The sequence below is a fragment of the Maritalea sp. genome (assembly GCF_051251695.1).
GTDB lineage: Bacteria > Pseudomonadota > Alphaproteobacteria > Rhizobiales > Devosiaceae > Maritalea.
The window spans coordinates 1-43,032 of the sequence record NZ_JBPOEU010000026.1 but is presented as its reverse complement, the minus strand read 5'-3'; the positions used below and the strand labels follow the sequence as shown (position 1 = coordinate 43,032).

50 protein-coding genes are annotated in these 43,032 nt (G+C 49.2%); 19 read left to right on the top strand and 31 right to left on the bottom strand.

Translation table 11 applies throughout. From position 1 onward, the window contains the following. The 5 genes from ACSHWX_RS14580 to ACSHWX_RS14560 form a co-directional block, all read right to left on the bottom strand. On the bottom strand, positions 1-653 hold a 653-nt coding region (locus ACSHWX_RS14580), incomplete at its 3' end, for a hypothetical protein (protein WP_435668958.1). Positions 654-784: 131 nt separating this feature from the next. Continuing rightward, positions 785-1,264: a DoxX family protein gene (locus ACSHWX_RS14575; RefSeq protein ID WP_435668957.1), complete on the bottom strand. Its 480-nt coding sequence runs from the start codon at positions 1,262-1,264 to the stop codon at positions 785-787. 1 nt (position 1,265) lies between these two features. Further along, positions 1,266-2,051: an HvfC/BufC family peptide modification chaperone gene (locus ACSHWX_RS14570; RefSeq protein ID WP_435668956.1), complete on the bottom strand. Its 786-nt coding sequence runs from the start codon at positions 2,049-2,051 to the stop codon at positions 1,266-1,268. Next, positions 2,038-2,904, bottom strand: coding sequence for an MNIO family bufferin maturase (bufB, locus tag ACSHWX_RS14565; RefSeq protein ID WP_435668955.1), 867 nt, complete (start codon positions 2,902-2,904; stop codon positions 2,038-2,040). Before bufB ends, ACSHWX_RS14570 begins: the two co-directional genes overlap by 14 nt. A 76-nt stretch (positions 2,905-2,980) precedes the next feature. Then, on the bottom strand, positions 2,981-3,295 hold the full coding sequence (locus tag ACSHWX_RS14560) for a BufA1 family periplasmic bufferin-type metallophore (protein WP_435668954.1): 315 nt from the start codon (positions 3,293-3,295) through the stop codon (positions 2,981-2,983). A 241-nt stretch (positions 3,296-3,536) separates the two neighbouring features. On the opposite strand from ACSHWX_RS14560, the gene mgtE reads away from it, so the two are divergent. From mgtE to ACSHWX_RS14545, 3 genes are all read left to right on the top strand, one after another. Beyond that, on the top strand, positions 3,537-4,955 hold the full coding sequence (mgtE, locus tag ACSHWX_RS14555; protein ID WP_435668953.1) for a magnesium transporter: 1,419 nt from the start codon (positions 3,537-3,539) through the stop codon (positions 4,953-4,955). Positions 4,956-5,355: 400 nt separating this feature from the next. Next, positions 5,356-5,784: a DUF1489 family protein gene (locus tag ACSHWX_RS14550; RefSeq protein WP_435668952.1), complete on the top strand. Its 429-nt coding sequence runs from the start codon at positions 5,356-5,358 to the stop codon at positions 5,782-5,784. A gap of 104 nt (positions 5,785-5,888) precedes the next feature. Further along, on the top strand, positions 5,889-6,791 hold the full coding sequence (locus tag ACSHWX_RS14545; protein WP_435668951.1) for a division plane positioning ATPase MipZ: 903 nt from the start codon (positions 5,889-5,891) through the stop codon (positions 6,789-6,791). A gap of 10 nt (positions 6,792-6,801) precedes the next feature. Here the strand turns inward: ACSHWX_RS14545 and ACSHWX_RS14540 are convergent, their stop codons facing one another. Together ACSHWX_RS14540 and ACSHWX_RS14535 are read right to left on the bottom strand one after the other, a co-directional pair. Further along, positions 6,802-7,086 carry a hypothetical protein gene (locus tag ACSHWX_RS14540; protein ID WP_435668950.1) on the bottom strand — a complete coding sequence of 95 codons (285 nt, stop codon included), beginning with the start codon at positions 7,084-7,086 and terminating at the stop codon, positions 6,802-6,804. Between the two features lie 38 nt (positions 7,087-7,124). Continuing rightward, positions 7,125-8,780, bottom strand: a complete 1,656-nt coding sequence (locus ACSHWX_RS14535) for a serine hydrolase (protein ID WP_435668949.1) — start codon at positions 8,778-8,780, stop codon at positions 7,125-7,127. Positions 8,781-9,073: 293 nt separating this feature from the next. Here ACSHWX_RS14535 and clpS point away from each other — a divergent pair, with 293 nt between their 5' ends. After that, a complete protein-coding gene (gene clpS, locus ACSHWX_RS14530; RefSeq protein ID WP_435668948.1) occupies positions 9,074-9,427 on the top strand; it encodes an ATP-dependent Clp protease adapter ClpS in 354 nt (117 codons plus the stop codon). Between the two features lie 9 nt (positions 9,428-9,436). Next, on the top strand, positions 9,437-11,833 hold the full coding sequence (clpA, locus tag ACSHWX_RS14525) for an ATP-dependent Clp protease ATP-binding subunit ClpA (protein WP_435668947.1): 2,397 nt from the start codon (positions 9,437-9,439) through the stop codon (positions 11,831-11,833). A 36-nt stretch (positions 11,834-11,869) separates the two neighbouring features. Here the strand turns inward: clpA and ACSHWX_RS14520 are convergent, their stop codons facing one another. From ACSHWX_RS14520 to ACSHWX_RS14495, 6 genes are all read right to left on the bottom strand, one after another. After that, positions 11,870-12,295 carry an HIT family protein gene (locus ACSHWX_RS14520; RefSeq protein WP_435668946.1) on the bottom strand — a complete coding sequence of 142 codons (426 nt, stop codon included), beginning with the start codon at positions 12,293-12,295 and terminating at the stop codon, positions 11,870-11,872. A gap of 87 nt (positions 12,296-12,382) precedes the next feature. Then, positions 12,383-13,546, bottom strand: coding sequence for a GNAT family N-acetyltransferase (locus ACSHWX_RS14515; RefSeq protein WP_435668945.1), 1,164 nt, complete (start codon positions 13,544-13,546; stop codon positions 12,383-12,385). Next, the gene (locus ACSHWX_RS14510) at positions 13,543-14,298 is read right to left on the bottom strand and encodes a glycerophosphodiester phosphodiesterase family protein (protein ID WP_435668944.1); all 756 of its coding nucleotides are present in this window, start codon (positions 14,296-14,298) and stop codon (positions 13,543-13,545) included. Before ACSHWX_RS14510 ends, ACSHWX_RS14515 begins: the two co-directional genes overlap by 4 nt. Next, positions 14,298-14,759, bottom strand: coding sequence for a RidA family protein (locus ACSHWX_RS14505; RefSeq protein ID WP_435668943.1), 462 nt, complete (start codon positions 14,757-14,759; stop codon positions 14,298-14,300). Before ACSHWX_RS14505 ends, ACSHWX_RS14510 begins: the two co-directional genes overlap by 1 nt. A gap of 16 nt (positions 14,760-14,775) precedes the next feature. Continuing rightward, a complete protein-coding gene (locus tag ACSHWX_RS14500; protein WP_435668942.1) occupies positions 14,776-16,080 on the bottom strand; it encodes a DNA polymerase IV in 1,305 nt (434 codons plus the stop codon). Between the two features lie 19 nt (positions 16,081-16,099). After that, positions 16,100-16,369 (bottom strand): DUF3572 family protein, encoded by a 270-nt coding sequence (locus ACSHWX_RS14495; RefSeq protein ID WP_435668941.1) that lies wholly within the window; start codon positions 16,367-16,369, stop codon positions 16,100-16,102. A gap of 97 nt (positions 16,370-16,466) precedes the next feature. On the opposite strand from ACSHWX_RS14495, the gene ACSHWX_RS14490 reads away from it, so the two are divergent. Both ACSHWX_RS14490 and ACSHWX_RS14485 read left to right on the top strand, forming a co-directional pair. After that, positions 16,467-16,841: a response regulator gene (locus ACSHWX_RS14490; protein ID WP_435668960.1), complete on the top strand. Its 375-nt coding sequence runs from the start codon at positions 16,467-16,469 to the stop codon at positions 16,839-16,841. A 24-nt stretch (positions 16,842-16,865) separates the two neighbouring features. Next, on the top strand, positions 16,866-18,236 hold the full coding sequence (locus ACSHWX_RS14485; protein WP_435668940.1) for a PleD family two-component system response regulator: 1,371 nt from the start codon (positions 16,866-16,868) through the stop codon (positions 18,234-18,236). Here ACSHWX_RS14485 and ACSHWX_RS14480 read toward each other — a convergent pair. The 12 genes from ACSHWX_RS14480 to ruvX all read right to left on the bottom strand — a co-directional run bounded on the left by ACSHWX_RS14480 (position 18,233) and on the right by ruvX (position 30,181). After that, the gene (locus ACSHWX_RS14480; protein WP_435668939.1) at positions 18,233-18,760 is read right to left on the bottom strand and encodes a GNAT family N-acetyltransferase; all 528 of its coding nucleotides are present in this window, start codon (positions 18,758-18,760) and stop codon (positions 18,233-18,235) included. The two genes, ACSHWX_RS14485 and ACSHWX_RS14480, sit on opposite strands and share 4 nt — an antisense overlap. Before the next feature lie 417 nt (positions 18,761-19,177). Continuing rightward, on the bottom strand, positions 19,178-19,345 hold the full coding sequence (gene rpmG, locus ACSHWX_RS14475; RefSeq protein ID WP_435668938.1) for a 50S ribosomal protein L33: 168 nt from the start codon (positions 19,343-19,345) through the stop codon (positions 19,178-19,180). A 126-nt stretch (positions 19,346-19,471) separates the two neighbouring features. After that, positions 19,472-19,885, bottom strand: coding sequence for a DUF983 domain-containing protein (locus ACSHWX_RS14470; RefSeq protein ID WP_435668959.1), 414 nt, complete (start codon positions 19,883-19,885; stop codon positions 19,472-19,474). An 18-nt stretch (positions 19,886-19,903) separates the two neighbouring features. Next, positions 19,904-22,210: a ribonuclease R gene (rnr, locus tag ACSHWX_RS14465; protein ID WP_435668937.1), complete on the bottom strand. Its 2,307-nt coding sequence runs from the start codon at positions 22,208-22,210 to the stop codon at positions 19,904-19,906. 12 nt (positions 22,211-22,222) lie between these two features. Continuing rightward, positions 22,223-24,823 carry a type I DNA topoisomerase gene (gene topA / locus ACSHWX_RS14460; RefSeq protein WP_435668936.1) on the bottom strand — a complete coding sequence of 867 codons (2,601 nt, stop codon included), beginning with the start codon at positions 24,821-24,823 and terminating at the stop codon, positions 22,223-22,225. Between the two features lie 162 nt (positions 24,824-24,985). Beyond that, positions 24,986-26,131 (bottom strand): DNA-processing protein DprA, encoded by a 1,146-nt coding sequence (dprA, locus tag ACSHWX_RS14455; RefSeq protein ID WP_435668935.1) that lies wholly within the window; start codon positions 26,129-26,131, stop codon positions 24,986-24,988. Positions 26,132-26,144: 13 nt separating this feature from the next. Continuing rightward, positions 26,145-26,753, bottom strand: coding sequence for a glycerol-3-phosphate 1-O-acyltransferase PlsY (plsY, locus tag ACSHWX_RS14450; RefSeq protein ID WP_435668934.1), 609 nt, complete (start codon positions 26,751-26,753; stop codon positions 26,145-26,147). Beyond that, entirely contained in the window at positions 26,754-28,046 is a 1,293-nt protein-coding gene (pyrC, locus tag ACSHWX_RS14445) for a dihydroorotase (protein ID WP_435668933.1), read from the bottom strand. Beyond that, entirely contained in the window at positions 28,043-28,996 is a 954-nt protein-coding gene (locus ACSHWX_RS14440; RefSeq protein ID WP_435668932.1) for an aspartate carbamoyltransferase catalytic subunit, read from the bottom strand. Before ACSHWX_RS14440 ends, pyrC begins: the two co-directional genes overlap by 4 nt. A 145-nt stretch (positions 28,997-29,141) precedes the next feature. Next, positions 29,142-29,324, bottom strand: a complete 183-nt coding sequence (locus ACSHWX_RS14435) for a DUF3008 family protein (RefSeq protein ID WP_435668931.1) — start codon at positions 29,322-29,324, stop codon at positions 29,142-29,144. 30 nt (positions 29,325-29,354) lie between these two features. Then, positions 29,355-29,519 carry a hypothetical protein gene (locus ACSHWX_RS14430; RefSeq protein WP_435668930.1) on the bottom strand — a complete coding sequence of 55 codons (165 nt, stop codon included), beginning with the start codon at positions 29,517-29,519 and terminating at the stop codon, positions 29,355-29,357. A gap of 182 nt (positions 29,520-29,701) precedes the next feature. Beyond that, positions 29,702-30,181, bottom strand: a complete 480-nt coding sequence (ruvX, locus tag ACSHWX_RS14425; RefSeq protein ID WP_435668929.1) for a Holliday junction resolvase RuvX — start codon at positions 30,179-30,181, stop codon at positions 29,702-29,704. 58 nt (positions 30,182-30,239) lie between these two features. On the opposite strand from ruvX, the gene ACSHWX_RS14420 reads away from it, so the two are divergent. After that, on the top strand, positions 30,240-30,764 hold the full coding sequence (locus tag ACSHWX_RS14420) for a hypothetical protein (protein WP_435668928.1): 525 nt from the start codon (positions 30,240-30,242) through the stop codon (positions 30,762-30,764). Between the two features lie 9 nt (positions 30,765-30,773). Here ACSHWX_RS14420 and ACSHWX_RS14415 read toward each other — a convergent pair whose 3' ends face one another. Further along, positions 30,774-31,136, bottom strand: coding sequence for a DUF1304 domain-containing protein (locus tag ACSHWX_RS14415; protein WP_435668927.1), 363 nt, complete (start codon positions 31,134-31,136; stop codon positions 30,774-30,776). Positions 31,137-31,350: 214 nt separating this feature from the next. Here ACSHWX_RS14415 and gatC point away from each other — a divergent pair, with 214 nt between their 5' ends. The 9 genes from gatC to ACSHWX_RS14370 all read left to right on the top strand — a co-directional run bounded on the left by gatC (position 31,351) and on the right by ACSHWX_RS14370 (position 37,511). Continuing rightward, entirely contained in the window at positions 31,351-31,638 is a 288-nt protein-coding gene (gene gatC / locus ACSHWX_RS14410; RefSeq protein ID WP_435668926.1) for an Asp-tRNA(Asn)/Glu-tRNA(Gln) amidotransferase subunit GatC, read from the top strand. A 5-nt stretch (positions 31,639-31,643) separates the two neighbouring features. After that, on the top strand, positions 31,644-32,138 hold the full coding sequence (locus ACSHWX_RS14405; protein WP_435668925.1) for a GNAT family N-acetyltransferase: 495 nt from the start codon (positions 31,644-31,646) through the stop codon (positions 32,136-32,138). Next, positions 32,135-33,619, top strand: a complete 1,485-nt coding sequence (gatA, locus tag ACSHWX_RS14400) for an Asp-tRNA(Asn)/Glu-tRNA(Gln) amidotransferase subunit GatA (RefSeq protein ID WP_435668924.1) — start codon at positions 32,135-32,137, stop codon at positions 33,617-33,619. Before ACSHWX_RS14405 ends, gatA begins: the two co-directional genes overlap by 4 nt. Positions 33,620-33,633: 14 nt before the next feature. Beyond that, the gene (locus ACSHWX_RS14395; RefSeq protein ID WP_435668923.1) at positions 33,634-33,948 is read left to right on the top strand and encodes a chorismate mutase; all 315 of its coding nucleotides are present in this window, start codon (positions 33,634-33,636) and stop codon (positions 33,946-33,948) included. Positions 33,949-34,006: 58 nt separating this feature from the next. Then, positions 34,007-35,491: an Asp-tRNA(Asn)/Glu-tRNA(Gln) amidotransferase subunit GatB gene (gene gatB, locus ACSHWX_RS14390; protein ID WP_435668922.1), complete on the top strand. Its 1,485-nt coding sequence runs from the start codon at positions 34,007-34,009 to the stop codon at positions 35,489-35,491. 4 nt (positions 35,492-35,495) lie between these two features. Then, the gene (locus tag ACSHWX_RS14385) at positions 35,496-35,993 is read left to right on the top strand and encodes a GNAT family N-acetyltransferase (RefSeq protein ID WP_435668921.1); all 498 of its coding nucleotides are present in this window, start codon (positions 35,496-35,498) and stop codon (positions 35,991-35,993) included. Positions 35,994-36,076: 83 nt separating this feature from the next. Beyond that, entirely contained in the window at positions 36,077-36,574 is a 498-nt protein-coding gene (locus ACSHWX_RS14380; protein ID WP_435668920.1) for a GNAT family N-acetyltransferase, read from the top strand. Next, positions 36,564-36,959: a VOC family protein gene (locus tag ACSHWX_RS14375; protein WP_435668919.1), complete on the top strand. Its 396-nt coding sequence runs from the start codon at positions 36,564-36,566 to the stop codon at positions 36,957-36,959. Before ACSHWX_RS14380 ends, ACSHWX_RS14375 begins: the two co-directional genes overlap by 11 nt. Positions 36,960-37,184: 225 nt before the next feature. Continuing rightward, on the top strand, positions 37,185-37,511 hold the full coding sequence (locus ACSHWX_RS14370) for a BLUF domain-containing protein (RefSeq protein WP_435668918.1): 327 nt from the start codon (positions 37,185-37,187) through the stop codon (positions 37,509-37,511). A 59-nt stretch (positions 37,512-37,570) separates the two neighbouring features. Here ACSHWX_RS14370 and ACSHWX_RS14365 read toward each other — a convergent pair whose 3' ends face one another. After that, on the bottom strand, positions 37,571-38,302 hold the full coding sequence (locus ACSHWX_RS14365; protein WP_435668917.1) for a glutathione S-transferase family protein: 732 nt from the start codon (positions 38,300-38,302) through the stop codon (positions 37,571-37,573). 80 nt (positions 38,303-38,382) lie between these two features. Here ACSHWX_RS14365 and ACSHWX_RS14360 point away from each other — a divergent pair, with 80 nt between their 5' ends. Continuing rightward, entirely contained in the window at positions 38,383-39,108 is a 726-nt protein-coding gene (locus ACSHWX_RS14360; protein WP_435668916.1) for a helix-turn-helix transcriptional regulator, read from the top strand. 57 nt (positions 39,109-39,165) lie between these two features. Beyond that, positions 39,166-39,471 (top strand): putative quinol monooxygenase, encoded by a 306-nt coding sequence (locus ACSHWX_RS14355; protein ID WP_435668915.1) that lies wholly within the window; start codon positions 39,166-39,168, stop codon positions 39,469-39,471. A 17-nt stretch (positions 39,472-39,488) separates the two neighbouring features. On the opposite strand, the gene ACSHWX_RS14350 is transcribed toward ACSHWX_RS14355, so the two are convergent. The 4 genes from ACSHWX_RS14350 to purM form a co-directional block, all read right to left on the bottom strand. Continuing rightward, complete coding sequence (locus ACSHWX_RS14350) at positions 39,489-40,385, bottom strand: DMT family transporter (RefSeq protein WP_435668914.1); 897 nt, start codon at positions 40,383-40,385, stop codon at positions 39,489-39,491. 103 nt (positions 40,386-40,488) lie between these two features. Then, on the bottom strand, positions 40,489-41,184 hold the full coding sequence (locus ACSHWX_RS14345) for an SDR family oxidoreductase (protein ID WP_435668913.1): 696 nt from the start codon (positions 41,182-41,184) through the stop codon (positions 40,489-40,491). Between the two features lie 11 nt (positions 41,185-41,195). Next, positions 41,196-41,837, bottom strand: a complete 642-nt coding sequence (purN, locus tag ACSHWX_RS14340; RefSeq protein ID WP_435668912.1) for a phosphoribosylglycinamide formyltransferase — start codon at positions 41,835-41,837, stop codon at positions 41,196-41,198. Next, positions 41,834-42,910: a phosphoribosylformylglycinamidine cyclo-ligase gene (purM, locus tag ACSHWX_RS14335; protein WP_435668911.1), complete on the bottom strand. Its 1,077-nt coding sequence runs from the start codon at positions 42,908-42,910 to the stop codon at positions 41,834-41,836. Before purM ends, purN begins: the two co-directional genes overlap by 4 nt. Between the last annotated feature and the right edge of the window lie 122 nt (positions 42,911-43,032).

The window sequence follows — 43,032 nt, the reverse complement described above, 5'->3', positions numbered from 1 at the left end:
GCAGCCTTTGCAGCGGCTTCTTCGGCGGCAGCCTTTGCAGCGGCTTCTTCGGCGGCAGCCTTTGCAGCGGCTTCTTCAGCAGCAGCCTTTGCAGCGGCTTCTTCAGCAGCAGCTTTTGCGGCGGCTTCTTCAGCAGCAGCCTTTGCAGCGGCTTCTTCAGCAGCAGCCTTTGCGGCGGCTTCTTCAGCAGCAGCCTTTGCGGCGGCTTCTTCAGCAGCAGCTTTTGCAGCGGCTTCTTCAGCAGCAGCCTTCACAGCTGCTTCGTCTGCGGCGGCTTTCGCTTCAGCGGCTGCTTTTTCCGCAGCAAGTTTTGCGGCAGCTTCCTCAGCGGCAGCTTTCATTGCAGCTTCCTCAGCGGCCGCTTTCGCAGCGGCGTCAGCTTCTGCTGCTGCTTTGGCGACAGCCTCCTCGGCAGCTTGTGCCAATGCAGCGGCCCTTGCTTCTTCTTCAGCTGCTTCTTGAGCAGCTTCTTCAGCGGCAATTGCGGCAGCTTCTGCTTCGATTGCAGCCTTTTCAGCCGCTTCTTTTTCTGCTTGAAGCGCTGCTGAAGCAGCAATGCTTGCTTGTTCAGCTTTTTGATTGCTGTCGTAAATATAGTAACCGCCGCCAACGACGACGATGGTTGCGATGATTGCTATAACTGTTTTATTCATTGGTTTGCCCTGTTGGTTTCCCTGACACGAAATGCGCACAGAATTTACGTCTCGTCAAATCAGAGCATAGTTGGAGCACGTTTGGCACGATGAGGCCGCAAATTGTCGCGGCCACCACCGATTTTATTGCCTCATTTGATTTTAAGAACGCGCCTCACGCCTTCATCAATAGAAAACATGCCCGGTCCAACAATGATGATGCACAGCGCGGCAAGTGCCCAACTGCCGTGGATCATCCATGCCCCAGGATAGACAAGTTGAATAACAATGGTCATGCCCAAAAGTCCAAGCGCGGCAAATCTGGAGAATAACCCAGCGATGAGAAACACTGGCAGTATTACTTCACCAAGACCTGCGAAATAGGCGAGCAATTCTGGGGCCGGGAAGGGAATTTCAGCGCCGAATATGTGAAGTCTATATTCTTCAGTAAACAGATATTTTGCGGATGAGTTCACGCTAATCGGGAATTGTGACCACTTGGTCCAGCCTGAATTCCAGTAGGGTAGTCCTAAAAAGAAACGAACCCACAAAAGGGCAGCTGATGCGATTAACGCGCCTGGCATGCCGAACATGTGCAGTCTTTCAAACCGCCCGAAAATGGTAGCCAACATGTTATTTTCCCCCATTAGAGATTTTTATTTCGGCTATTGAGCCGGTTTGAATAAGGAGTGTGAAAAGGCCAGAAAAGTCGAAACTATCATCATTGTTCAAGCCAATCTCAGCCGACTCGCCGATGGTTTTACCCGATTTGAGCGCATTAATTGGCTCAATAAATTGGGCTGGCAACAAATGAACAAGAACATCAATTTCTGGGCGCACGATTATTGCTGCTTGAGATTGGGTTGGGTCCACATCGTCCAATGGCTGCATGTTGGATGCGGCATCCCAAATGCTGAACACTGGGAAATTAGAAGCAACAATTGCAAATGAGGGTAAGAACTCGATGGTTGCTTCACCCAACTGGTCTTGCGGTAATACGGCTAGTTTTTCAGGGGTGATCGGGTAAGTGTCTGCGCTATGATAGGCGAGGCGCCAAGCGCGTTCCAATCGTGCGATATCTGGCAAGAACGGAATTTGTTGTGCCGGGGGGTATTCAAGCAAAAACTCAGCAAAACCTTTTCCGAAAAGAATCATAAGTTGCGAGTCTGGCGGTACTTCGCTCAGATAGGTATGACCGATGGCGTTGAAAAACTCTTCGCCGACCAGGTTTTTGCAAGCCGGATATGCGGCTGCCAACGCCTCAAGATAACTAACGATGACGTTGTTCTTGTAAACGCTAAAGCGTTTTGGTGCGGCAATACCGTCAGGGTTTACAATGCCGGCGGGAAGGGGGGCTTCAGCGTTAAAAAGGCTCGAAGCGAATTCTGTTTGGGAAAAAGAGGTGTTATTCTGCTGCATGGGTTTTGGCCCCTGACTTCGCCATCAATGATTTCGCATCTAACGCCTCTTGATAAAGCGTAGGCCAATCGGGAACATCGTTATCCCACTCAATGAGCGTTGTTTTTTCGCCTGTTTTGGCGATAACGTGCTGATATAAGGTCCACACATCGGGTGCGACTTTGCGATCATGCGCATCGATCAACAAACGTTTGCCTTCATCGTCCAGATCTTCTGCGTGTCCGGCAAGGTGGATTTCGCCAACCGCATGGGTTGGGAAGGCGTCAAGATATTCGAATGCATCCATGTTTTGGTTGTTCGCAGAAATATAGACATTGTTGACGTCTAGAATCAGCCCGCAACCTGTGCGGCTTTGCATTTGGGTGATGAAATCGATCTCGCTCATCTGGGTTTCGCTGAAAGCAACATATGTCGATGGGTTCTCGACAAGAATTTGCCGACCAAGGGTTGTTTGTACCTGATCCACATGCTCCACCACCCGATCAAGCGTTTGCGCTGTATAGGGAATGGGCAGGAGGTCGTTCAAAAATAATAGGTTTTTGGCTTCGTCGTGACTTGACCACGCCAGATGCTCTGAAACGAGCGCAGGCTGATAGCGATCAACCACGTCTTTAAGTCGATGAAGATGGGTTTGGTCTAGATTGCCCATTGTCCCAAGAGACAGGCCGACACCATGAACGCTGAGTTGGTAGTTTTCGCGCAATGCACCAAGCATTCTGTGCGGGGCACCGCCATCGCCCATATAATTTTCGGCATGGACTTCAAAAAAGCCCAAATCCGGTTGGCCTTGCATGATATCTTTGAAATGTTCTGGTTTAAAACCGACACCAACGCCGAAATATTTATCCATCATCAATCGACCCTCAAAGATAATTTTGGGGGATGTTTGGGCAACAAATGTCGCCCAAACATCGAATTAGGTATTAAGCTTAGACCATGTCACGCTTAATTTCAGACAAAGAACCTTCGCGATCGCCAGGAAGGACTTTTGCCCAGAAATCTGTGTTTTCGCAAAGGCCAGCTGGAACAAGTGTCCATGCATTGCCTTGGTAGTCAACTTTTGATGTGCCGGCACATGTTGTACCTGGGCCAGCTGCACAATCGTTTTTACCTGCAACTGAAACACCGAAACATTTTTCCATTGCGCCTTCAGCGTGAGCTGGGGCAACTGAAGAAGCTGTTGAGATTGCTGCAGCCATTGCAGATGCTACGAGTAGGCTTGTTGCTGTTTTTGACTTAGACATTTGATCCTCCGAGGGATTTAGGTTTTCCGAATTAAGTTCGGCAGCTCGTTGGCTGCAGAACTGTTTTGCATCAAAAGTTTCAGGAATTGAAATAACGACTGCTCAATTCGCTGTGAGCGAAGCGTGAGATAGATGAATAAGCTGTTTTAGGGCGATACTCGGCATTCTAGCCTAGCCAGCGATAACCGAATTAGTTACACCCTGTGTAAACGCGGTGATTATTCCTTTTGCGGAGGCGACTATGGCTCATAATAGTGGACAGACAGCACAATTGGACACTGAGCGTCTGGATATACCGCAGTTCCGAGACGAAATTGGCCAAATCAGCAGTGATTGGGTCGATCAGATTGTTGATCTGATCGCAATTGAAGATGCTGAAGAAGTCAAAGTCTTTATGGAGCCTCTCCATGCTTCGGACGTCGGGGATGTTCTTGAGGTCTTGTCATCGTCTGATCGGCTAGGCTTGATCATGCTTTTGGGCGAAGCATTTGATTATTCTGCACTTACCGAAGTTGAAGATGCTATTCGTCTTGAACTTATGCATATTTTGCCCAACGCAGAAATTGCCAAGGGTGTGCATGAGCTGGACAGTGATGATGCAGTCTATATCCTTGAGGATATTGAAGGCGCTGATCAGGCCGACATTCTTTCTAAATTGCCGACCTTTGAGCGCTTGGCGCTGCGCCGTAGTCTTGATTTCCCGGATGACACTGCTGGTCGGCGGATGCAGACCGAGTTCATTGCCATTCCGCCATTTTGGACGATTGGCCAGACAATCGATTATATGCGGGATTCAACGGATCTGCCTGACGATTTTTATCAAATTTATGTAGTGGACCCGTCCTATAACTTGTTGGGCACGCTCGCTTTGGACCGCATGTTGCGCGCTAAACGTCCTGAAACCATCGAAGCTATAATGAATAACAGCGTTATTAATGTCGCAGCTGAAGAGGACCAGGAAGAGGCAGCACACCTGTTCGAACGATATGATTTGGTTGAACTGGCCGTTGTGGACGAATCTCGTCGCATGGTTGGCGTGCTGACGATTGATGACATTGTTGATGTGATCCAAGAAGAGGCTGGTGAAGACATCAAGCGCTTGGCCGGTGTTGGCGACGAGGAAGTTTCAGACAATGTGTGGGACGCGCTTAGAAGCCGGGTGACGTGGTTGATGGTCAATTTGGTCACCGCGGTGTTGGCGTCAATGGTGATTGGCATGTTTGATGCGACGATTTCTCAAATGGTGGCGTTGGCGGTGTTGATGCCGATTGTAGCATCCATGGGCGGCAATGCCGGCACCCAAGCGATGACGGTCACCGTTCGTGCGCTTTCGACCAAACAATTGGATCGCTTTAATATTCGCAGGCTTATTACTCGTGAAATTCTAGTTGGCGCGCTGAACGGGGGCATATTCGCGGTTATTATCGGAATTGTTGCAACGGTTTGGTTTGGCAACTTCTTGCTTGGCGGCGTAATTGCCGTGGCGATGGTGGTGAACATGTTTGCCGCTGGTGTTTCTGGAATTCTTATTCCGCTCGCCTTGGATAGGGTCAATATTGACCCAGCGATTGCTTCAACCGCGTTTGTAACAACGGTTACGGATGTTGTTGGTTTCTTTGCGTTTTTGTCGCTTGCTGCGTTGGCATTTGGTTTGTTTTAATCCAGCGTTCTAACTTTAGTTATGCACATATATCCACAAACTGACGCTATGGGTTGCCAAGTCCAATCTTTTTAATTATCTGTTAATGTTCTTGTTGCGCTTTTGAGCGAAGCGAGAGGGGTGAAACAGATTAAAGGAGACTGCATGCGTAGCCAATCAAAGGCGGTGTGCTGGCGGGCAGCAAGTTGGACATTCATTTGTCTGCTGTCAGTCGGACTACTTGTATCAGTCATAGTCGGCGCTTAGCCTATTAAGATTAAGTGACACGATAGTTATAGATGGGGCGCGATCAGATTTGATCAGCGCCCCTTTCTTTTGGTAAGGCACTCAAGTTCTTTGTTATGGGAACAGAGTTTTCTTGTTCGCAGTTGTTTCAAAAATCGGGTGTAAATTTGAAATTATGATTCATCTCATCAAATTGTCAGTTGGTACGACATCTATCCAAAGTTTAGCGGCTTATCGTGCGGGCGTTTTGGCCAGCGGCGTAGGTCGCCCAGATGGCCATGCTTGGCATCGAACGCGCATGATGCCCAAACGACGCGATGAATTGATTGCGGGTGGTTCAATTTATTGGGTGTTCGCAGGCAAAATCCAATGTCGGCAAGTGATCGTTGATTTGGAAGCGGGGACGGACGGCGAAGGACGAGGATTTTGCGATATTGTAATCGACCAAACCCTTATTCCAACCGCGCCGCAGCCTAAACGTCCATTTCAAGGATGGCGCTATTTAAAGCCCGAAGATGCGCCCAATGATTTGGTTGTTTCCACAGACGGGGAAAGTCCTCCAGCGGAGATGGCGCAAGAGTTGGCAGCGTTAGGATTAATTTAACGCGTTTACCTCATCTATTAAGTTAGATTTCATTAACTTAAAAATCTGTCTTGTTGTCGGCGTAAGGAATAGACAATACTGCGTTGGGAACCGAGGGAATGTTAATGGCTGAACGGTCTGGTGCGCATTTAATTGTGTTGGGCAATGAAAAGGGTGGGTCTGGTAAAACGACAACAGCGTTTCATCTTGCTATCCAACTGCTCTACCAAGGCTACAATGTTGCGACCATCGATACGGACAGTCGCCAACAAACATTCACCCACTATGTAAAGAACCGCCGCAATTGGGCGCGCAAGCATGGCGTTCGCATTCCGCATACAACTCATTATCATCTGCCGATTGCAAAATCGGACAGCCAATCAGAACGAAATAGGATTGAATTCACCCTATTTCGCCAAGCTGTTGGTGAAGTTGAGAAACATGCTGATTTTCTTATTGTGGACACGCCGGGGTTTGATACGCACCTGACAAGGCTTAGTCACGCGTTGGCCGACACGTTGGTGACACCGGTAAACGATAGTTTGATCGATCTTGACGTGTTGGCGGATATTGATCCGGTGACATTGGAAATTCGCTCAATCAACCATTATGCCCGTTTGGTGCAGCAATCGCGTAAGGAGCGTTTGGCTTTGGATGGTAAAACGATTGATTGGGTGATCGTGCGCAACCGGATTGCATCTTTATCCTCACGTAACATGCGAAATGTTCAATCAGCGATTGGCCGTATTTCTGATCGTTTGGGTTGTCGCATGGCGGACGGCATTGCGGAACGTGTCGCCTTTAGATCGCTGTTTTCGTCAGGCCTAACCGTATTTGATCCGGCAAGCGATGACGTATTGGCTGGAGGCGGGGTTTCCCAAATTAGCGCAAGACAGGAATATCGTCGATTGGTCGATATTTTGAACTTACCTGTTCGTGAGCGTATTGAAGAGCGGCGCGCCAGACGCGAAGAATGGCGGGCACGGGTTCGAGAAAATGCAGCGTTTGAACATGTTGCTGCCAACTAACCCAAACGGGTTAGTTTTTGTTTTGATCACCGAACTCTATCAATACGGCGCGTGAACCGTTGGCATTAAAAACATCAAGCTCGATATGTGTACGGTCTTGCAAAACACGTCGCGTGCGTGATGAAAGCGCCATCACAGAATTGAGCATTTCAGCTACAGTTTTGCCCTGGCTACGCTCCGCGACATTTTTCGCTATACGCAACAGCGCAGATTTACGAACACTCTCATCTTTTGACGCGAGTTCTGATTTGGGCTCAAAATTAGCCAACTCTTTTAGATGGTCCAAGTTTTGCATTGAGTTACTCCGATACACTTACTCATGCGTTGAATTATCTAGCTCGGTAGGGCCAAGCAGCTGATGTTCTTTTCCTTCAGGGCGTCACAGGCCAATGTCGCTTCAGCACTGTTGGTGAAGCCGACGAAACGCGCACGGTAAAACTCTTGACCGTTGCGGGAAACGCTTTGCACTGATGGCCGATAGTCGTTTAAAATTGCGAGCTGCCCGTTGGCTTTTGTCAAAAGCATGTCTGCTTTTTTCTGATTTTTCGCCGCGCCGACTTGTACAACCCAAATTGCGGGGGTGTTTTCAAGCGCCGAAGTGCGAACGATGCTGCTCGTTGTTAGTGGGTCGCCAATATCACTTGGAGGTATTAGACCTTTTGGTGGCACAGGCGCAGAACCAGTTGAGGGCTTATTGCGATTGATCAAGTTACCCAAGAGATTGAGTGGCTGAAATCCACTTGCTTGGTCTAGGGGTTGGCGTTGAGGCAACAACTGAGCAGGTTCTGCTTGTGCGTTAACAGCGATTACACCCAATGGCTTCGCGCCAGTTCCCGCCAATAAGTCGATTGGGCGCTTTGGCGGCATAGGGGCAATGAGCGCTGGCTCAATTGAAGCAACGACAATCTCTTGTTGTTTTACAGGCTCAATTGGTTCTGGAACGAGCTGAGGAGGCGCAGGTGTAACTGGTATAGGCACTTCAGCTAAAACGATAGGTGCTGGAACTGATGGTGTTTTACCGCCACCAAGGTGCCTTGGACGTGGAGGGGGCGTGCCTTTTAACGCGACGGCGACAGCAATAACAGATGCACGCGAGTTGGACCCTCGGGGCTTTGCAATAGCTGCTTGTTTCCAATAGCTGCCTTTGCGCGCTTTTGGCAGGTATTTTTTGACCAACGACGCCACTTTGGCATTGCGTGAGGCGCTTTTGTTAAAGCCAAAGCCTACAACGATGATGTGACGATTTCCGGCGCGTGCAGATGTAAGCAGATTAAAGCCAGCTGCGCGGATATATCCGGTTTTGAACCCATCGACGCCTTTTACGCTTCCCAAAAGTCTATTGTGGTTGGCATAGGTTTTGCCGCGATAGCGGAATGAGCGGGTTTTGAAATATTTGAAATATTCGGGGAAGTGTTGGAAAACAGCCATCCCCAGCCGTGCTTGATCGCGCACGGTGGTAACTTGTTTGCTGTTTGGCAGTCCAGATGCGTTCTTATATGTGGTGCGCGACATACCAAGCGCGCGGGCGGTTTTCGTCATGCGGATAGCGAATTTGCCTTCGGTGCCTGAAATGTTTTCAGCGATAACGCGCGCCACATCGTTTGCGGACTTCGTCACCAGCGCCTTAATCGCGTCGGAAACGGCAATTGTGCTGCCCGCTTTCAAATACAGTTTTGTAGGCTCTGCACCAGAAGCATATTTGGATACTTTTAATCTAGAATTCAGTTTTAGGCGCCCGGCCGCTAGTTCTTCAAAAAGAACATAAAGCGTCATCACCTTTGCAACTGACGCTGGGTAGCGTTTTGCATCGGCTCCAGAGGAATATAATGTCTTGCCTGTTTTGGCGTCGACAACAATTCCAGCATATTTACGTAAACTAGCCGCGTCTGCAGTGCTCGGCATAAAAAATGACGCAAGCACAATACTCAAAGACGCAACAAAAAGCGTCACGAAACGGCGATGCCCGTTCAACTCAGAGAGGATGTCCACCCTGTACTCCAAAACAAATCGGGCCAATACGCAGGCCCGTACTCTACACACACGTTCTGCTTAACGTTAATTAACGATGGAAGCAGAAAACTCTACACATTGAATAAATATCGAAGTGTTCTTACGAATGCGTAAAATTGTTTTGGAATTTTTTGAAAAACTAAATCGGCATCAAATTGGCAGGTAGCGAACTTGTGATGACAAAATTCGACCCAAAGGGTCTTAACATTGGCCTTAATTTGCTTACATAATGAAATCTAGATTCACTAACAAAGAACGACACTGATTTGACCATGATCGATATGACTAAAATTGAGCAATCTTCAGACGATCAGAATGACGACGATTCTGATGATGGTATTGGAATTGCGACCAAGACGCGGGCAAAGACCAAAAAACCAGCGCTGTACCGTGTTTTGTTGTTGAACGATGATTATACGCCAATGGAGTTTGTGATTGCTGTTTTGCAGCAAGTCTTCAATAAAAATCAAGATGAAGCTGTTTCGATCACAATGCATGTCCATAACCATGGCGTGGGGGAGTGCGGTATCTTTCCGTACGAAGTGGCAGAAACAAAAGTAACACAGGTCATGGACGCGGCCAAAAAGAACCAGCACCCGTTACAGTGCATTATGGAAAAACAGTAGGAACCAGCTATGCCCTCATTCTCACGTGGATTAGAAAAGGCGTTGCACAATGCCATGAACTTGGCTCGTGAACACGCCCATGAAATGGCCACGCTTGAACATTTGCTACTTGCTTTGACCGAAGACGATGATGCAATCGCCGTTTTGGATGCCTGTGAAGTTGATCGAGAAGCACTTCGTCAGGATTTGGAAGAGTTCATTCAAGATGAATTGTCCAGTCTTGTTGTTGATGGCGATGTCGAATCGACGCCAACAGCCGCATTCCAGCGGGTGATCCAACGCGCCGTTATTCATGTTCAATCGTCTGGGCGGGATGAAGTCACCGGGGCAAATGTGCTTGTAGCGATTTTTGCTGAGCGGGAAAGCCACGCGGCTTATTTCCTAGAGCAGCAAGATATGACGCGTCTTGATGCGGTAAATTACATTTCTCACGGGATTTCCAAATCTGGTGTTACGGAAACGCGGCCACTAAACGGCGCTCAAGAAGAGGGCGAAACGCCAGATAGCGCTGGCAAGTCTCCGTTAGACGAGTTTTGCGTTAATCTGAACGCCAAAGCCGAAGCTGGTAAAATCGATCCGCTGATCGGGCGAGCATCTGAATTGAAACGCACAATTCAAGTGCTATGCCGTCGTTCAAAAAACAACCCACTTTATGTGGGCGATCCGGGTGTTGGCAAAACGGCAATCGCCGAAGGTTTGGCCAAGCGTATTATTGAAGATGATGTGCCTGAGGTTTTAAAACCTGCTGTTATCTATTCGCTTGATATGGGTTCGCTATTGGCGGGAACGCGATATCGTGGCGATTTTGAAGAGCGTTTGAAATCAGTTGTTAAAGCGCTTGAAAAAGAGCCAGATAGCATTTTGTTTATTGATGAAATCCACACTGTAATTGGTGCAGGTGCGACGTCGGGCGGGGCACTTGATGCGTCGAACCTTTTGAAACCTGCCCTTGCTTCAGGCGAAATTCGTTGTATTGGGTCAACAACTTACAAAGAATACCGTCAGTTCTTTGAAAAAGATCGTGCGCTTGTGCGTCGCTTCCAAAAAATTGATGTGGCCGAGCCGAGTGTGCCGGACGCGATTGACATCATGAAGGGGCTTAAACCCTATTATGAGAAATATCATGATGTGGAATATACCAACGACGCGATAAAATCTGCCGTTGAGCTATCCGCACGTTACATCAATGATCGCAAGCTTCCAGATAAGGCGATTGATGTTGTTGACGAGTCGGGTGCGGCGCAACGACTGTTGCCCGAAAAAGACCGCAAAAAGATCATTGGTGTGGAAGAAATTGAAGCAACCATTGCAACGATGGCCCGCATTCCTCCCAAATCGGTTTCAAAATCAGATACTGAACTATTGTCTGGTCTAGAAGATAACCTCAAGCGTGTGGTTTTTGGCCAGGATGCGGCGATTGGTGCGCTGTCCTCAGCGATCAAACTTGCTCGTGCCGGGTTGCGGGAGCCTGAAAAGCCAATTGGCTCTTACTTGTTCACCGGCCCAACTGGTGTTGGTAAAACTGAAGTTGCCAAGCAGTTGGCGGACACTTTGGGTGTTGAACTGCTGCGTTTTGATATGTCCGAATATATGGAACGGCACACCGTATCGCGTTTGATTGGTGCGCCCCCGGGATATGTCGGATTTGATCAAGGTGGATTGTTAACCGATGGTGTGGATCAAAATCCGCATTGCGTGGTGCTGCTTGATGAAATTGAAAAAGCGCATCCTGACCTGTTCAATATTTTGTTGCAGGTTATGGATCACGGCAAGCTAACAGATCACAATGGCAAGGAAATCATGTTCCGCAACGTCATTTTGATCATGACATCCAATGCAGGGGCCGCAGACATGGCGCGTGCGCCGGTTGGCTTTACGAACAATCGACGTACTGGGGATGATGAGGAGGCGTTAAAAACGATCTTTACCCCAGAATTCCGCAACCGTTTAGATGCGATCATTTCGTTTGGGGCATTGCCGGGTAAAGTTGTTTCGCAGGTTGTTCAGAAGTTCGTAATTCAGCTTGAAGCCCAATTAGGTGAGCGTGATGTGTTGATCGAGCTGACACCTGCTGCGAACAAGTGGATTGCAACACGCGGCTATGACGAGCAAATGGGAGCGCGACCTTTGGGACGTGTTATCCAAGAGCACATCAAAAAGCCGCTGGCTGATGAATTGCTGTTCGGCAAGCTGCAGAACGGTGGCACCGTAAAAGTGGATGTGAAGCGTGGAGCAGATGAGCTCGTGCTTAAATTCTTGCCGCCAAGACCTGCAAAGCCAAAAGCGATCACTGGCCCAGAAAAGCGCAAGGCAATCACAAAAACGGCCACTAAAAAAGCACCCTCAAAAAGTGCGAGGGTGCCTTCAACGCCGCGAAAATCGAGAAAGAGTTCTGAAAAGAGCTAGGAATAATGGGCCGGTCAATTGACCGGCCTTTCTTTTTTATATTGCCGCTTTTATTAGCGCTGCCGTTTCAGCCAGTTCTTCATTCATTGTTGCATTGGTCACGTGTTTGTTGTTTTGCTTTCCCGCATAACAAGGGATAATGTGGAAGTGCAGGTGATAAACCGTTTGTCCGGCAACTTCTTCGCTTGATTGGCGCAGCAAAATGCCATCGGCGTGCATTGTCTTTTTGACCGCGACCGCAATCTTTTGAACGCGCTTTATCAATTCCGCTAGATCGGCAGGATCTACGTCGATCAAGTTGCGAGCTCCGGCTTTGGGAATTACCAAAACATGCCCTTTGCTTTCAGGCATGATGTCCATGATTGAAATACAGATTTCGTCCTCATAGACGTTGTGGCTTGGAATATCGCCTGAAATGATTTTCGTAAATATGTTGTTGGGATCGTATCTGCCGGTCATCAATAACTGCTCGCTGAACTAGGGTGAATTCAAATCTTTGGGTCGAATTCTAGGGGTGCAGATATCATATCAGTTTGTCAATTGGTCAAATCAATCGCTGCGCTGTTTAAACGGCGTGTAGTCTGAAAGCTCAGCTTGGTCCAACGCCACATGCTCGCGCTCATTGACCAGATAGTCCTCAATCGCTTCTCTAAAGGTTGGGTGGGCGATGTAGTGGGCTGAATAGGTCGTCACCGGCTCATAACCTCGCGCCAGTTTGTGGCCACCTTGTGCCCCGGCCTCGACCCGTAACAATTTACGTTCAATCGCGAAATCGATCGCTTGGTAGTAACAAAGCTCAAAATGCAAAAACGGCACGTTTTGATTGCAGCCCCAATAGCGGCCAAACAATGTATCTTTGCCAATGAAATTGAGTGCGCCAGCGATTGGTGTCTCACCGTCCATAGCGAACATCAGCAATATCTGATCGGCCATCGTTTCGCCAATCATTGAGAAGAATGTGCGGTTTAGATAGGGTGTGCCCCATTTGCGGGCGCCGGTATCTTGATAAAACTCGAAAAAATGATCCCAGTCGTGCTCGGTTATTTCTGCGCCCGTTTTCCAAACGATCTTGAGCCCGTTATTTTGCAACGCGGCGCTGCGTTCTTTACGGATCGCTTTGCGCTTTCTTGATGTTAGGTCAGCTAGAAAATCGTCGAATGTTGAATAGTCGCGGTTGGTCCAGTGGAACTGTTGGTCGTTGCGCTCTAGCCAGCCTTTGGCTTTGAAAATGTTGAGTTCTTCAAGCGACAAAAACGTTGCGTGGGCAGAGGAACACCCCAATTGAATCGTTGCGGATGCAGCTGCATCGGGCAGGGCTGTGACAATATTTTCGTCCACACCGTCCCTGATCAGCAATTTGGGCGCAGAGGCGGGCGTAAAGGGGATCGAAATTTGCAGCTTTGGATAATAGTTGCCGCCGGCACGCGCATAGGCATCCGCCCAAGCGTGGTCGAATACATATTCGCCTTGGGAGTGCGATTTGATATAGGCAGGCATGATGGCAGAAATGTTCTGAGCTTCGTCAATCAAACCAATATGTTGCGGATGCCAGCCGGTGAGGGAGCTTGCACTTCCCGAGCGCTCTAATGCGTCAAAAAATGCATATTGAACGAAAGGGTTCTGATCACCAGCGCAGGCTTGCCAATCCGCTTCGCCAATTTCGGCGGCAGAGCCGAAAGTTTTGGCAATAATGGCATTGTCTTGTTCAGTCACATTGGCCTTTTTTGTAGTTCTTTGACGGCATCTGCTTCGAAAACTATTTGGTCAGCACCTAAGCGCGCCAGTTCGACTTCAGCCTTGGACTTTATCGTCCACGTCATGGTCTTTTTCCCCATTGCCCTAAAGAAACGAACCATCGGCAATTTCAGATCAATTACTTTGCAGGATATGAACTCAAAACGTGTCCACGGATAGTGCATCAAATGACGTGATACAATTGCTGCGAGCCAAGTTACCGGATTATAATCCTTCTCCTTGACGACGATGCCTAACGGCCAAGTGGCACCCAGTCTTCGCATTTGATAGAGAATGCCTGCATCAAAACTCTTGAAAACCAATGCGCCTTTGTAACCTTGCGCCGTCTTGATAACAGCTTTCGCAATCATTGGATTGCGCTTTCCTTGTGATTTTAGTTCCACAATCAGCGGCGCGTTTCCGTCCACGAGTGTGAGCAATTCTGAAAAATGCATGGTGCGATCTGCAGTCCCGCCAAGCGGAATGCGCGACAATTGATCGAAACTAAGTGCCGTGAGCTTCCCTTTTTGCGCCGTCAAGCGATCCAACACATAGTCATGAAAAACCACCGGTTGATCATCGCCCGTGAGCTGAATGTCACATTCAATTCCAAAACCAGCTTCAATTGCTGCCACAAAAGCAGATTTGCTGTTCTCGATTACGCCCTGCTCAACATCGTGAAGTCCACGATGGGCAATAGGTTGGGCAAACGCGGCTTCTAACGCATTCATTAGTTGAAAACTTCTACGATGGCTTCGATTTCAACGACCGCGCCTAATGGTAAAGAGGGAACGCCAACCGCGGCCCGTGCGTGCTTGCCTTTGTCGCCAAACACTTCGCCAATCAGATCAGAGGCCCCGTTGGCCACGAGATGATGTTCGAAAAAGTCATCCGTTGACGCAACAAAAATGCTCAGTTTGATGAATTGTTTGATATCGCCCAGGTCAACATTGGCGCTGGACTTGATTTGGCCCAGAATGTTGAGTGCGCAAAGTTGGGCTGCCTTTTGGGCTTCTTCAACGCCGACATTGTCCCCAAGCTGTCCTTTTCTCAACCCATCACTATCTAAGGGCAATTGCCCTGATATGTGAAGTAAGTTCCCCGTTCGTTGAACAGGCACATAGCTGGCTAGCGGTGCGATTGGTGCTGGTAATTGAAATCCCAGCTCGGCAAGTTTTTTTTCTGGAGACATTGAGTGCGCCTAATATCTAATCTGGTTTCTGAGAATCACTATCTTCATTACGTACATCTTTTTTGGCGCTCATCAACTTGCCTCGTAAAACGGCCTTTTTACCAAATCGATCACGAACTTTATCCATCGCCCGTTCTGCGGCAGCTTTGCGCGCAATTTTGGGATCGATCAAATCTACGGGATCATTTGTCGGCGCCTTGCAAAGACCCGAAACACCGATGCCAATCAAGCGAAAACTTGTCATACCGACTTCTTTTTCCAGCATTGACTGGCCGGTTTCATAAATGGTGTGGGCGAACTGAGTAGGTGAGAGCAATTGCCGCCGCCTGGTACGTGTCGTAAAGCCTGCGGTTTTTAGCTTTATGGTGATCGTGTCGCCTGCCAAGTCTTTAGTTTTTAGTCGGGCGGATACTTCTTCTGCTAGTCGAAGCATCACTTTAGAAAGTTCGTCAAAATCATTTATATCTTTGAAGAAAGTGGTTTCGTTGGAAACGGATTTGACGCCTTTTGATCTTTTGACAATGCGCTTATCTTGCCCTCGCGCCAAATAGTATAGTCGCCCGCCAATTTCGCCATAGCGTCCGGCCAAATCTTTGAGTTCCATTTCTTGCAATTGACCAATCCGGGTGATGCCATCGCGTTCCAACCGTTCTCCGAATTTTTTGCCAATGCCGTAAATAATGGTGACAGGCTTATCGGCGAGGAATGTGGTGGTTTCTTCTTCACCGATCAGGGCCATGCCGCGTGGCTTATCAAGGTCAGATGCAATTTTGGCTAAAAATTTATTGTGGGATAAACCGATCGAAATGGTGACCCCAACATTTTTCTCAACTTCCCGGGCGAGCCGAGCAAGGCTCTGTGCCGGTGAGCCATGATGTAGTTTTTCGGTGCCTGTAAGGTCTAAGAATGCCTCGTCGATGCTCAGCGGCTCTACAGAAGGGGTGAGTTTATCGAATTCTTCGCGGATAAGTTTGCTGGCTTTTACATATTCGGCCATGCGCGGGCGTACAAATACGGCTTGTGGACAGAGACGTTTTGCTTGAAATGCGGGCATTGCAGACCGCACACCGCTCATGCGGGCAATGTAGCAACATGTTGAAACTACGCCGCGTTGACCACCGCCAACAATTACGGGCTTGTCGCGCAGTTCAGGGTTATCGCGCTTTTCCACAGAAGCATAAAAAGAATCGCAGTCCACATGCGCAATGGTGAGTTTGGCAAGCTCAGGGTGAGTGATGGTGCGTCGAGACATGCACGAGGGGCAGCGTGAGAAGTTTTTCTCAATCTGTTGGTGCCCACATTCCTTGCAAAGCGACGCCATCAGGCCTTAGCCATCACTGTTATCCACCTGGATTGAGTTTGTAATAAGCGCGCATAAACTGCTCGCTCGATATTTGTGCATTTGCACATACCGCCAGCATTGCTGGTTCATTGTGGGCGAAAAAATCGAACAGACCGGTTTTGATCTGATCATCCACGCCTAGCCTAATTTCATCAGCCGAGATACCGGTTTCGGCCATAAACTGGCCCAGAAGGTCGGGCTCACTGACGAGGTGGCTTAGGCAGGCATTGGCGATTTCGTCCACAAAGCTTTCAGAAACAAGGCTCATCTATTTGGGTCCTATTACGTCTTTCGTAAGATATTTGATGTTAAATCAAATTCATCTCAAATTCGAGAAGTCATGTGAACAATTCAACCGGGGAACTATGTCAAAAACGGTGATGATCGTTGAAGATAACGAGCTGAACATGAAGCTGTTCAACGATTTGTTGGAATCACGTGGCTATCGCACGATACAAACACGGAATGGTCTTGATGCGCTAGATATAGCCAAAGAGCACCATCCAGATTTGATCTTAATGGATATCCAACTGCCCGAGGTTTCTGGGTTGGTGGTAACCAAGTGGATTAAAGAAAATGATGAGCTGGCCCATATTCCGGTAATCGCGGTAACTGCGTTTGCCATGAAGGGTGACGAAGAACGAATTCTTGAAGGTGGATGCGAAGGCTATATTTCGAAGCCGATTTCGCTGCCGCATTTCTTAGAAACGATTGAAAATTTTATTGGGCCGGGTAAGTAAGCCGGCTGGGGGTGGGGCGTAATCATGACGGCACGAGTTCTGGTTGTTGATGATATTCCAACAAATGTAAAACTGCTTTCTGCTCGGCTTACGGCTGAGTATTTTGATGTGTTGGAAGCCAGCAATGGCGCCGACGCTATTGAGATTTGTAAGCGCGGTGAATGCGATCTGGTTCTTCTGGACGTTATGATGCCGGAGATGGATGGGTTTGAGACTTGCCAACGGCTTAAGACGGATCCAAAAACGCAACATATCCCAATTGTCATGGTGACCGCGCTGGATCAACCTTCGGACAAGGTTCGGGGCTTGGAAGCTGGTGCTGACGATTTCTTGACCAAGCCAGTAGATGATGTGCAGCTTATGGCACGGGTCAAAAGCTTGGCTCGCCTTAAAAGTCTAACGGATGAATTGCGCGCACGCGCGATTACAGGCCAAGCCATCGCTATTGAAGATATTATCGACATGACCGCAGGTGTGAATGCGGAAGGCGGCAAAATTCTGCTGGTTGATTCTGATGCTCATAATGCGCGACGGTTAATGGAAACACTGGATCAAGAGCACGACGTCACTCATTTAACGACACCAGAGGATGTTGCTTTTCGGCTGGCGGAATCGGATTTTGAACTTGTTATCGTCAGTATGGCGCTTGAGGGCATTGATCCGCTGCGGGTTTGCTCGCAAATTCGAACCTTGGAGCATTCAAAAAACCTCCCTATTATTCTGGTGGCCGACATTCCCGACAAGCCAAAAGTAGTGCGCGGTTTGGAGCTTGGGGTGAACGACTTCATTTTGCGTCCCGTTGAACGCAACGAACTTGCGGCGCGGGTTCGCACGCAAGTGCGGCGTTATCGCTATTCATCGGAATTGCGCAAAAGTCTTTCGAGCACTGTTGCTATGGCTGTTATTGATGGCCTTACCGGTCTTTATAATCGTCGGTATTTTGACCGCCATATGTGCGTTCAAATGGATAAAGCCCGCGAAGGCAACAAAAGCCTTGGCTTGATGATGTTAGACATCGACTTCTTCAAATCAGTCAATGATACCCACGGCCATGCCGCCGGAGATGAAGTTCTTAGAGAATTTTCAAGTCGCCTGCAGCGCAACATTCGTGGGGTGGATTTAGCTTGCCGTTATGGCGGCGAAGAATTTGTGGTGATGATGCCCGGCGCTGATTTGCACCGCGCAAAGAACATTGCTGAGCGTATTCGCAATGCGATTGCAAGTGAGCCGTTTGATACCGGTATTACGGTGCCGTTGGATATAACGGTGAGCGTTGGTATTTCAATCAATGAGCTACCTGACGACACACCGGACCAAATGCTGAAACGTGCCGACATTGCGCTTTACCGTGCAAAGCGGGAAGGCCGCAATCGCATCGTTTACGATGCCGCCTAAACTTCTTGCTTGTCTGGAAATTGAAATATGTCGCGCGACTGTCCGTCTGGAAACAGCTCTCGCGCGATTTTTTTACCACCAAGTGACAAAGTAAGTGCGCGGGCGGCAACATTCTTATCGTCCATGTGCGTTTCAACTAAATCCCAGCCCAGTTGCTCGTAGCCGAATTGAATCGTGGCTAATGATGCTTCCTTCGCAAATCCCTGCTTACGAGCTTCCGGCAAAATCCACCAGGTTAGCTCTCGTCTTGGCCAACCTTGGGGAGCTGCAAGTCCGCATGCTCCGATAACTTCATTGGTGTCACGACGCACAATCGTCCACAGACCAAATCCACGAAGAACCCAATGACCGATGTTCTTAGCAAGTGCGCTCCACGCGCCAATTTCGCTTAAGGGGCCTCCGTAGAAGTGGGATGCCTCTGCGTCGCTGTAAAACTCTATGTAGGCATGCATGTCCGACTCTTGCGGACACCTAAGGATCAAGCGCTCGGTCTGTAATGTAGGAACATTCTCTAGAGGGGACATTTGGCTGACTTCTTGAAGAGTTGTGGGCTGGGATGGGGCACTAGAATCGCGCTTAAGAAGGCTAAACCGATAAAGCTTTATCTATCAAGGTTACCCCTTAGCGTTAACAGGCAACCTTAACGAGACGTGTTAAGGTTAAGTGTTTAACATAGCTGATGAAATTGGGCTGTGATTGGTCGTAATTGGTTGGAAAACTCAATGCTTGAGTGTAGGTAAAATGCAAGCGGTTCGATTAAGAACCCGCAAATTCCTACGGAGTTTTCTCAGGTCCGCCGCAACTTCCTGGGTCCGTAGGTCGGGCAAGTTCAACCTAGCGTTAGAGTGGCCTCTTCTAGCTGGGTTGAACTGCCCACTAAAAAACCCCGCCTTTCGGCGGGGTTTAATTTTTTCCCATCAATCAGATTTCAAAAAGAAACCTTACTTGATTTTGGATTCTTTGAATTCTACGTGCTTACGTACAACAGGATCATACTTTTTCAGTGTGAGCTTTTCTGTCAATGTGCGCGAATTCTTTTTGGCTACATAAAAGTAACCTGTGTCAGCTGTTGAAACCAGCTTGATCTTAACGGTGTTTGACTTAGCCATGCCTGCAATCCCAAATAAAAGGCCACGCGAGTTGTCGCGCGGCACAAAATCGATATCGGGCGCAAACTAGGCATTTAGCGCTAAATGTCAAGCGCCCGAAGAATGTTTTTACGAATGGTCAGCCCACTACATATCTGTTTCTGGACTAAAGTTTGGATCAAACCCATGAAGGTAGTTCGCCCATTGCAAACCAACGATCATTCCTTTGATCGGGCGCAACAAACCAAGCGACAAAATCAACATGGTTGGAATGGACCAATAAAGGTGGATCATCGGCTCAATTTCGTAACTCGTTTCAAGGTGAAAGATTAACCCCACTACAATGTGCCCGACGATGGCCATAGTGATGTATGGGGGCGCATCGTCTGCCCGATGGTGGTGTAGCGCCTCTTTGCAGTTTGAACAGCTATCTTGGATCTTTAGGTAGCCTTGAAACAAATGGCCTTTGCCGCATTTTGGGCAACGGCCGATGATGCCGCGCTTCATGGCACCCCAAACGTCACGTTTGGGTTTTGCAACAGTGTCTAACTCAATACTCATTTGGCTCACTCGCGTTCCCTATCTCTTGTGTCGCCGACCGCCGACATGCTTTTTGTAGGTCGGGCGACGTGACGAGCGGCCACCTGGTGGTTTTACACGCTCTCCACTTGAGAGCATTTCAAACCGCAAGGAACCCGCCAATGGTTCAGCTTCCACTAGCCGTACTTCAACTTGATCACCAATCCGAAAACGCTCTCCTGTGCGTTCGCCGATCAGCGCCTGTTGGCCTTCATCATGGATGAAGTAGTCCGTGCCAAGGGTGCTTGCGGGTATAAAACCATCTGCGCCCGATTTATCCAATCGGACAAATAGTCCCCCCCCAATAACACCGGCAATTCGACCGGGGAATTGAGCGCCAATATGGTCTGCTAGATAGTATGCAAGCAGGCGATCTGTGGTTTCACGTTCCGCTGACATTGCCCGTCGCTCAGTCATCGATATCTGTTGTCCAATGGCGGCTAGCTTGTTGTCTGTATCAACTGGCAAGCCGTCATCACCCAAATTAAGGGCACGAATTAGGGCGCGGTGGACGATCAAATCGGCGTAACGGCGAATCGGTGAGGTGAAATGCGCATACCGTCTTAAATTCAGACCAAAGTGCCCGTAATTTTCGTTGGTGTATTCAGCTTGGGCTTGAGAACGTAGAATCATCTCGTTGACGAGGTGCGGATTATCGCTTTCCTCAGCTTGAGCCAAAATGCGATTGAACTGCTCGGGCTTCACCGTATCACCGGGGGTGAAGTTCAAGTCCATCGAAGACAGACCTTCCTTAAGGCCAATCAGTTTTTGTTGTGATGGCGCATCATGGACCCGATAGAGAAGGGGTACTTTGTGTTTTTCAAGCGTTTCTGCAGCACACACGTTTGATTGTATCATCATCTCTTCGATTAACCGGTGTGCGGTTAGTCGATCTGGGATGTGGACATCTTCCACCAGACCCTGATCGTTGAGCTTAATCCGACGCTCTGGCAGGTCGAGCGCAAGCGGACCACGGCGCTTTTGCGCTTTTTCCATCGCATCGAACGCTTCAAACAACGGTTTGATGATTGGTTCGAGCAACGGTGCGGTTTTATCATCAGGATGACCGTCAATCGCAGTTTGTGCTTGTTGGTAACTTAGTTTGGCTGCCGAACGAATGAGTGTGCGATGGAAGCTATGGCTAATTTTTTCGCCCGTAGCGTCAAACACCATCCGCAATCCCATGGCGGCGCGATTTTCCAACTCAATTAGCGAGCAAAGATTGTTTGAAATCTTCTCCGGGAGCATCGGCACGACACGATCCGGGAAATAGACGGAGTTACCACGCAAAAGGGCCTCACGCTCCATTTCTGAGCCAGGACGTACATAGTGAGCAACATCTGCGATAGCCACATAGACGACGAAGCCGCCTTCATTGGCTGCATCTTCGTCACGATGGGCATAAACAGCATCATCATGATCTTTTGCCGTCGCCGGATCGATAGTGACGAATGGCATTTCACGCCAGTCTTCACGACCGGACAAATCAGCCGGTTTTGCTGCTTCAGATTCTGCAATCACTGCATTTGAGAATTTATGCGGGATTTCCAAATTGTGTAGTGCAATCAAGCTAACCGCTTTTTCACTTAGCGGGTTGCCAATTACATTGGTGACTTTGGCCTTTGGCACCATAGCGCGGCCGGAAACAGATTGTTCGACTTCAACAAGATCACCATCCTGGGCGCCATTGAGGTCGCCAGCATGGATTTGCATCTCACGACCCTTGCGCTCAACAGGGATCAGACGCGCGCCTTTTTCGATAAGGCGGATAACGCCAATCAGCGATTTTCGCGGCGCATCCAAAACCTTCATCGGTTTGGCGATGTAAGCTGGGCCTTCAGTATCTTCGTTCTTTGAAATTCGCGCTAGAACACGATCGCCGGGGCCGGGCACGGCCTTAGCGTCTTTGCCACCAACAATCAGCACTGCAGGGCGTTCGCCATCGTCATCATTCCACTTAGCGGGGTACCCGATCATGTGTTCAGGATCAGCGGCGCTTGGAATTTCGATTACTGTGACTGATGGCAATTCGGCAGTGCGTTTGTAAGCTTTGCGTGACCGATTGATCACGCCGTCTTCTTCCATTTCGCGCAACAGCGCCTTTAGAATAATCCGATCTTCGCCGCGAATGCCAAAGGCTTTTGCAAGATCTCGCTTACTCGCCTTGTTCGGGTTGAGGTCAAGATACTCAACTACCTGATCGCGCGTGGGCATTTGCCCGTCACGGTTTTGTTTCGAACGGGTTTTGTGACTGTGTCGTTGATCCGGGGCTTTGGCTAGGCGACCCTTATCGTCATTACGGGCCATTATTTGGACCCCTTATGTTGCTGCGGTCGTCTTTTTCGCCGCTGGTTTCTTTTTGGCCGGAGCCTTTTTCGCTGCTGGCTTTTTGGCTGCTGGCTTTTTCTTGGCCGCGGGCTTCTTTTTAGCTGGCGCTTTGCGTTTTTTCGCTGGGCCTTTTGCAACCTTTTCGGCGATCAATTCCAACGCTCGCTCCAATGTAACGTCTTGAGGATCTGTATCCTTAGGCAATGTCGCATTGATCTTGGCGTGGTTCACATATGCACCATAACGGCCATCTTTAACCGTAATCGGTCCGCCATCAGGGTGATCACCCAGCTCTTTAAGCGTAGCTGCAGCGCCGCGACGACCGCCACCGGCTGCTTTTTCAGCCAGTACCGTCACCGCTCTGTTTAAACCAACAGAAAACACTTCTTCGATATCAGGCAAGTTAGCGTATTTGCCATTGTGCAGAACAAACGGACCATATCGTCCAAGCCCTGCAGTGATCATTTTGCCGTCTTCTGGGTGTTCGCCAACGTCGCGCGGAAGCGAAATCAGTTTTACGGCTTTTTCCAAATCGATTGATTCTGGTGACCAGCCTTTTGGCAAGCCGGCACGTTTCTTTTCGTCGTTATGGACCATTTCCAAATACGGTCCGAAACGACCTGATTTCATCTCGATATCTGCGCCAAATTCAGGGTGCTGGCCTATAACGCCAATACCGGCTGTTTCCGCAGCCTGTCCGGTGGCACTTTCGGCCAATTGGCGGGTGTGCTTGCATTCAGGGTAATTTTCGCACCCAATGAACGCACCAAACTTGCCAAGTTTTAGCGAAAGCTGTCCCGTGTCACAATCAGGGCATTTGCGCGGATCGGAACCATCTTCTTTTGCTGGGAAAATGTGAGAACCAAGCAGCGCGTTGAGTGCGTCCAAGACTTCGGAAACACGCAAATCTTTAATTTCGACAACATGTGCCGAGAAGTCGCGCCAAAAGTTGGTAAGCACGTCTTTGTAATTCACTTCGCCTGCAGAAATGCCGTCGAGCTGTTCTTCAAGATTTGCGGTGAAACTGTATTCTACATAACGCTCGAAGAAACTCTCAAGAAACGCGGTAACCAAGCGGCCACGATCTTCGGGAATGAGCACGCGTTTTTCAAGGCGGATATAATCGCGGTCACGCAATACGCCCAAGGTCGCCGCATAAGTGGAAGGACGGCCAATGCCGAGTTCTTCCATCTTTTTGATCAAACTCGCTTCTGTAAAGCGGGCAGGCGGTTGGGTGTGATGTTGTTCAGCGAGCACGTCGAGCAATGATGGACGATCATTTACATCCAGTTTTGGTAGCTCTTTGGAGTTTTCATCGTCTTTTTCTACAGTGCTTACACCGTAAAGGGACATGAAACCGGGGAATGTTACAACAGACCCAACAGCGCGCAATTCGATTGGCCGAGCGCCTTCAACACGCAAACCAGCGGTTGTTCGTTCAATTTCAGCAGAGCGCATTTGGCTGGCCATTGTGCGCTTCCAGATCAAATCATAGAGCTTTTTCTGATCAGGATCTGAGTTCTTGAGCAGCGCAGGGGTGCGAGACAAATCAGTTGGTCGGATCGCTTCGTGCGCCTCTTGGGCGTTTTTGGCCTTGCTCTGATAAATACGCGCTTTTTCAGGCAGATAATTATCGCCAAAATCGCTGGCGATTTGGCGACGTGTCGCATCAATCGCCTCAGGCGCAATCTGAACACCGTCAGTACGCATATAGGTGATTGAACCGTCTTCATAAAGACGTTGCGCGATTTGCATGGTGCGCGAAGGTGAGAACCCTAAACGGCTTGAGGCATCCTGCTGTATGGTAGAAGTCGTGAACGGTGCATATGGATTACGCTTCGTTGGTTTCTTCTCAACATTATCAACTACAATGTTGCCAGCTTTAATGGCTGCACGAATGCTTTCGGCTTCTTCGCTGGTTTTAATATCGAGTTTGTCGACCTTTTTGCCATCGAGTGCATAAAGGCGTGCATCAAACTTGGTGCCATCTTTTTCGAAATTGGAGGTAACGCTCCAATATTCTTGTGGCTTGAACTTTTCAATTTCGGTTTCGCGTTCGCAAACCAAACGAAGTGCAACAGATTGCACCCGTCCAGCAGAACGAGAGCCTGGCAATTTGCGCCATAGAACGGGAGAAAGCGTAAAGCCCACGAGGTAATCAAGGGCGCGACGTGCCAAATAGGCATCGACCAGCGGCACATCCAAATCACGCGGGTTGGCCATTGCTTCGAGCACAGCATTTTTGGTGATCGCATTGAAAACCACGCGTTTGACGGGCTTGTCTTTAAGCGCCTTCTTTTCCTTGAGCACTTCTAAAACGTGCCAAGAAATTGCTTCACCTTCGCGATCCGGATCGGTCGCGAGGATCAGTTCGTCAGACGCTTTAACAGCGCGGGTGATTTCGGTCAGCCGCTTTTTAGACGCAGCATCAACTTCCCACTTCATCTCAAAATCATGTTCAGGATCGACTGAACCGTCTTTAGATGGCAGGTCGCGAACGTGTCCGAAAGACGCGTACACCTCGAAATCATTTCCGAGATATTTATTGATTGTCTTAGCTTTTGCGGGGCTTTCGACAATTACAACTTTCATCGCGCAACTTCCTTAACTTCACATTTGTGGATCGGCGGCAACATGATCTTGTTCGTTGTGCAATGTCAATCGTTCAACATATCGCACAACTTACCGCATGAAATAATTCGTAGATGTCGTCACCTAGTGGAGAAACATGACGATTTCAAGTGATGTTTGAAATCATTCTGCCAATTTAAGGTTCACCAGTTGTCCGGATGAACGCTCAATGCGTCCTGCAATTTCAAGATCCAGCAATACCATTTGCACGGCTTGTGCAGGCAAAGCGGTGCTACGGATAATTTCATCAATAGCGATTGGGGTGTGGCTTAGGGATGACAATACCTCTTGGGCCGCAGTTGGCGTATCATCTATATCCCAGTCTACAAATTGATCATCGCCATCTTCTTGGAACAAGTCGGGTTGGGCGAGTTCAAAGGTTGTGATTTCTTCTAGGATGTCGTCAACATTTCTAACCAATGTTGCGCCATCGCGGATCAATTTGTTGCCGCCAGCCGCGCGGGGGTCGAGCGGGAAACCGGGAATGGCCATAACATCGCGATTTTGTTCATTTGCCAAACGCGCGGTGATTAATGATCCTGAGCGTATCGCTGCCTCAATCACCAAAACACCAAGGGATATACCAGCCACGATGCGGTTACGGCGGGGGAAGTCGCGGGCGATTGGCCTTGTACCGAACGGCATTTCGGTAACCAGCAAACCACCATTGTCCACGATCGACTTTGCTAGATCGCGATTCTGCTCGGGATAGATAAAGTCTATTCCGCCTGCGAACACAGCAACCGTTCCAGCGCTTAAGCTTGCTGTATGGGCTGCACTGTCGATGCCGCGCGCTAGGCCGGAAATGATTGCATAGCCGTTTTGGCCAAGCTCTGCGGCTAATTGACGGGTGAGGGCCATGCCAGCCGCAGATGCATTGCGCGCGCCCACAATGGCGATGCTTTTATGCAAATCAAATTTCGCCTCGCCCAACACAGAAAGAATGGGCGGGGCGCTTGATGTATGGGCAAGCAAAGGCGGATAGTCTGGTTCGCCCAAGCCGATCAAGTTTCCGCCGATTTTGTGCAGTTTTTCAAGCTCGGCTTCCGCATCTGCGAGAGGGCATATTTTGATGGGTTTGGCCGCGCCGCCTCGGGCTGCGAGTTCGGGCAAAGCAGCAAGAGCGGCGTCCACATGGCCATAGCGATTGATCAATCGCTTAAATGTGGCTGGCCCAACATTTTCGGAGCGGATCAGCCTAAGCCAAGCCAGCTTTTGATTATCAGTGAGATATGTCTTTGGCGGTGTAGGCTCGTCAAATAGCGTCATCAGGGTCTAGACCCTAGCTAGCTGAGGAGGTTTTTTCATCGCCGATTTTGGGTTCAGTACCGTTCATAAGGCGTAAAATATTCTCTTTGTGTCGATAGTATAAAAATAAAGCTGTAATCGCGCATGCCAAGCTTAAGGCAGGACCAGACCAAATCCAAGCATATACAGGCGCAGCTGCAGCAGAACTTAGCGCCGCAAGAGAGGAAAATCGGCGCGCAAATGCAACGATCAGCCAAGTTGCGCCAACAAGCAGTCCAACAATTATGTTGAAGGCAAATAAGGTGCCGATGAATGTGGCATAGCCCTTACCACCTTTAAAGCGCAGCCAAATCGGCCAACAATGCCCAGCAAACGCTGCGATACCAGCAACTAGAGCCGGAATTTCGCCAAGAAAGTATCTTGCCAGCAGCACGGCGATGCCGCCTTTACCTGCATCGAGCAGCAAAGTGGCCAACGCTAAATCTTTGCGGCCAGTGCGCAACACGTTGGTCGCGCCAATACTTTTTGATCCGATTTCGCGAATGTCGCCCAAACCAGCAAGTCGCACCAGAACAAGGCCAAACGGCACGGAACCCAGCAGATAGCCGCCAAGGGCCGCAATGAAGAGCGTTAGAGTAAACATTTATGCTTCTGCCAATTCGTAAATTTTATTGCCATTTAAAAAAGTCGCGGCGACCTTACCACTAAATCGCGCACCTTCAAATGCCGTGTTTCGCGAACGTGATTTTAGGTCATTTTCCGAAGTAACCCACGGGTAATTAAGATCAATTTCGATGAAGTCAGCCGGCACACCTTTTTTGATGCGACCTGCGTTGATGCCAATAAGGTCCGCGGGGTTGCAGGTCATGGCTTTAAGCAAACTCACCAAATCAATTTGCTCTTCATGCACCAGGCGAAGTGCTGCGCTTAGCATCGTTTCAAGGCCAATGGCCCCGTCAACGGCTTCGGCGAAGGGACGGCGCTTGCCTTCAACATCTTGGGGGTCATGGTCGGAGTGAATCACATCGATTGTGCCGTCCACGAGGGCAGCGATCATCGCTTGACGCTCATCTTCGCTTCTTAAAGGCGGTGCGAGTTTGAAATATGTTCGGTAATCACCCACATCATTTTCGTTCAGACATAGATTATTGATCGAAATGCCAGCCGAAATTCGATTTGAGTGCTGCTTCGCCCGGGCAATAATTTCTGCCGATTTGGCACACGATATTTGCGCTGCATGATACCGAACGCCTGTGGCTTCAGCCAATTGCACATCCCGGTCTAGGGGAATGGTTTCAGCAATGTGCGGAATGCCCTTCAACCCAAGACCAGTTGCCAACAGCCCGGCATTCATAACACCGCTTCCTGTCAGGTTTTCATCTGATAGGTGATGGATGATCGGCATGTCAAAATTAGCGGCGTAGGTGAAGGCCGTCTTTAGCAAAGCGGCATTCTGTATGCTCTTGCGTCCATCTGTCAGTGCTTTCGCACCAGCCTCTTTCAGCAATCCAAATTCAGACATGTCTTTGCCGTCTAAACCCTTAGAGATCGCAGCGGCGGGGTAGAATTTAATCTTTGCTGTATCCCGAGCGCGACGGGAAACAAAATCCACCAGCGCGGCATCATCCAGGACAGGGTTGGTGTCCGGCATCAATAGTGCGCTGGTGACACCACCTGCCGCGGCGGCATCTGATGCACTTCGCAGCGTTTCTCTAAATTCTCGACCCGGTTCCCCAGTGAACACCCGCAAATCGACGAGGCCCGGTGCGATTATGTTGCCCTTGGCATCATGGACCTCAGCGCCTTCGGGGGCCGCTTGTTGCCCTTCCACAATATCGACGAACTGACCGTTTTCAATAAGGATTGAGCCATGAATGTCAGTATTGGATGCAGGATCAATAATGCGGGCGTTTTGAACGATCAGTTTGCCACTCATGATTGCGCCTCTCGTGCCAAAAGGGCTTCTAGGACGGCCATCCTGACCGCAACGCCCATTTCAACTTGTTCGGTGATAACAGAGCGATCGCAATCGGCAATTGCTGGATCAATCTCTACGCCGCGATTCATGGGGCCGGGGTGCATCACGATGGCATCCGGTTTAGCGAAGGCCAGTTTTCGCTCGTCTAGCCCGTAGAACCGATAAAATTCGCGTACCGAGGGAATTTGCTGTCCTGTCGAACGTTCGCGCTGGATTCGTAGCATCATCACAACATCTGCGTCCTTTAGGCCTTCTTCCATATCGGTGAAGACTTCTGCGGCAATATGTTCGATGCCTGTTGGCAACATGGTTTTGGGCGCAATCACCCGGGTACGCACATTCATCGCGTTCAACAGCATTAAGTTCGAGCGCGCCACGCGAGAATTTGCAATGTCGCCGCAAATGGCCACCGTGAGCCCATTTAGGCGCCCCTTGTGGCGTCGAATGGTCAATGCGTCCAGCAGCGCTTGGGTTGGATGTTCGTGGGTGCCGTCACCCGCATTGATGACGGAGCACTCTACTTTTTGAGACAAAAGCTTCACTGCGCCGGACGAGGCATGTCTGACCACAATCACGTCCGGTCGCATCGCGTTCAGCGTCGCCGCTGTATCGATGAGGGTTTCACCCTTTTTTACACTTGAAGTGCTCACCGCCATATTGAGAACGTCTGCGCCCAATCGTTTGCCGGCAATCTCGAAGGAGCTTTGGGTTCTGGTGGAATTCTCGAAAAACAAGTTGATCTGCGTTCGACCGGCCAGCGTGTGCTTGGCTTTCTTTTGCTGGCGCGAAACCTGAACCATGGTTTCTGCGCGGTCCAGCAGTTCGGTGATCTCGACGGGATTGAGATCAGCAATAGCTAAAAGGTGCTTTTGGGTGAATGCGTTCTGGAGTGGCGACGTCGTGCTCATATGCCTCGATCCAAGTCGGTTTATTGGGCATACCCCAAGCCCTGAGTTGGCTCAAGGGAAATTGCGACTTTTCACAGGATTAAAGTGAGCGCTCATTCATTATTTGTTGGTCGGTCTGTCAGCGAATTTCGCAAATTAAGTCTCGCTATTCCTTTTTATCCGGAAGTCCATCATTTTTGGTGGACGCTAAGTCCTCCAGCTCATCTTGCGTCATTGTTTCGTACATTTCTTTTGACGCGCCTTGAAGTTCGCCTTCTTTAATTTCGCCGCGCTTTGCAGCAAGGGCTGCTCCGGCGGCTTTTTGCTGGGCCTTAGATTTTGCTTGCATCGCGCCTCTCCGTAAAACTCGACGTTTTGTCTATCCCGCGCTGGTCTGAGTAAAGAAAGATACAACTAAGAAAGCAAGAACGAGAACCGCCGTTGAAATGACCAAAATGCGTAACGCAAAGGTTGGTCGCCCCTGACGGGCTTCGGTAGGCTCGACAACTGTTTTCTCTTCAGTGTGGGTATCATGTTTGGTCATTTGAAAGTCTCCTGTTTTTAGATAAACGGCTAAGTCCGACAAGAGTTCCGACGCAGTTTTCAAAAATCACGTTATATTTTGATCTCGAGAGCTGTGCGATTGATGCTGGGCGTTCCACTAGCTCAGGCGCCTACCGCCCATAGCAACAATCACAACACCGTCAAACGACCAATATGGGAGGTCTAAATTCGACGGCGATCAAGCGCCCCTTGAAGGATGTAGCTTGCCGCCAATTTGTCGACTACTTTGGCCTGTTTGGCACGAGAAATGTCAGCCTCGATCATGGTGCGTGTAACAGCGCTGGTGGACAGCCGTTCGTCCCAAAAAGCCAAAGGGAGGTCGCACTTCTGCATAAAGTTTCGTGCAAAGGCACGGGTTGATTGCGCGCGCGGGCCCTCAGATCCATCCATGTTGAGCGGCAATCCCAAGACAACACCAATGCAGGCATTTTCCTTGATCAACTCCAAAATACGTTCGGCATCCAAACCAAATTTTTTGCGCTTTATGGTTTCGTTGGGCGTTGCGGTCATCTGCAAACCGTCAGAAATGGCAACGCCAATTGTTTTTGTTCCCAGGTCCAAGCCAATAAGGCGACCAGTGGTTGGCAGTGCGTCTAGCGTAAATTGATCAACTTGTGACAAGGGGCGCTCTTTTGCTGGCATTCAAGGTGAAAGTTCCCTAGCTTCTCAGCCAAGTAAGTTCAAGTGAATAGGATATCTCATGCGCATTACATGGTTCGGCAGTAATTGTTTTCGCGTGGCGTTTGGCGACCAACAGTTCGCCTTTTATTCCGATCATGCGGACGAAGGTATCGCTAATGCTGAGCTGACAGCAAATGCTGTCATCATAGACGACACACAATTAGATCCCTTTTTGCCTTATAATGGAGAGCTCCAACGGGTTTCAACTGGTCGGTTAATTGATGAGATGGAGGTTGCAAACTCCTATTTTCGTTTGGGTGAGATGTTTGTATTAGACGCGCCGCCTGACGAGCGATTGATTCTTATCGCCGGAAACAAAGACCCGTTAGAGAATCTATCAGAAGAGATTGAGGGTGCCGCTGTGCTGATTAGCGCATGTTTCGATGATGTAGTGCAGCGCGTGGCTGATTTGGAGAATTCCGGCGCACGACAATTGCTGCTGGCAATCACCGATCAGGACAAGCTAGACATGTCTGTCTTCACTCAAAAAGCGGGAAAGTTGCGTCTGCAATTGTTGGAGCGGGGGTTTGCTATTGAGCTTTAGTCTCAACTTCTAGGTGAACATCACCAGAAGAATTGCGATTAGTGCTGGTACAGACTGCACATACAATATTCTCTTTGATGCTGTCAGCGCGCCATAGACACCTGCAATAAACACGCACCCCAAGAAGAATAGGGCAACATTTTTCGCCCATTCAGCATCGCCAATCATCAAAGACCAGATTAAGCCTGCGGCGAGGAAACCATTATATAGTCCTTGATTGGCAGCCATTGCCTTTGTTGGGGTAAATAGGTCAGCGGGGAAGCTGCGAAAAATTTTTGGACCACGACTTTCCCAGGCGAACATTTCAAACCAAAGAATGTAGAAATGTAGCAAAGCGATTAGCGCAACTAAAACCATTGAAAAAACTGACATATTGGTCCTCATATTCGAATTGGGTGGTGCAATTGTATGCAACTCTTGCGCCCACAATGATTGCCAATGTTACATGACGCAATAGCTCACGGATTGATATGAGTATCAGTTGAATGGTTAAATCGGTAAAATTCGTACGTCTTTTGGTTGTCAGGCCCCACTGGCGTTGCTAAAAGCGCAAATAATCTTTCCTGAATTTTCGAGGAGTTCTCATATGTCGGTCGATGCCGATACAGTAAAACGTATTGGGCGGCTTGCCCGTATTGAAGTCAAAGATAATGATGTTGATAATCTCAAAAATGAGCTCAACACCATTTTGGACTTTGTGGAGCAGCTTTCCGAAGTTGATGTTACCGGCGTTGAGCCGATGACATCTGTCGCGCCGATGGCTTTGCGCCGTCGTGAAGATAAGGTCACCGATGGTGGTTATCCGGACAAGATTGTCGTGAACTCGCCGCTGACTGAAGATAATTTCTTCATGGTGCCAAAGGTTGTTGAGTAACAACTATGCCGGTGACCGTTTATGTTGAATCTCCATTGCAGGATGATGTGCGCGAGTTGATCGCCGCATTAAATGCGCATCTTGCACCGTTAGCGCCTGCCGAATTTAATTTCTGCATGACGGTAGAAGATATGGCAGATGATACAACAACGGTGTTTGTCGCTCGCGATGATGATGGCAGTGCCGTCGGGCTTGGGGCGCTTAAGGATCACGGTGATGGTCTTGGCGAAGTCAAACGCATGTTTACGCTGCCAGAAATGCGCGGCAAACGTGTTGGTGTGCGGTTGCTCAACGCCATTCAAGACAAAGCCCGGGTGAGCGGACATAAACGGCTGGTGCTTGAAACTGGTGTTGGCGAAGGCTATGCCGGCGCTTACCGATTATATGAGAATGCTGGGTTTAACAAATGTGGCCCAGTGCTGGATTATCCGGATAGCGAGCATTCTGCCTTTTTTGAGAAAGAACTCGTAATGGGCGGGTTTGAGGAACTAATTCGATGACAACTGATCTAACAAGATTGACACTTGCTGATACGGCCAAAGGCCTAAAGGCAAAAGACTTTACCTCTAAGGAAGTAACAGCTTCCTATCTTTATGCGATTGAGAAAGCTCAGGCGCTGAATGCCTATGTGGCGGTGACTGCGGATCAAGCGCTGGAAATGGCTGAGCAAAGTGATGCCAAGCTGCAAAATGGTCAGGGCGGAACGCTAGAAGGTGTGCCGTTGGGCATCAAAGACCTATTTGCCACCAAGGGCGTTCATACGCAAGCCGGTAGCCACATTCTTGATGGGTTCAAACCAGAATACGAAAGTACGGTCACTCAAAACCTTTGGGACGATGGCGCGGTTATGTTGGGTAAACTCAACATGGACGAATTTGCCATGGGTTCATCCAACGAAACTTCTTATTACGGCCCCGTAATCAATCCTTGGCGCGGTGAAGGGTCAAACGCTGATCTTGTCCCAGGTGGTTCGTCTGGCGGGTCGGCATCTGCTGTGGCTAGTTGGTTGTGCGCTGGTGCGACAGCAACCGATACTGGCGGTTCCATTCGCCAACCCGCGGCATTCACGGGCACTGTTGGAATCAAACCAACATATGGTCGTGCTTCGCGCTGGGGTACGGTGGCTTTTGCGTCGTCTCTTGATCAAGCGGGACCGATTGCGCGTACGGTTGAAGATGCTGCGATCATGACCACGTCAATTTGTGGCTTTGATCCAAAAGACTCAACATCAGTTGATATGGCAGTTCCAGACTTTGCAGCTGCGGTAGAACGCGGCGTAAAAGGCCTTGTGATTGGCGTACCCAAAGAATATCGCATGGACGGAATGCCAGCTGAGATTGAAAAGCTTTGGTTACAGGGTCTAGAATGGCTCAAGGCAGAAGGCGCGACGATCAAAGACATTTCTTTGCCGCATACAAAATATGCTTTGCCTGCTTACTACATTGTGGCCCCAGCGGAAGCTTCTTCCAACCTGGCGCGATATGATGGCGTGAAATACGGCCTTCGGGTGCCGGGTAAAGACATCACAGAGATGTATGAGCAAACACGCGCCGCAGGGTTTGGCCGTGAAGTTCAACGTCGGGTGATGATCGGAACCTACGTGCTTTCCGCAGGCTATTACGATGCCTATTACGTACAAGCGCAAAAGGTGCGCACACTGATCAAGAAAGACTTCGAAGATGTCTTTAACGACGGTGTTGACGCAATTCTTACGCCAGCTACGCCATCTGCTGCATTTGGAGTTGCTGATCAGGAAATGAAGGCTGACCCAATCAAAATGTACCTCAACGACATTTTCACGGTGACAGTGAATATGGCCGGATTGCCAGGCATTGCGGTGCCAGCAGGTAAAGACGGGCAGGGCCTACCACTGGGTTTGCAGTTGATTGGTAAGCCGTTTGATGAAGAGACATTGTTCGCCGCAGGCCGCGTGATTGAAAAATCACATGGTTTGGACTTCACGCCGAATAAGTGGTGGTAAACGGATAAGGGCCAATGACAGACCAGATCAAAAAACCAGCCGAGTGCGAAACGAAACAGGATGTCCGCGCAGAAATTGACAGGTTAGACCAAGCCTTGATCAATCTATTTGCTGAACGGCACGGTTATGTGACCAGAATGGCAGAGATAAAATCGGATCCCCACGAAGCATTTGATAAGGCGCGGATTGAGGCGGTTGTCGATAAAGTACGTGCTCGCGCGCTGGAAAAACAACTTGATGAGGACCAGGCCGAATTGATTTGGCGCACCCTGATCGACTGGAATGTGAATTTTGAAAAAGGCGTTATCGCCGCCCGTCGCAGCAAATAGCTCGTCAGCTATTCGCTCGCCAGCTATCGCCAACCGGCAACAGATTAAGAGATCCGATATGACACAACTCATTGATACACGTACGCCAGACCCGAAGAAATTCATCAAGGGCGCGACAGGCGACTGGGAAATGGTGCTGGGGCTGGAAGTTCATGCTCAGGTGACTTCAGAATCAAAATTGTTCTCAGGTTCTTCAACCGAATTTGGCCAACCGCCCAACAATAATGTTAGTTTTGTCGACGCGGCTATGCCCGGCATGCTGCCCGTGATCAACGAAGAATGCGTTCGCCAAGCGGTGCGTACTGGTTTGGGCTTGAAGGCAAAGATCAACAAGCGATCGCTTTTTGACCGCAAAAACTATTTCTACCCAGATTTGCCCCAAGGTTATCAGATTTCCCAATTCAAAGACCCGATTGTTGGCGAAGGCAAAGTCTATCTTGATATGGGCGAAGACGGTGAAGTTGAGATCGGCGTAGAGCGCTTGCACCTTGAGCAAGATGCAGGCAAGTCAATCCACGACCAACATCCGAACATGAGCTTTGTGGACTTGAACCGTTCAGGCGTTGCCTTGATGGAAATCGTTTCCATGCCTGACTTGCGCTCTGCTGATGAAGCCAAGGCATACATTAGCAAGCTGCGCACGATCTTGCGTTATTTGGGCACATGTGACGGCAACATGGAGCAGGGCTCTATGCGGGCAGACGTGAACGTTTCGGTTCGTCGCCCAGGGGGTGAATTTGGTACGCGTTGCGAGATCAAAAACGTCAACTCTGTGCGCTTTGCGGGGCAGGCGATTGAATTCGAAGCCCGTCGTCAAATCGATATTTTGGAGGATGGTGGCACCATTGACCAGGAAACTCGGCTGTTCGATCCAAAGTTGGGCGAAACACGTTCAATGCGTTCAAAAGAAGAAGCGCATGATTACCGTTATTTCCCAGATCCTGATTTGTTGCCGCTTGAGTTTGACGATGCATATATCGAAGAATTGGCAAAAGACTTGCCGGAGCTACCAGACGAAAAACGCGCACGTTTCATGAAGGAATTTGGCCTTACCGCCTATGATGCGAGTGTTTTGGTCGCAGACCGGGAGAGCGCTGCGTACTACGAAAACGTCGCAAATGGACGTGATGGAAAATTGGCCGCCAACTGGGTGATCAATGAATTGTTTGGTCGTTTGAACAAAGAGAACCAAGATGTCACAACCAGCCCGGTGTCAGCTGCGCAATTGGGCGGAATCGTCGAGCTAATTTCCAACGGCGAAATCTCTGGTAAAATCGCCAAAGACTTGTTTGAGATTGTTTGGACAGAAGGCGGCGACCCAGCGACCTTGGTTGAGACACGCGGTATGAAACAGGTCACGGACACCGGCGCGATTGAAGCGATTGTTGATGAGATTGTTGCGGCAAACCCAGATCAGGTCGCTAAAGCGCAGCAAAATCCAAAACTGATGGGATGGTTTGTTGGTCAAGTGATGAAAGCGTCACAAGGCAAGGCAAACCCGCAGGCGGTAAACGAAATTCTCAAGTCGAAATTGGGTCTTTAAAAAAATGGCTGCGGATCATAAAGCGTTTTTGATCCGCACCGCCAAACCCGCAGATGCCGAAATGCTGAGCGTCATGATGATTAAGTCGTGGCGCGAAAGCTATGTGCAGATAATTTCACCAACTAAACTTGATGCAATCTGCAGTCTTTGGCTAAACCCAAGCAAATTCCACGAACGGCTTTGTGATGATAACGCTTGCAATTTAGTCGCTGAATGTAGCGGCGAGCTTGTCGGCCATGCCCATGTTTTGCCGCGTGAAAATGATTCAGTGCTGGTGGCCTATCTATATGTGCTGCAAAACCATGCACGGCGGGGAATAGGGCAAACGCTTCTAAAATCCGCAATTGATTGTTTTCCCGGCACTGAGCATGTGGAATTGGGTGTTTTTGAAGACAACCATGCCGCCATTGCATTTTACAAAGCGGTTGGTTTTTTTGAGGCGGGACCAGAACCAACGCAACCGGATGAACCAACCAGCATAAAAATGACGATGGCGATTTAGGTTTTTCATCTTCGGATAGCGCGTTAGGATTGAGCCTACTCGATTGCACGTTTCTAAAACGCAACCATATGGCAGGTTCAGCGATGAAAATTAGAAGTTCAGAAGTTGGTGATGCCGAGGAACTGAAACAGTCTCTTCTTAATATCTGGCGCGAAACGTATGACGCGTTTTTAGGGGTCGAACGGGTTACAAACCTAACCACTGGCTGGCACACCCTAGAAAAACTGAGGCAAGAGGCAATGGATGAATATATCTGTTCATTGGTTGCCTTGGATGGGACATCAATTGTAGGACATGCATTGATGTATGAGCGTGCGCCAGGTGAATTGCATCTGGCTCGCCTTTATCTCGCCCACGATTATCATGGAAAAGGCATTGGCAAACACCTGTTGGACGAGGCAATTAGAGCGTTTCCAAACGCACAAAAAGTGCAACTGGAAACCTATGAAGTGAATACAAAAGCTGTGAATTTCTATAAATCTCAAGGGTTTGAGGTGACGGACAAGCTAAGGGATGCCTATAGTGAGGATGAGCTATATGAGTTTGTTATGGAGCGGGATTTAAAGCGCGATGAGCAATGATGTTTCAAGACTATTCTATACAATTTTGGCCAAAGACGTTGCGGCCAGCGCTGATTTTTACACCACAATCTTAGATCTAAAACGCCATTTTGACAGCGATTGGTTTGTCATTCTTGTGCCTAAAACAGGGCCATTGATCGAGCTTGCGATACTGGACGTTGATAACCCCATTGTACCCGCCGAAATGGCAGCGCGGGCGACCGGGGGAATTTTGACCTTCGTCGTTCAAGACGTACATATTTCGCACAAGTTGGCATTGACCGCTGGGGCAAAAATTGTCTCTCCACCAACCGCGATGCCTTACGGGCAAGAACGCATGTTGATTGAAGACCCAAGCGGTCAATTGATCGACATTTCTTCGCCCACGGTACCGATGCAAGAATAGCCTTGATGCTTTGTTTTCGCATTTTGCTGACCGCCCATTCTCAATTTTGATCAAAGTCGAACAATACGTTCGACAAATCGAACTATACTTCGGCAAAATCATGTATTCAGCTCGTCGCGTTATTGTAAATATTTGAGTCGTAACAGGAATTGAGTTTTAAAGCGCACAAGCATTGTGCTTTGAATGTTCCGCCCAATTGTTAAACGTATAAAAGGGTGGTGAGAATTGATTAGACTACTTTATTTCAGTACGGCCGGTGCAAATGTCACACCGGCAATGATCAATAAAATTGTGAGCAAAGCATCATTATCGAATGAGCAACGGTCAGTGACCGGCGCTTTGGCATTTAACGGTGTAAATTTTGCACAGGTGCTGGAAGGGGAAGCAGATCAGGTCCATCCTTTAATGGACGCCATACGATCTGACCCGCGGCACACCGGCGTGAAAGAAATGATGCAAAAAGATATTGAAGAACGCGCCTTCGAGGGGTGGGGCATGAAGCTGGTCGGCGGGTTGGAGTTCGACTTGTTGGTCGATAGCATGCTCCAATAAGGTGGTGTTCATTCCACTTTTTACGAGGTAGGGTGGCGCAAGATACACCACCCCTAGCATTACGCCGCTTGTAGTTGCGCTTTGTCCGCATTTGGGAAGAATAGCGTGGATATTCTATCCAAGAACGCCAGCAGGTTGGGGTGGCTCCTTACATAATCAGCAAGCGGTGCGGGAACTGGATTGTTCACGCAATTGCTCAAAACGCCGTAGATGCTTGCATCAATCGATGTTGGTTTGTTGCTCATGAAATAGTCGCTCGATCCCAGCAACGTGCTGGTGTCGTCGATAATCCGCTTAGCAAGTTGGTAGACTTCTTCAGCTGTGTGCCGTCCCGTGCCTTGGCCAAACAATGATGTGCGCATCATAGTAAGGGCTTGCGGTGCGATCTCTTTGCGCACTTGTTCTGGCATGTTGCCAAAGAAAATCTCTTCCATGATTGGCCAGTTTTCCTCAATCTGCCAACGTGAATAGACCAAAATGAAATAGAGCTGCTCTTCCATCGTGCTCATCAACATGCGACCGACTGCACGATCCATTGGCGACATTTCGTTCAACAGATCAATGTTGTAAGCGGTTTTGAGGTGCATTTCGATAAATTGAGTGTCGCCTATGCGTTCACCCCCGTCTTCAATGAACGGCGCTTTTTGCTTCGGCCCCTCCATCGGACTCATTTGAAGCTGCCGATCAAATTCGACGCCAGACAGCTGCAAGATCATATCTAGCTTTGTGCAAAACGGACTTAGGTTAGGTTTGCCGGGCTCAGTTGGTGGCTGGAAGAACTGGATGGTCATTTCATTTTCCTTGGATGGTTGAATGACGTTCAATATACTGACATGCTGCTGACAGCATGGTGTCAGCATTGGACTGAAAAATGAGAAGAGCGGATCGATTGTTGCAGATTGTGCAAATTTTGCGCCGGGCCAATGGAGAGCCTATTTCGGCAAAAAAGATTGCAGAAGAACTAGAAGTGAACCTGCGCACAATCTATCGCGACATGGTCGCCCTCGAATCGATCAATGTACCCGTGCGTGGCGAAGCTGGGATCGGCTATGTGTTGGAGGGCGGGTTTGACCTTCCGCCGCTCATTTTCAACTCCGTGGAATTGGAAACACTTATGTTGGGCGCCCGTTGGGTTGGGGTATATGGCGACGTTGACCAGCGCGTCGCGGCCCAAGATGTTGTGGCAAAAATTGGTGCGGTTTTGCCCCAAGAGTTGAAGGATGAGTTCTTTGACATTCCATATTATGCGCCGCAAAAATCGAATGAAAGGTTTGAGGGGACAGTCACTTCCCATCAATTGCGGGCCGCGCTCAAAGCCGCAAAAATTGTCGAAATGTCCTATTGCGACGAAAAGGGAGAGCGGTCAACGCGTCGGGTGTGGCCCATTTCATTGGCATATTTTGATTTCAAGCGGTTGCTTTTGGTTTGGTGTGAATTGCGGCAGGACTTTCGCGCATTTCGTGCGGATCGTATTGAGACATTCGTTCGAACTGACGAGCCAATTCCCAAGAATCAAAATGCATTGCGGGCAGAATGGTGGAAATATGAGCAAAACCGACGCGCGCAAGAAGATAAATGGAGCTTGTCTTACAAATAATGTCGAATTTGACCATCGCCGTTCGACAGTTTGATGAAGGAACCAAAGGATAGTCAAATGAATGGAATTGTTATTTCGTATCAATATTCTGGTGATGAGGACGAATGGAAAGCTGTCACCCAAGCATTTGTTGCTGCCATTGAGGCTGACGAAAAACTCGGTGGTCGGTTTACATATATCGTCACAAAATCGCGTAGCACGGATACGCGAACCCATATTGGGCGATGGACCAGCCAGGAAGCGCTAGAACTCATGCAGTCTCGGGAGTATTTCAAGACATTCTCAGGCAAATTGAAGGCGATGGCTGGTGACAGTCTTCATCCCGAAGGCATGGAAGTCATCACGCAAACTGGATTGGCGTAAGCTACAGGCTTGGGCATTTATCCTGCAGACTTTGTGCGCCCAAACCACGCGAACAACCGTCCGTCAATCATCAGAATGCCGACAAAAATCGCCATCATGCCCAATATTTGGATAAGCAATAATTGTTCGCCCAGCACCAAAATACCCAAGCCGATGGCCGAGATTGGCGCAATGAACGTGGAAGTTGAAAAGTTGGTTGCGCCCACGCGTTCGAGCAATCGATAGATGATCAAAAACGGAATGGCGGTGGCGATGATCCCAATATAAGCGAGCGACCAATAGGTCGCAGCATTTTGGATTGTCGGCATACCTTCGAACACCAATACAAACGGCAATAATGCGATCGATGCACCTGTTAGCGCGACACAGGCGACAAATGTGGGATTAATAGCGCGAAAATGTCGGGCCCAGTTAATGGCTATGCCGTAGCAAAGCGTCGCGACAATCATCAGGCCAAGGGCCCAGATTTCGCTGTCGCCGCCTTGCTGAAGTGCGGGAATGGCCAAAATGGAAACACCAGCGAACGCAGCGATAACGCCGAGTGATTTGTGTTTAGTTGCTTTTTCGCCGCCAACCCAGAAGTGGGAAACAATAACCACCATAATGGGGGTGAGGGCGTTGGCGATACCCGCGACCCCAACCGCAATAAATTTCTGTGCGAGCGGGAACAGCGCAAACGGAATTGCAAAGTTAACGACGCCCATCAGCGAGAGCTCGCCATAGGTGCGGCTAAACTTGGGAAGCCTGTTGCCTGTTGCGAAATAAAAAATCCAACAGGTGGTTGCGGCAATGGCAACGCGGCCAAATGAAATACTTAGCGGGCCAAGCTCACGAATCATCAGGGCATTAAAAAGGAACGACCCGCCCCAAATAATCCCCATAACGATAATGATCAGCCAGTCTTGAAGTTTCATCGAAAAGCACCGCCAAATAAATCAGATACTTTTAGCTATGATGGTCAGCTGCGGATTTGTCGAACCGAAAATTACGATTGGATCATCATTATTTGTGATGGGGTCACCAAACGTGTGGTTCACCGTTCCATTTGAAGAATTTGCCGCTGTTTGCCAGTGTGAGTTGGCTAAAGCATTTGAAAAGTCCCGCAGCGCTTTCTTGTGGTGTTATTTCTGCCCCGCTGCCGCCCATATCTGTTTTCACCCAACCAGGATGGTATAGCGTGACTGCTATGTTTTCATCCCGAAGTTCAACTGACAAGGTCTGCATAGCTTTGTTGACGGCGGCTTTGGTTGAGCGATATGCGTAACTGCCCCGACTTTCACGGCCGAGTGCGCCCATTTGGCTTGATATGGTGACAATTTTGCCGTTGTCACTCTTTCGCACATTCTCGATTAAAGCCTGGGACACACGTACCGGGCCAAGCGTGTTGATTGTAAATGTTTCTATCCACGCGTCAAAATCGATATCACCAAATGACTGGTGATCGCCACCAATGACACCAGCGTTATTGACCAGCACATCGACTGTTTTGTTGCCAATATATTTTGCAAAGTTAGCAACAGACGCACCGTTAGAAACGTCTAGTGTAGCGATCTCAACGTTTGGATTATCATCTGCCAGTGATTTTAGGGCATCTGCTTTTTCTGGTGTGCGGCACGTGGCAACAATGTGCCAATCGCCATCGCCCAAATAGCATTTGACCAATTCCAAACCGATTCCGCGATTCGCGCCGGTAATTACTACTGTCTGGGTCACAAGCATTGCTCCTATTGGGGCCAAATAAACTGGGCCTTGTCAGCTGCTGCGACATCATTATTGCCGCTATTTTCAATATATTGCTTTAGGGCGATCGGATAAATCTGATGTTCAACCTTAAGAATACGCGCGCCCAAACGTTCAGCGTCATCACTGTCTAGAACAGGTACAACGCCGTGCAGCACAGGGCGTCCAGCATCTAGTTCAGGTGTTACTTCATGTACGGTGGCGCCTGAAATTCTTACGCCAGCATCAAGCGCTTGCTGTTGCGGGTTGAGGCCCTTAAACGATGGCAAGAGCGAAGGGTGGATGTTGAGCATTTTGCCGACCCACTTTTGCGCGAACGCATCGGAATGGATGCGCATATAACCTGCAAGGCATATGAGTTCGGTGCCCCAGGCTTCAAGTGTTGAATCAAGTGCTTCACAAAATGCTTCACGGCTGTCGAAATCTTTATGTGAAATAACAGCCGTTTGAATGCCTTGTTGCTTAGCATGGTCCAAGCCAGCAGCATCGGCGCGGTTGGAGAAAACACCAATAATTTCAGCGGGGTAAGCAGGGTCGTTCGCAGCTTGAATCAGCGTACGCATGTTTGAGCCACGACCAGAAATTAGAATCGCAACCTTGGTCTTGATGCGGGTATGGCCGCTCATAGATTGAGCTCTCCACGATAGGTAACCGCATCGCCGTCACGTTCGCTAAGTTCACCAAGAATGAGCGGGTCTTCTCCCGCAGACTTCAACTCAGCGATAAGGGCGTCTTTTTGATCTGCACCAGCAACCAGCACCATGCCAACCCCACAGTTGAATGTGCGCATCATTTCGTCGGTTTCAATGCCGCCTTGATCGGCTAGCCAGCGGAACACGGGTGGTGCTGTGATGGCAGAGCGGTCGATATTTGCAGCCAAATTGTCTGGCAGTACGCGTGGAATGTTTTCAGTGAAGCCGCCGCCAGTAATATGCGCGAGGGCTTTGATCTTCGCGCCGTTCTTAAGCGCAGCCAATATCTGGCGCACATAGATGCGGGTGGGGCGCAGCAAAGCCTCACCCAAACTCACATCATTTTCAAATGGTGCTGGCGCATCCCAAGTCAAACCGGAAAGCTCAACAATTTTGCGCACTAAAGAATAGCCGTTTGAATGAACACCTGATGAGCGAAGGCCGATAATCACGTCACCCGCCGCGATGTCATCGGTCGGCAGCATTTGGCCGCGTTCAGCGGCACCGACACAAAACCCGGCCAAATCATAATCGCCAGCTTTATACATGCCGGGCATTTCGGCGGTCTCGCCGCCAATGAGCGCGCAATTCGCGTCTCTGCAACCAGCTGCGATACCTTCGACAACGGCAACAGCAACGTCGTTTTCAAGTTTGCCAGTGGCATAGTAGTCCAGAAAGAACAGGGGCTCAGCGCCTTGCACGATTAAATCGTTTACGCACATAGCAACCAAATCAATCCCGACCGTGTTGTGAACACCGCTATCGATGGCAATTTTGAGCTTGGTGCCCACACCGTCATTAGCCGCAACCAAGATTGGATCGACAAAACCTGCGGCCTTGAGATCAAACAATCCACCAAAGCCGCCAATTTCGGTATCAGAGCCGGGGCGCTTGGTGGATTTAACGGCTGGTTTTATTCGTTCGACCAGCTCATTCCCGGCGTCGATATCAACGCCTGCGTCGCGATATGACAGGCCGTTGGTTTTTTTTGATGCTTTATCTGGCATAGTGTGCCCCAATCCCTATTTTTAGGCATGTTCACGGCTAAACGTGAAAATGTTGATGCGGTCAGCCATATCTGGTTGAATATCCGCATTCAAAGCGATATCAGCGCTGATAAAGGTTTGAG

What these genes read in the sequence shown, in the direction of transcription:
- ACSHWX_RS14575 (WP_435668957.1), bottom strand. Translation starts at nt 1,264, where the DNA reads ATGTTGGCTACCATTTTCGGGCGGTTTGAAAGACTGCACATGTTCGGC.
- ACSHWX_RS14570 (WP_435668956.1), bottom strand. Translation starts at nt 2,051, where the DNA reads ATGCAGCAGAATAACACCTCTTTTTCCCAAACAGAATTCGCTTCGAGC.
- bufB (WP_435668955.1), bottom strand. Translation starts at nt 2,904, where the DNA reads ATGATGGATAAATATTTCGGCGTTGGTGTCGGTTTTAAACCAGAACAT.
- ACSHWX_RS14560 (WP_435668954.1), bottom strand. Translation starts at nt 3,295, where the DNA reads ATGTCTAAGTCAAAAACAGCAACAAGCCTACTCGTAGCATCTGCAATG.
- mgtE (WP_435668953.1), top strand. Translation starts at nt 3,537, where the DNA reads ATGGCTCATAATAGTGGACAGACAGCACAATTGGACACTGAGCGTCTG.
- ACSHWX_RS14550 (WP_435668952.1), top strand. Translation starts at nt 5,356, where the DNA reads ATGATTCATCTCATCAAATTGTCAGTTGGTACGACATCTATCCAAAGT.
- ACSHWX_RS14545 (WP_435668951.1), top strand. Translation starts at nt 5,889, where the DNA reads ATGGCTGAACGGTCTGGTGCGCATTTAATTGTGTTGGGCAATGAAAAG.
- ACSHWX_RS14540 (WP_435668950.1), bottom strand. Translation starts at nt 7,086, where the DNA reads ATGCAAAACTTGGACCATCTAAAAGAGTTGGCTAATTTTGAGCCCAAA.
- clpS (WP_435668948.1), top strand. Translation starts at nt 9,074, where the DNA reads ATGATCGATATGACTAAAATTGAGCAATCTTCAGACGATCAGAATGAC.
- clpA (WP_435668947.1), top strand. Translation starts at nt 9,437, where the DNA reads ATGCCCTCATTCTCACGTGGATTAGAAAAGGCGTTGCACAATGCCATG.
- ACSHWX_RS14510 (WP_435668944.1), bottom strand. Translation starts at nt 14,298, where the DNA reads ATGAATGCGTTAGAAGCCGCGTTTGCCCAACCTATTGCCCATCGTGGA.
- ACSHWX_RS14505 (WP_435668943.1), bottom strand. Translation starts at nt 14,759, where the DNA reads ATGTCTCCAGAAAAAAAACTTGCCGAGCTGGGATTTCAATTACCAGCA.
- ACSHWX_RS14500 (WP_435668942.1), bottom strand. Translation starts at nt 16,080, where the DNA reads ATGGCGTCGCTTTGCAAGGAATGTGGGCACCAACAGATTGAGAAAAAC.
- ACSHWX_RS14495 (WP_435668941.1), bottom strand. Translation starts at nt 16,369, where the DNA reads ATGAGCCTTGTTTCTGAAAGCTTTGTGGACGAAATCGCCAATGCCTGC.
- ACSHWX_RS14490 (WP_435668960.1), top strand. Translation starts at nt 16,467, where the DNA reads ATGTCAAAAACGGTGATGATCGTTGAAGATAACGAGCTGAACATGAAG.
- ACSHWX_RS14485 (WP_435668940.1), top strand. Translation starts at nt 16,866, where the DNA reads ATGACGGCACGAGTTCTGGTTGTTGATGATATTCCAACAAATGTAAAA.
- ACSHWX_RS14480 (WP_435668939.1), bottom strand. Translation starts at nt 18,760, where the DNA reads ATGTCCCCTCTAGAGAATGTTCCTACATTACAGACCGAGCGCTTGATC.
- rpmG (WP_435668938.1), bottom strand. Translation starts at nt 19,345, where the DNA reads ATGGCTAAGTCAAACACCGTTAAGATCAAGCTGGTTTCAACAGCTGAC.
- ACSHWX_RS14470 (WP_435668959.1), bottom strand. Translation starts at nt 19,885, where the DNA reads ATGAGTATTGAGTTAGACACTGTTGCAAAACCCAAACGTGACGTTTGG.
- rnr (WP_435668937.1), bottom strand. Translation starts at nt 22,210, where the DNA reads ATGGCCCGTAATGACGATAAGGGTCGCCTAGCCAAAGCCCCGGATCAA.
- topA (WP_435668936.1), bottom strand. Translation starts at nt 24,823, where the DNA reads ATGAAAGTTGTAATTGTCGAAAGCCCCGCAAAAGCTAAGACAATCAAT.
- dprA (WP_435668935.1), bottom strand. Translation starts at nt 26,131, where the DNA reads ATGACGCTATTTGACGAGCCTACACCGCCAAAGACATATCTCACTGAT.
- plsY (WP_435668934.1), bottom strand. Translation starts at nt 26,753, where the DNA reads ATGTTTACTCTAACGCTCTTCATTGCGGCCCTTGGCGGCTATCTGCTG.
- pyrC (WP_435668933.1), bottom strand. Translation starts at nt 28,046, where the DNA reads ATGAGTGGCAAACTGATCGTTCAAAACGCCCGCATTATTGATCCTGCA.
- ACSHWX_RS14440 (WP_435668932.1), bottom strand. Translation starts at nt 28,996, where the DNA reads ATGAGCACGACGTCGCCACTCCAGAACGCATTCACCCAAAAGCACCTT.
- ACSHWX_RS14435 (WP_435668931.1), bottom strand. Translation starts at nt 29,324, where the DNA reads ATGCAAGCAAAATCTAAGGCCCAGCAAAAAGCCGCCGGAGCAGCCCTT.
- ACSHWX_RS14430 (WP_435668930.1), bottom strand. Translation starts at nt 29,519, where the DNA reads ATGACCAAACATGATACCCACACTGAAGAGAAAACAGTTGTCGAGCCT.
- ruvX (WP_435668929.1), bottom strand. Translation starts at nt 30,181, where the DNA reads ATGCCAGCAAAAGAGCGCCCCTTGTCACAAGTTGATCAATTTACGCTA.
- ACSHWX_RS14420 (WP_435668928.1), top strand. Translation starts at nt 30,240, where the DNA reads ATGCGCATTACATGGTTCGGCAGTAATTGTTTTCGCGTGGCGTTTGGC.
- ACSHWX_RS14415 (WP_435668927.1), bottom strand. Translation starts at nt 31,136, where the DNA reads ATGTCAGTTTTTTCAATGGTTTTAGTTGCGCTAATCGCTTTGCTACAT.
- gatC (WP_435668926.1), top strand. Translation starts at nt 31,351, where the DNA reads ATGTCGGTCGATGCCGATACAGTAAAACGTATTGGGCGGCTTGCCCGT.
- ACSHWX_RS14405 (WP_435668925.1), top strand. Translation starts at nt 31,644, where the DNA reads ATGCCGGTGACCGTTTATGTTGAATCTCCATTGCAGGATGATGTGCGC.
- gatA (WP_435668924.1), top strand. Translation starts at nt 32,135, where the DNA reads ATGACAACTGATCTAACAAGATTGACACTTGCTGATACGGCCAAAGGC.
- ACSHWX_RS14395 (WP_435668923.1), top strand. Translation starts at nt 33,634, where the DNA reads ATGACAGACCAGATCAAAAAACCAGCCGAGTGCGAAACGAAACAGGAT.
- gatB (WP_435668922.1), top strand. Translation starts at nt 34,007, where the DNA reads ATGACACAACTCATTGATACACGTACGCCAGACCCGAAGAAATTCATC.
- ACSHWX_RS14385 (WP_435668921.1), top strand. Translation starts at nt 35,496, where the DNA reads ATGGCTGCGGATCATAAAGCGTTTTTGATCCGCACCGCCAAACCCGCA.
- ACSHWX_RS14380 (WP_435668920.1), top strand. Translation starts at nt 36,077, where the DNA reads ATGAAAATTAGAAGTTCAGAAGTTGGTGATGCCGAGGAACTGAAACAG.
- ACSHWX_RS14375 (WP_435668919.1), top strand. Translation starts at nt 36,564, where the DNA reads ATGAGCAATGATGTTTCAAGACTATTCTATACAATTTTGGCCAAAGAC.
- ACSHWX_RS14365 (WP_435668917.1), bottom strand. Translation starts at nt 38,302, where the DNA reads ATGACCATCCAGTTCTTCCAGCCACCAACTGAGCCCGGCAAACCTAAC.
- ACSHWX_RS14360 (WP_435668916.1), top strand. Translation starts at nt 38,383, where the DNA reads ATGAGAAGAGCGGATCGATTGTTGCAGATTGTGCAAATTTTGCGCCGG.
- ACSHWX_RS14355 (WP_435668915.1), top strand. Translation starts at nt 39,166, where the DNA reads ATGAATGGAATTGTTATTTCGTATCAATATTCTGGTGATGAGGACGAA.
- ACSHWX_RS14350 (WP_435668914.1), bottom strand. Translation starts at nt 40,385, where the DNA reads ATGAAACTTCAAGACTGGCTGATCATTATCGTTATGGGGATTATTTGG.
- purN (WP_435668912.1), bottom strand. Translation starts at nt 41,837, where the DNA reads ATGAGCGGCCATACCCGCATCAAGACCAAGGTTGCGATTCTAATTTCT.
- purM (WP_435668911.1), bottom strand. Translation starts at nt 42,910, where the DNA reads ATGCCAGATAAAGCATCAAAAAAAACCAACGGCCTGTCATATCGCGAC.